General features: G+C 67.4%; 41 protein-coding genes (1 of these 41 cut by a window edge). 19 read left to right on the top strand and 22 right to left on the bottom strand.

Features of this window, described 5'->3' with window-relative positions; genetic code table 11:
* A partial coding sequence (locus tag AB0E63_RS24635; RefSeq protein WP_360370575.1) for a glycoside hydrolase family 3 C-terminal domain-containing protein occupies positions 1-778 on the top strand: 778 nt, incomplete at its 5' end.
* Here the strand turns inward: AB0E63_RS24635 and AB0E63_RS24630 are convergent.
* Positions 714-1,172, bottom strand: coding sequence for a hypothetical protein (locus AB0E63_RS24630; protein WP_360370572.1), 459 nt, complete (start codon positions 1,170-1,172; stop codon positions 714-716). The two genes, AB0E63_RS24635 and AB0E63_RS24630, sit on opposite strands and share 65 nt — an antisense overlap.
* A 34-nt stretch (positions 1,173-1,206) precedes the next feature.
* Between AB0E63_RS24630 and AB0E63_RS24625 the strand changes: the two genes are divergently transcribed.
* From AB0E63_RS24625 to AB0E63_RS24615, 3 genes are read left to right on the top strand one after another with little or no spacing between them, the layout of a single operon-like run.
* Positions 1,207-1,449, top strand: coding sequence for a hypothetical protein (locus AB0E63_RS24625; protein ID WP_360370569.1), 243 nt, complete (start codon positions 1,207-1,209; stop codon positions 1,447-1,449).
* A gap of 30 nt (positions 1,450-1,479) precedes the next feature.
* Positions 1,480-2,298, top strand: coding sequence for an ATP-binding cassette domain-containing protein (locus AB0E63_RS24620; RefSeq protein ID WP_360370566.1), 819 nt, complete (start codon positions 1,480-1,482; stop codon positions 2,296-2,298).
* The gene (locus AB0E63_RS24615; RefSeq protein WP_360370563.1) at positions 2,295-2,951 is read left to right on the top strand and encodes a hypothetical protein; all 657 of its coding nucleotides are present in this window, start codon (positions 2,295-2,297) and stop codon (positions 2,949-2,951) included. Before AB0E63_RS24620 ends, AB0E63_RS24615 begins: the two co-directional genes overlap by 4 nt.
* A gap of 18 nt (positions 2,952-2,969) precedes the next feature.
* Here AB0E63_RS24615 and AB0E63_RS24610 read toward each other — a convergent pair whose 3' ends face one another.
* Positions 2,970-4,019: a LacI family DNA-binding transcriptional regulator gene (locus tag AB0E63_RS24610; protein ID WP_360370560.1), complete on the bottom strand. Its 1,050-nt coding sequence runs from the start codon at positions 4,017-4,019 to the stop codon at positions 2,970-2,972.
* 4 nt (positions 4,020-4,023) lie between these two features.
* Entirely contained in the window at positions 4,024-6,387 is a 2,364-nt protein-coding gene (locus AB0E63_RS24605; RefSeq protein WP_360370557.1) for a glycoside hydrolase family 3 N-terminal domain-containing protein, read from the bottom strand.
* Between the two features lie 268 nt (positions 6,388-6,655).
* Here AB0E63_RS24605 and AB0E63_RS24600 point away from each other — a divergent pair, with 268 nt between their 5' ends.
* The 3 genes from AB0E63_RS24600 to AB0E63_RS24590 all read left to right on the top strand — a co-directional run bounded on the left by AB0E63_RS24600 (position 6,656) and on the right by AB0E63_RS24590 (position 9,823).
* Complete coding sequence (locus AB0E63_RS24600) at positions 6,656-8,005, top strand: extracellular solute-binding protein (RefSeq protein ID WP_360370554.1); 1,350 nt, start codon at positions 6,656-6,658, stop codon at positions 8,003-8,005.
* An 83-nt stretch (positions 8,006-8,088) separates the two neighbouring features.
* Positions 8,089-8,931 carry a sugar ABC transporter permease gene (locus AB0E63_RS24595; RefSeq protein WP_360370551.1) on the top strand — a complete coding sequence of 281 codons (843 nt, stop codon included), beginning with the start codon at positions 8,089-8,091 and terminating at the stop codon, positions 8,929-8,931.
* 1 nt (position 8,932) lies between these two features.
* Positions 8,933-9,823, top strand: coding sequence for a carbohydrate ABC transporter permease (locus AB0E63_RS24590; RefSeq protein ID WP_360370548.1), 891 nt, complete (start codon positions 8,933-8,935; stop codon positions 9,821-9,823).
* Positions 9,824-9,839: 16 nt separating this feature from the next.
* Here the strand turns inward: AB0E63_RS24590 and AB0E63_RS24585 are convergent, their stop codons facing one another.
* The 3 genes from AB0E63_RS24585 to AB0E63_RS24575 are packed head-to-tail and all read right to left on the bottom strand — an operon-like array spanning position 9,840 to position 12,450.
* Entirely contained in the window at positions 9,840-10,583 is a 744-nt protein-coding gene (locus AB0E63_RS24585) for an FAD:protein FMN transferase (RefSeq protein WP_360370545.1), read from the bottom strand.
* Positions 10,580-11,083 carry an FMN-binding protein gene (locus tag AB0E63_RS24580; RefSeq protein ID WP_360370542.1) on the bottom strand — a complete coding sequence of 168 codons (504 nt, stop codon included), beginning with the start codon at positions 11,081-11,083 and terminating at the stop codon, positions 10,580-10,582. Before AB0E63_RS24580 ends, AB0E63_RS24585 begins: the two co-directional genes overlap by 4 nt.
* Positions 11,084-11,088: 5 nt before the next feature.
* On the bottom strand, positions 11,089-12,450 hold the full coding sequence (locus AB0E63_RS24575; RefSeq protein ID WP_360370539.1) for a ferredoxin reductase family protein: 1,362 nt from the start codon (positions 12,448-12,450) through the stop codon (positions 11,089-11,091).
* 228 nt (positions 12,451-12,678) lie between these two features.
* On the opposite strand from AB0E63_RS24575, the gene AB0E63_RS24570 reads away from it, so the two are divergent.
* Positions 12,679-14,952 (top strand): ATP-binding domain-containing protein, encoded by a 2,274-nt coding sequence (locus AB0E63_RS24570; RefSeq protein ID WP_360370536.1) that lies wholly within the window; start codon positions 12,679-12,681, stop codon positions 14,950-14,952.
* Here AB0E63_RS24570 and AB0E63_RS24565 read toward each other — a convergent pair.
* Positions 14,903-15,322 (bottom strand): cupin domain-containing protein, encoded by a 420-nt coding sequence (locus AB0E63_RS24565; protein WP_360370533.1) that lies wholly within the window; start codon positions 15,320-15,322, stop codon positions 14,903-14,905. The genes AB0E63_RS24570 and AB0E63_RS24565 overlap by 50 nt on opposite strands.
* Positions 15,323-15,325: 3 nt before the next feature.
* A complete protein-coding gene (locus AB0E63_RS24560; RefSeq protein ID WP_360370530.1) occupies positions 15,326-16,201 on the bottom strand; it encodes a helix-turn-helix transcriptional regulator in 876 nt (291 codons plus the stop codon).
* A 101-nt stretch (positions 16,202-16,302) separates the two neighbouring features.
* On the opposite strand from AB0E63_RS24560, the gene AB0E63_RS24555 reads away from it, so the two are divergent.
* The 5 genes from AB0E63_RS24555 to AB0E63_RS24535 all read left to right on the top strand — a co-directional run bounded on the left by AB0E63_RS24555 (position 16,303) and on the right by AB0E63_RS24535 (position 22,634).
* Positions 16,303-17,340 carry an alcohol dehydrogenase catalytic domain-containing protein gene (locus AB0E63_RS24555; protein WP_360370527.1) on the top strand — a complete coding sequence of 346 codons (1,038 nt, stop codon included), beginning with the start codon at positions 16,303-16,305 and terminating at the stop codon, positions 17,338-17,340.
* A gap of 45 nt (positions 17,341-17,385) precedes the next feature.
* On the top strand, positions 17,386-17,763 hold the full coding sequence (locus AB0E63_RS24550) for a DUF2255 family protein (RefSeq protein WP_360370524.1): 378 nt from the start codon (positions 17,386-17,388) through the stop codon (positions 17,761-17,763).
* Between the two features lie 15 nt (positions 17,764-17,778).
* Entirely contained in the window at positions 17,779-18,747 is a 969-nt protein-coding gene (locus AB0E63_RS24545) for an aldo/keto reductase (protein ID WP_360370521.1), read from the top strand.
* Positions 18,748-18,900: 153 nt separating this feature from the next.
* Positions 18,901-21,294, top strand: coding sequence for a transglycosylase domain-containing protein (locus tag AB0E63_RS24540; protein ID WP_360370518.1), 2,394 nt, complete (start codon positions 18,901-18,903; stop codon positions 21,292-21,294).
* A gap of 77 nt (positions 21,295-21,371) precedes the next feature.
* Complete coding sequence (locus AB0E63_RS24535; RefSeq protein ID WP_360370515.1) at positions 21,372-22,634, top strand: aminotransferase class I/II-fold pyridoxal phosphate-dependent enzyme; 1,263 nt, start codon at positions 21,372-21,374, stop codon at positions 22,632-22,634.
* A 19-nt stretch (positions 22,635-22,653) separates the two neighbouring features.
* Here AB0E63_RS24535 and AB0E63_RS24530 read toward each other — a convergent pair whose 3' ends face one another.
* Positions 22,654-23,166, bottom strand: a complete 513-nt coding sequence (locus AB0E63_RS24530) for a PaaI family thioesterase (protein WP_360370512.1) — start codon at positions 23,164-23,166, stop codon at positions 22,654-22,656.
* Between the two features lie 65 nt (positions 23,167-23,231).
* On the opposite strand from AB0E63_RS24530, the gene AB0E63_RS24525 reads away from it, so the two are divergent.
* Positions 23,232-23,729: a helix-turn-helix domain-containing protein gene (locus tag AB0E63_RS24525; protein WP_360370509.1), complete on the top strand. Its 498-nt coding sequence runs from the start codon at positions 23,232-23,234 to the stop codon at positions 23,727-23,729.
* Between the two features lie 78 nt (positions 23,730-23,807).
* Positions 23,808-24,467: an excalibur calcium-binding domain-containing protein gene (locus AB0E63_RS24520; RefSeq protein ID WP_360370506.1), complete on the top strand. Its 660-nt coding sequence runs from the start codon at positions 23,808-23,810 to the stop codon at positions 24,465-24,467.
* Here AB0E63_RS24520 and AB0E63_RS24515 read toward each other — a convergent pair.
* The 3 genes from AB0E63_RS24515 to AB0E63_RS24505 all read right to left on the bottom strand — a co-directional run bounded on the left by AB0E63_RS24515 (position 24,407) and on the right by AB0E63_RS24505 (position 27,227).
* Entirely contained in the window at positions 24,407-25,303 is an 897-nt protein-coding gene (locus AB0E63_RS24515; RefSeq protein ID WP_360370504.1) for a hypothetical protein, read from the bottom strand. The genes AB0E63_RS24520 and AB0E63_RS24515 overlap by 61 nt on opposite strands.
* 60 nt (positions 25,304-25,363) lie before the next feature.
* Entirely contained in the window at positions 25,364-25,804 is a 441-nt protein-coding gene (locus AB0E63_RS24510; protein WP_360370501.1) for a nuclear transport factor 2 family protein, read from the bottom strand.
* A gap of 64 nt (positions 25,805-25,868) precedes the next feature.
* Positions 25,869-27,227 (bottom strand): NAD-dependent succinate-semialdehyde dehydrogenase, encoded by a 1,359-nt coding sequence (locus tag AB0E63_RS24505; RefSeq protein WP_360370499.1) that lies wholly within the window; start codon positions 27,225-27,227, stop codon positions 25,869-25,871.
* Positions 27,228-27,380: 153 nt separating this feature from the next.
* Between AB0E63_RS24505 and AB0E63_RS24500 the strand changes: the two genes are divergently transcribed.
* Positions 27,381-29,483, top strand: a complete 2,103-nt coding sequence (locus AB0E63_RS24500; protein WP_360370496.1) for a M6 family metalloprotease domain-containing protein — start codon at positions 27,381-27,383, stop codon at positions 29,481-29,483.
* On the opposite strand, the gene AB0E63_RS24495 is transcribed toward AB0E63_RS24500, so the two are convergent.
* Genes AB0E63_RS24495 through AB0E63_RS24475 form a run of 5 tightly spaced genes read right to left on the bottom strand, consistent with a single transcriptional unit; the run spans position 29,473 to position 35,423 of the window.
* Positions 29,473-30,096 carry a histone deacetylase gene (locus tag AB0E63_RS24495; RefSeq protein WP_360370493.1) on the bottom strand — a complete coding sequence of 208 codons (624 nt, stop codon included), beginning with the start codon at positions 30,094-30,096 and terminating at the stop codon, positions 29,473-29,475. The genes AB0E63_RS24500 and AB0E63_RS24495 overlap by 11 nt on opposite strands.
* A gap of 8 nt (positions 30,097-30,104) precedes the next feature.
* Entirely contained in the window at positions 30,105-31,697 is a 1,593-nt protein-coding gene (locus tag AB0E63_RS24490; RefSeq protein ID WP_360370490.1) for a peptide ligase PGM1-related protein, read from the bottom strand.
* The gene (locus AB0E63_RS24485) at positions 31,694-32,812 is read right to left on the bottom strand and encodes a response regulator (RefSeq protein ID WP_360370488.1); all 1,119 of its coding nucleotides are present in this window, start codon (positions 32,810-32,812) and stop codon (positions 31,694-31,696) included. The genes AB0E63_RS24490 and AB0E63_RS24485 overlap by 4 nt, the downstream gene beginning before the upstream one ends.
* Positions 32,809-33,192 (bottom strand): response regulator, encoded by a 384-nt coding sequence (locus tag AB0E63_RS24480; protein ID WP_360370486.1) that lies wholly within the window; start codon positions 33,190-33,192, stop codon positions 32,809-32,811. Before AB0E63_RS24480 ends, AB0E63_RS24485 begins: the two co-directional genes overlap by 4 nt.
* Positions 33,189-35,423 (bottom strand): GAF domain-containing protein, encoded by a 2,235-nt coding sequence (locus tag AB0E63_RS24475; RefSeq protein WP_360370483.1) that lies wholly within the window; start codon positions 35,421-35,423, stop codon positions 33,189-33,191. Before AB0E63_RS24475 ends, AB0E63_RS24480 begins: the two co-directional genes overlap by 4 nt.
* Before the next feature lie 235 nt (positions 35,424-35,658).
* Here AB0E63_RS24475 and AB0E63_RS24470 point away from each other — a divergent pair, with 235 nt between their 5' ends.
* Positions 35,659-37,692 carry a phosphocholine-specific phospholipase C gene (locus AB0E63_RS24470; RefSeq protein WP_360370480.1) on the top strand — a complete coding sequence of 678 codons (2,034 nt, stop codon included), beginning with the start codon at positions 35,659-35,661 and terminating at the stop codon, positions 37,690-37,692.
* Positions 37,693-37,781: 89 nt separating this feature from the next.
* Here the strand turns inward: AB0E63_RS24470 and AB0E63_RS24465 are convergent, their stop codons facing one another.
* From AB0E63_RS24465 to AB0E63_RS24445, 5 genes are read right to left on the bottom strand one after another with little or no spacing between them, the layout of a single operon-like run.
* Positions 37,782-38,669: an ABC transporter ATP-binding protein gene (locus tag AB0E63_RS24465; RefSeq protein ID WP_360370477.1), complete on the bottom strand. Its 888-nt coding sequence runs from the start codon at positions 38,667-38,669 to the stop codon at positions 37,782-37,784.
* On the bottom strand, positions 38,666-39,481 hold the full coding sequence (locus AB0E63_RS24460) for an ABC transporter ATP-binding protein (protein ID WP_360370474.1): 816 nt from the start codon (positions 39,479-39,481) through the stop codon (positions 38,666-38,668). Before AB0E63_RS24460 ends, AB0E63_RS24465 begins: the two co-directional genes overlap by 4 nt.
* Positions 39,474-40,349, bottom strand: coding sequence for an ABC transporter permease (locus AB0E63_RS24455; RefSeq protein WP_360370471.1), 876 nt, complete (start codon positions 40,347-40,349; stop codon positions 39,474-39,476). Before AB0E63_RS24455 ends, AB0E63_RS24460 begins: the two co-directional genes overlap by 8 nt.
* 5 nt (positions 40,350-40,354) lie before the next feature.
* Positions 40,355-41,449 (bottom strand): ABC transporter permease, encoded by a 1,095-nt coding sequence (locus AB0E63_RS24450; protein WP_360370468.1) that lies wholly within the window; start codon positions 41,447-41,449, stop codon positions 40,355-40,357.
* Positions 41,446-43,287 carry an ABC transporter substrate-binding protein gene (locus AB0E63_RS24445; RefSeq protein WP_360370466.1) on the bottom strand — a complete coding sequence of 614 codons (1,842 nt, stop codon included), beginning with the start codon at positions 43,285-43,287 and terminating at the stop codon, positions 41,446-41,448. Before AB0E63_RS24445 ends, AB0E63_RS24450 begins: the two co-directional genes overlap by 4 nt.
* 313 nt (positions 43,288-43,600) lie before the next feature.
* Between AB0E63_RS24445 and AB0E63_RS24440 the strand changes: the two genes are divergently transcribed.
* Positions 43,601-44,416 (top strand): class I SAM-dependent methyltransferase, encoded by an 816-nt coding sequence (locus AB0E63_RS24440; RefSeq protein ID WP_360370463.1) that lies wholly within the window; start codon positions 43,601-43,603, stop codon positions 44,414-44,416.
* A gap of 54 nt (positions 44,417-44,470) precedes the next feature.
* On the top strand, positions 44,471-44,504 hold the 5' portion of the coding sequence (locus tag AB0E63_RS24435) for a BTAD domain-containing putative transcriptional regulator (RefSeq protein ID WP_360370461.1). It continues 1,748 nt past the right edge of the window; only the first 34 of its 1,782 coding nucleotides appear in the window; its start codon is at positions 44,471-44,473; its stop codon lies beyond the right edge, outside the window.

The following is a 44,504-nucleotide window of genomic DNA, read 5'->3' as shown; positions in this document are numbered from 1 at the left end:
GGCGCGCGCCGCCGAGGTCGCGGTCGTTGTCGTCGGCACCAACTCGAAGGTCGAGTCCGAGGGCCACGACCGTACGACGCTCACGCTTCCGGGCCGGCAGGACGCCCTGGTCCGGGCCGTGGTCGCGGCGAACCCGCGGACGGTCGTGGTCGTCAACGCCGGCTCACCCGTCCTACTCCCCTGGCGTGACGACGTCGCGGCGTTGCTGGTGACCTATTTCGGCGGCCAGGAGTACGGCAACGCGCTGGCCGACGTACTGCTCGGCGTCGTCGAGCCCGGCGGACGCCTCCCGACCACGTGGCCGCGCGAAGAGTCCGACGTACCGGTCATCGACGTCACGCCGCGCGATGGCATCGTCCGGTACGACGAGGGCGTGCACATCGGCTACCGCGCCTGGCTCCGGGCCGGCACCGAGCCCGCGTTCGGGTTCGGCCACGGCCTCGGCTACACCACGTGGGAGCTGTCCGACCTCCGCGCCAACGACCCGTCGTCCGTCGCGCTGACCGTCCGCAACACCGGGGAGCGGGCCGGTAAGCACGTCGTCCAGGTGTACGCCGAACGCCCGGAAAGCACCGTGGACCGCCCGGTCCGCTGGCTGGCCGGGTTCACCGTCGTACGGCTCGAGGCCGGCCAGGCCCGCGAGCTGACCGTGAACCTGCACAACCACGCCTTCGAACACTGGGACAACGGCTGGACCACCGAGCCCGGTGCCTTCATTCTCCGGGCCGGCTCGTCCGTGTCGGATCTGCCGCTCTCGACCGAGCTGGAGATCCGCTAGCTGCCCGGCGGGACGAGCCCGGCTCGGACTGGTTCGACGCCGGTCGTCGTACGACGCGACGGCCGGTGTCGGACTGCCAGTAGAGGACCGAGCGTCCGGACCGCCGTCGCTCCAGGAGTCCGGCGCCGGTGAGGACCCGAAGGTGGTCCGACACCGTGGCCAGGGACAGACCGGTCGTTGCGACGAGCAACGTCGTACTGACCGGGCCGGCGGCCTCGACCAAGATGCGCGCGCGGTTGCGGCCCAGCAACTCGACCAGCGGCTCGTCCGGCGTCTCAGTGCCGGCGAAGATCCCGGTGACTGGATAGGTCAGCGCGAAGCGGTCCGGCTTTCGCCAGCTGACGTTGACGCGGTTCGTATGCGCGGCGATGAACATCAGGTCGCGGCCCCGCACGTCGGTGACCGGATAATCCCATCGGTTGACCTGGATGCGGCCGTCACCGAGCCAGCGGACGTCCGGGCCGAGCCCTCGCAGTACGCCGGACCACCCCTGCTCGCTGAGTCGCGACGGCCTGATGGTCGGCTGCGAAGCACTCTTCGTCCCGTACGCCGGACCTCGCGCCGGCTGGCTACTCGCCGCGGGAGCCGCCGGGATGATGACCGGCGATCTCGTCGTCGGTCGCTTCCTCACTCGTACCGGCCGCCGGATCGCGGGCCGCTGGCGGCCGTGATGAACCCCCACCCGTGGATAGGCTCGCCGCATGGAAGTAGTGCGCCTGAGAGCGGTCTCCAAGCGGTACGGCCGGCGGGAGATCCTGGCCGACGTCGACCTGCGGGTGAACGCGGGTGAATTGCTCGCACTGGTCGGCGCCAACGGCTCGGGCAAGTCCACAGTGCTCAAACTGATGGTCGGTCTGTCCCGGCCGTCGGGTGGAACGGTACGCCGCAACGCGCGGGTCGTGAGCTACGTGCCCGACGTGTTCGCGTCGCACGATCGCTTGTCGGCGTCGGCGTACCTGCGGCATATGGGTCGGATCCGCGGCCTGAGCTCCAGTGTGGCCCGAAATCGCGCGGGTGAACTGCTCGATCGACTGGCGCTGTCCGGTGGCGCGGACACACCGATGCGGAAGCTGTCCAAGGGGAATGCGCAGAAGGTCGCGCTGGCCCAGGCGCTCATCGATCCACCCCAACTCCTCGTCCTCGACGAGCCTTGGGCCGGACTCGACGCCACCGCTCACGCCACCCTGCGCGAGCTGCTGACGGAGGCGGCTGGGCAGGGCGCCGCGGTCGCGTTCACCGAGCACTCCGAGCTGGTGGTCCGCTCGACCGCGACCAGGGTCTGCGAACTGCGCGACGGGCACCTTCATCCGACCGACGGCATCGTGGCCGGCCTGACCGAGATCTCGCTGGTCGCCGGCGCGGAGCTCGACTGGACCCGGCAACCCGACGTCCTCGAGGTACGGCGCCACGACACCGGCGTCACGTTGACGCTGCCGACCGGCCGCCACGACGCCGCCTTGCTGACCGCGCTGAACCACGGCTGGTCGGTCACCACGGTCCGGCAGGTGAAGCCCGAGTGAGCGCTCTCTATCGCTACCTGGTGACTAGCGTGCTGCTCTCCCAGCGGTACCTCCCGCCGACGCTGATCTTCCTCGCCGCGCTGGCCGTAGGTACGACGTCCGACAACGGGCCACTGCAGTCGTCGTACGCGTTCTGCGTTCTCGCCATGCTCGTCTGCACGACCTGGCTGTCGGTGAGCATCGTCAATCACGAGGACCCGACCCAGCACCAGATCACGCTGGTCATGATCGGCAGCTCGCTGCGGGTCCTCGCGATCACGGTCACTGTTGTGCTGACCTGGTGTGTTCCGCTGCTCCTGGTCGGCCTCATCTACCCGATCGTCACCGGGAAGCACGTCGTCACCGCGGGCGATCTTCTCGTCGGTGCGGCCGCCCAGCTCGGTACGGCGATGATCGGGATCGCGATCGGGCTGCTCTGCTCGCGGCTGGTCATCCCGCGGATCGGCATCGCGATGCTGACCGCGGCCGCGGCGATCCTCGTCGTCCTGCTGATCCGCTGGATCTCGCCGATCCGGCCGCTGATGACGCTGCTGTCCGACGGGCGCACGGTAGGCGGCGCCGCCGTACCGATCACGCTCCTGACCGCATTGGCTGCATCCATGCTGGGGGCCGCAGTGTTCGTAACGAGAGCGCTCTCCGACCGACGGGAGTGACTCAGGTGGCGGAGTGACTCAGGACGCGGCGGCTGCTGAAGAGTAGTGGATGGGCGCGGCCGACCCACGGACGATCAGGCTCGTCGCCAACTCGACATGGTGCGATGAGACGCTCTCGCCTGCCGCGAGCTGGAGCGCCGTTCGGAGAGCGACCGCACCCATCTCGCGGAGCGGCTGCTTCACAGTGGTGAGCGGCGGCGACGCGAGCCGGGCCACCTCGGTGTCGTCGTAACCCACGACGCTCAGGTCTTCGGGGACACGCAATCCGCGCGCCCGGGCCGCTTCCAGGATGCCGAGCGCGACCTCGTCGCTGCCGGCGAAGATGGCGGACGGCCGGTCCGGCAGGTCGAGCAACGCCGATCCGCCGGCCACGCCGTCGTCGTACAGAAAGTCCTGCAACCAGACGTAATCCGCGGGCACATCCGCACCGACGGACTCCATCGCACTGCGGAAGCCACTGATCCGCGCCTGGTTGCACTCCGAGGTCGGCGGGCCGCCGACGTAGCCGATCCGCCGGTGCCCGAGCGACAACAAGTGCTGGGTTGCGGCCATGCCACCGGCGAAGTTGGTCGAGCCGACGCTGGTCACATCGGGCGCCCCGACGTTCCCCGGGTCTACGACCACGAGCGGCAGCCGGGCCCGGGACAATGCGGCCAGGTCCGCGTCGGTCAGATCACTGGTGATACCGATCGCGGCGCGGCGGCCGTTGGCGATGAGGTCACGGATCCATCGGGCCGCCCGGCCCGCGCTGGCGATCTGGCGATGCCGCGGGTGGGTGTTGAGGACGACGTCCACGCCGGCCGCCTGGCCGGCCTCGACCACGCCCTGGATCACCTCGACCGAGTACGCGTTGACGACGCCCTGGTAGAAGAGCTCTACGGTGTCTCGCGTGACCGGCTCGGGCCGGCGGCCGACGTACCCGTGCTTCTGCAGGATCTCCTGGACGCGCGCCCGCGTGACCGGGGAGACGTCGCTGCGACCGTTCAGCACCTTGGAAACCGTCGCGACCGAAACTCCGGCCGTGCCGGCCACCGTGGCCAGGGTGACGCGACCCTTCAGCTGCGACATCTCATCACCCTCCTCCAGGATCCTGAATCGCGACCGGCGTGGTCAGCACGCGGTCGTGTCCCACTACCCTCACATCTCCCGTGACCCTGACAAAACCACGACACGGCAGGTCCAGCGACGACGTGCCCACCATCACTTCGAAGTCACCGGGCTCGACGATCCGCCGCAGATCGGGACCTGTGTACGCCGTCCGATCGGCGTGCACACGGAACGTCACGTCGACCGCCGCACCCGGCTCCAGCGACACCCGCGCGAACCCGGTCAGCTGCTTCAACGGCCGTGCGACTCGCGCCACCACGTCGTGCAGGTAGAGCTGGACGACCTCGTCGCCCGCCCGCTCGCCGGTGTTCCGCACCTGCACGGTCGCAGTGAACTCACCGTCATCGCCGATCTCCGCCGAGCTCAGCCGCAGATCCTCGACCGCGAAACTCGTGTACGACGCTCCATAGCCGAAGGGGAAGAGTGGCCGGGCCTCGAGACCGCTGATGCCCGCGCTCTCCACACTGCCGAGTGCCGGCTGCAGGTACGTACCGGGCTGCCCACCGACGTGCCGCGGGATCTGCACCGGCAGCTTCCCGCTCGGCACGATCCGCCCACTGAGTACGCCGGCGATCGCCGCGGCACCCTCTTGGCCCGGAATGAACGCCTGCACCAGCCCGGCAACCCGATCCGCGATCCCGCCGAGCGCGTAGGGCCGACCCGAGACCACCACGACGACGACCGGCTTGCCGGTGTCGAGAAGCTCGTCGAGCAACTCGCCCTGGACACCAGGCAGCCGCAGGTCCTCGGCGTCACAACCCTCGCCCGAGGTGCCGTGGCCGAACAGTCCGGACAGGTCGCCGACGTACGCGATGCACAGATCCGCATCGCGCGCGGCCTCGACCGCCGCCGTAAACCCGGATCGGTCCTCCCCGGTGACCTCACAGCCCTTCACATGCACGAGATCCACGTCCGGCAACTCGTTGCTCAAGGCATCGAACGGCGCGATCACCTGGATGCCGAACCCACGGTCCGGGTACCGCGGCAGGACGTGGTTCGGGAACGCGTAACACCCCATCAACGTCCGTGGATCGCCGGCGCACGGCCCAACCACGGCGACCTTCTTCACACCAGCCGACAGGGGCAAGGCCGAGCCGGCGTCGAGCAGTACGACGGACTTCTCCGCGAGCTCCTGAGCAATCGCCCGGTTCTCCGCCGAGTCAAGATCGACTCCACCGGACCGCACCGAACCTTCGGGAGTCCAGTCCGGATCGAGCAGGCCGAGCTTGACCTTCTGCAGCAGCAGCCGGCGGGCCGCGCGATCGATCACCTCCTCGGACACCTCCCCCGCCTTCACCTTGTCCAGCAGCCCGGCGAAGCCGATCGTGTCCGGCAGTTCGACATCGGTGCCGGTCGTCAACGCCACGGCGCCAGCATCGGCGTTGTCAGTGGCAACCCGGTGCATCGACGCCAGGAACGGCACCGCCCAGTAGTCCGACACGACCGTGCCGTCGAAACCCCACTCATCGCGCAGTACGTCGCCGAACAGCCAGGTATCCGCACTCGCGGGCAGCCCGTCGATGTCGGCGTACGAACTCATCACCGAACCGGCGCCGGCCGTCGCGATCGCGGTCTCGAATGTCGGCAGGATGAAGTCGAGCAGCTCACGCCGGCCCATCGACACCGGTCCGTGGTTGCGCCCGGCGCGGGACGCCGAATACCCGGCGAAGTGCTTCAAAGTCGCCAGCACGCCGGCGCTCTGCAGACCCCGCACGTACGCCGATCCCAGCAGCGCGACCAGGTACGGATCCTCGCCGATCGTCTCCTCGACGCGACCCCATCGGTAGTCGCGGACCACGTCCAGCACCGGCGACAACCCTTGGTGCACGCCGACCGCGGCCATGTCGCGCCCGATCGCGGTCGCCATCCGCTCGACCAGTCCGGGATCGAACGTCGCACCCCACGCGATCGACGCGGGATAGACAGTCGCGCCGTACGTCGTGAATCCGGTCAGGCACTCCTCGTGGACCAGAGCCGGGACGCCGAGCCGGGAGTCGCGCAGCACCACCTGGTGCTGGCGGATCAGCTCGGCCACTCCCTGCTCGACCGTCACCGGGACGCTGCCCCAGACCCGGGTCAGATGACCCAGACCGTCGCGGCTGGCGTCCTCCAGCGAGAGCGAACCGCCGGCGGCGAAGACGTCCTCCATCGGCGCGACGTTGATCGTCTCGTCCGCGGGCAGCTCGGTGTCGGCCATGTCGTTGCCGGCCCACCGGCTGCCCAGCTGGGCGATCTTCTCCTCCAGCGTCATCGCCTGCAGCAGCAGGTCGGCACGTTTGTCGGCGGGCAGGGCGGGATCGCGCCACGGCTGTTCAGGCTGGCTGGACAAGAAAATTCTCCCTTAACACGATCCTGTTTCGGTGACAAAGTATCGAAACATTTTCGATGGTCTCGGCCGCTCGTCACAGATCTGAACCAAGCTGTCGATCGCCTGTGACAGCAGGCGAATCCGTGACCTCACTGTGACCCCAAACTGCCAGTAGTTCAAGTCTTGACAGCGCTATCTCCGAAATCTATGTTTCGAAAACAAGTCATATTGACAGGTGCCTTCGCAACCTGTGGGGGCAGCACGGAGTACGGAGATCACAGTGGATCCCATGACGACATCCCGGCGTACCTTCCTCGGTCTGGTCGGTGGCGGCGCTCTGGCGGCCGGTCTCGCCGCGTGCGGCAGCTCCGGCCCGAAGAGCACGCCCGGTTCCACCACCGGCGCGGCCGCCGGCACCGGTACGACGTACTGGTTCCTCACCGGTCAGCCGCAGCAGGCCATCCGCGAGGCGCAGGTCAAGCGGTTCAACGACGCGAACTCGGGCACGCAGATCAAGACCACCGAGTTCCAGAACGACGCGTTCAAGGCCAAGATCAAGACCGCCATCGGCGCCGGCCAGGGGCCGACGCTGATCTGGGGCTGGGGCGGCGGCGGCCTCAAGGCCTATGTCGAAGCCGGCCAGGTCGAGGACCTGACCGACTGGTTCAACAACGAGCACGCCGACCTGAAGAACTCGATCTTCCCGTCCGCCTTCACGGCGGCGACCGTCAACGGCAAGCTCTACGCGGTGCCGGGCGAGACGGTGACGCCCATCGTGCTGTTCTACGACAAGCGCTCGTTCGAGAAGATCGGCGCCGAGCCCCCGAAGACGTGGCAGGACATCATGGACCTGGTGCCCAAGTTCAACGAGAAGGGCATCGCGCCGTTCTCGCTCGGCGGGCAGTCGCGCTGGACCAACATGATGTGGCTGGAGTTCCTGTTCGACCGGATCGGCGGCTCCGAGGTCTTCCAGAACATCTACGAGGGCAAGGCGAACGGCTGGTCCGACCCGTCCGCGCTGAAGGCACTCGAGGAGATGCAGAACCTGATCAAGGCGAACGGCTTCATCAAGGGCTTCTCCTCGATCACCGCCGACTCCAACGCCGACCAGGCCCTGCTCTACACCGGCAAGGCCGCGATGATGCTGCACGGCGCCTGGACGTACGGCAACATGAAGGCGTCTGGTGGCGACTTCGTGACCGGTGGGCACATGGGCTACATGAACTTCCCGACGTACGACGGCGGCAAGGGCGACCCGAGCGACACCGTCGGCAACCCGGGTCAGTACATGTCGGTCTCCTCCAAGGCGAGCCAGGGCGACAAGGACACCGCGAAGAAGTTCATCGCGAACAACACTCTCGACGACGCCACGGTGGATGCCTGGGTGAAGTCCGGCAACATTCCGGTCGTGAAGAGCGCGAAGGAAAAGCTCTCGTCGATCACGGACAAGAACGACTCCGAGTGGCTGAACTTCGTCTACGACACGGCGGCGAACGCGAAGAACTTCGCCCAGTCCTGGGACCAGGCGCTCAGCCCGACCCAGGCCGAGACGCTGCTCGACAACATCGCCAAGCTGTTCCAGCTGTCGATCTCCCCGCAGCAGTTCGCCGACAGCATGAACGCGGTGATCGGCCAGTGACTGTTGCCGCTCCGCCCGTCGCGCCGGCGGCGACCCGAACACCGTCCTCCTCCGGCGTTGGGCGGAGCGGTTCGGTCGCCTGGATGGTGCTGCCCGCGCTCTTCATGTTCCTGCTGTTCGGCGTCGTCCCACTGATCGGAGTGTTCGCGCTGAGCTTCGCCCAGTGGGACGGCCTCGGCGCCATTCATACGGCCGGCATCTCCAACTGGCGATCGGTCTTGAGGGATCCCGGGCTGTACCACTCGTTGTGGGTCACGTTCGAGATCATCGCGCTGTCCTGGCTCGTGCAGACCCCGATCAGCCTGCTGCTCGGAACCTTCCTGGCAGGCCGGCAGCGCTACCGCGGCTTCCTCGCCGTCTTGTTCTTCATCCCGTTGTTGCTCAGCTCGGCCGCGATCGCGATCACCTACAAGGCCCTGCTCGACCCCAACTTCGGCCTGGCCGCAGGGTTGCACCTGAGCTTCCTGGCGCAGGACTGGCTCGGTAAGGGCAACCTGGCGATCGGTGTGGTGATCTTCATCATCTCGTGGCAGTTCATCCCGTTCCATTCGCTGATCTACCAAGGCGGCGTCCGGCAGATCCCGACCACGATGTACGAGGCGGCGTCGATCGACGGCGCCGGGCGGGTCCGGCAGTTCTTCAGCATCACGATCCCGCAACTGAAATACACGATCATCACGTCGACGACGCTGATCGTGGTCGGCTCGCTGGTCTTCTTCGACCTGATCTTCGTGCTGACCGCGGGCGGACCGGGTGACTCCACCCGGGTGCTCGCCCTCGACATGTACAAGCGCGGCTTCATGTCCAACCAGATGGGTCCGGCGAGCGTGATCGCGACCATCCTGGTCGTGCTCGGCCTGATTCTGGCGCTGATTCTGCGCCGGCTCGGCGGCAGTACGACGGCAAGCCAGCAGGAAGGGGCCTGAGATGGCAGTCGCTACCAGCGAGGCTCGGACGACGAGCAGCCGTACCCGTAGCGGCGGGCACCATGTCCGGAAACTGCTGCGGATGAACTGGCTCGGCGGTCTCGCGGGCTGGATCTGGCTCCTCATCGTGATTATCCCGCTGTACTGGATCGTCATCACCAGCTTCAAGGACCAGAGCGCGTTCTTCAGCCAGAACCCGTTCGCGCTGCCGAACGCCCCGACCTGGGAGAACTACAAGCTCGTCATCCAGAACGATTTCCCGCGCTACTTCCTCAACAGCGTGATCATCACGGTCGGCACAATCGTCCCTGCGGTCGCGATCTCGTTCATGGCGTCGTACGCGATCATCCGCGGCGTCGGCAGCAAGTTCCTCGGCGGGGTGATGGGGTTGTTCCTGCTGGGGCTGGCGATCCCGTTGCAGGCCGTGATCATCCCCGTCTACCTGCTGATCATCAAGATGCAGCTGTACGACAGCCTGCTCGCACTCATCCTGCCCTCGATCGCGTTCGCGATCCCGCTGTCGGTACTGGTCCTGACGAACTTCATCCGGGACGTGCCGAAGGAACTGTTCGAGTCGATGCGCGTCGACGGCGCCAGCGAATGGCAGATGCTGCACAGCCTCGCACTGCCGCTCACCAGGCCGGCGCTCGTCACGGTCAGCATCTACAACGGCCTGTTCGTCTGGAACGGCTTCCTGCTCCCGCTGATCCTGACTCAGAGCCCGGAGAAGCGGACGCTTCCCCTGGCACTGTGGACCTTCCAGGGTCAGTTCAGCGTGAACGTCCCAGCGGTGCTCGCCTCGGTCGTGCTCACCGCACTGCCGATCGTCATCCTGTACGCCATCGGCCGCCGGCAACTGCTCAGCGGCCTGACCGCCGGTTTCAGCCGCTGACTCACACCCGCCGGCTCTACGTAGTGCCGTAGAGCCGGCGGGTGCCGTCGTGGAAGACGATCAGGCCGGTGCGGCCTGGGCGGCCCTCAAGCCAGGTGAGGGCGTCGGGGCCAAGCGCGAACGCCGCAGTGGCGTCGATGTCGGCCTGCGTCAGGCTCGGGTGGACGACCGTGACCGAAGCCAGTCCACCAGGCGTCCTACCGGTCCGCGCATCGGTGATGTGGTTGCCTCGGCGGTTCAGGCCGGACGTGGCGATCGCGCCCTGACGGATCGGGACCACTGCTGCCAGGTTGTCCGGGGCCTGGGGGTCTTCGATGCCGATCCGCCACGCAGGGACATCAGGGTCGACCACGCGGCAGGTCAGGTCCCCACCGGCCGACAGGCAGTAGTCGGTGTCGGGCAGCTGGTCGAAGGCACGTGCGGCCCGTTCGACCGCCCAGCCCTTCACGACCCCACTCGGGTCCAATCGACCGGAACGCCGTACGTCGAACGCGCCATCGGACTCCACTCGGGCCCGTTCGCCCAGCGCCAGTACTTCGGCGACCTCGGGCGGACAGTCCACGAGGCTGAGTTCGCCGCGGTCGAGGCGGGAGATGTAGGAGTCGGCGCGGTAGGTGCTGAAGACACGATCCGCCGCACGGAGAATCTCGAGCGCTTCGGCCCAGGCCCGCCGAGCGGGTTCGTCGTCGGTGTGGCGGCCGCGTAACGCCAGGCTGATCGGCATGCCCATCACGTGCTCGACGTACCGGGCTGTCGTCATTTCGCCTGGTCCAAAGCGCTTTGCAGGGAACGGATGTAGCCGTCACTGGTGACCGTGGCGCCGCTGACCATGTCGATCTGGGCGCTCTGCGCTTGCTTGGTCTCGTCGATCAGGATCGGCAACGCGTAGTCGTTGATCTCGACGTCGCGGTGGTTCCCGTTCGGGTACTGCAGGACGCTGACGTCGGTGATCTTCCCACCCTGCAAGGTGAGCTGGACCTGCACGGGGCCCCACTGCGTCGAGGCGACGTCACCGGTGACAGTAGTCGTCGCGGATGACGAAGGCGTGGGAGACGTCGAAGGAGAGGGCGTCTCGCCGTCGTCGGTCCCGTCGTCACCGGACCCGGAGCCGGCCGCGGCGCTGGGCGTCGGCGTGCTGCTCACCGAGCCACCACTGATGGGCGGCGCCGTGGCTTGCGGTCCGGAGGTCGAGGTGTGGTAAGCGAAGAGCAGTACGACGACGGACGTCGTAGTGAGGAACCAGAGGACGATACGTTTCACGGCGGTCACCACTTGAAGGTCTCGAGATGGAGTTGGCCGGCCGGCAGACCGGCAGCCTCGAGCGTGTGCTTCACCAGCTCGGCCCAGCGATCCGGACCACAGAGGTAGACATCGCGCTCGGCGATATCGGGAATCCAGTACAGAAGGGCCTGTAGGTCGTCGATCGGGCCGATGCCTTGGCCGAACCACGAATCGGGACTGCGACGATGGCCGGGCAACGTGAGCAGCGACAAGCCACGCTCACGCACCAGTCTGTGCAGCTCACCGGAGAACAGGGGCTCGTCGCCGTATCGCTGCACGAGGATGGCATCACCCGGGGCGTAGCTGAGTCCCTCGGCCAGCGATCGCAGTGGAGTGATGCCGACACCCGCGCCGATCAACGCGATCTTCCCCCGCGTCCGGGCGCGCGGACTGAGGCGCCCGTACGGGCCTTCCACCAGTACACGGGCACCTGGCCGGATCGAGCGGAGTGCCGTGCTGCCGTCACCGGTCTCCTGCACGGTGATCCGCAGACCGTGGCCATCAGGTGCCGCGGACAACGAGTAGGGGTTCGCTCGGGTCCACCCGGGGCGGCCGAGGAAGCGCCACGAGAAGAACTGACCTGCTTCTGCGCGAAGCCGATCGAGTCGGCGGCCGGCGACGTACAGCGACACCACCTGGTCGGACTCGGGTACGACGGCTGTCACCCGGAGTTGATGCCGCGTGTTGCGCCAGATTGGTACGCCGACCCGGTGGACGATGATCGTCGCTGCCGCGACCGCCCAGGCCGTCCACCAGAACACGGTCCGGCCGGTCGACGCCAGGAACTCCTGCCCTGTCCACAGTTGGTGTGGAAGTGCGAGTCCGACGCCGAGATAGGCATACAGGTGAAGCAGGTGCCACGACTCGTAGCGGATCCGCCGGCGGGCCGCCCGGATGCTCGTTCCCACGCTGAGGAACAAGCAGGCAGTTCCGGCGACCGCCAGCAGCATGCCCGGGTAGTTCACGGTCAGGTCCCACAGGGTGGCGGGGGTTTTGGCCAGCTCACCTTCGGCGTACCCCCACGTGATCGTGACGACATGCGCGAGCATCAGGTTGAACGACGTGAAGCCGGTGAGCCGGTGAATCCGCGCCAGCCGGTCCTGCCCGAAGGCGGTCTCCAGCCATGGCACGCGCGCCATCAGGACGACTTGCGCGAGCAACAGCACGGCTGAGACCAGACCGGTCAGCCGGCCGACCGCCGTCAGGCCGGTTGCCCAGCCACCCAGCTCCTGGACGCCGCCGTCGGCCACCCACCAGTAACAGACCAGCAGCAGACTCAGCCACAGCACCGTCATCGCGCCGACACGCAGCGCGCCGTCGGCGCGGGCCCGACGTCCGTCGATCATCAGCTCTCCTGGGGTGTGGCGGAACCACCTCAGTGTCGGCCGACGGTCTGTGGATGACCTTCGCGCCGGCTGTGAGTCAGCTGTGAAGCCCTCGTTTGATTGCGCGGCGGCGAATTAACAGATACCGTTGGGTGTTTGTGCCGGGCATAAAAAAAGACGCCCCTGTTGGGGCATCTGTTACCAGAATATCAGAGCAATTCGGGTAATGCAAGAACGATCGGGGGCAGTGTGACGGACCAGCTACTGGCGCAGGAGATCGCTGCGGAGCAAGGGGAAGTGACCGCGATGTACGACCGGCTGGACATCCTGCGCGAACGAGCGGAGGCGGATCTGCAACGGGTCCAAGGGGAGGAAACAACCGACACCAATCAGGGCTGGACCGAACGCGAATCATTTACCGACCTGTTTTCCGGGCGATTCTCCCAACTGTCATCGGTCGAACGCGGACTGTGTTTCGGGCGGATCGACGAAACCGGCGGCGACCGGTTCCACATCGGCCGGATCGGGCTGTTCAGCGAGGACTACGACCCGATCCTGATCGACTGGCGGACGCCGGTCGCGCAGGTCTTCTACCGGGCCACCGCGGCCGACCCACTGGGCGTGAAACGGCGGCGGCACATCCGGCTGCGGGGCCGGACGGTCGTTGGTGTGGACGACGACGTTCTCGATCTCGACGCACTCGGTGACGCCGAGCGCAGCACACTGATCGGCGAGGCTGCCCTGCTGTCGTCCCTCGGCGCGAGCCGTACCGGCCGGATGAACGAGATCGTCGCGACGATCCAGTCCGAGCAGGACGAGATCATTCGCTCGGGGCTGCCCGGCGTACTCGTCGTGCAAGGCGGTCCGGGCACCGGCAAGACCGTCGTCGCGCTGCACCGGGCGGCGTACCTGCTCTATACGTATCGCGAGCAGCTCGCGCGCAGTGGAGTCCTCGTGGTCGGACCGAACAGCACCTTCCTGCGCTACATCGACCAGGTGCTCCCCTCACTCGGCGAGACCGACGTGGTGCTCGCAACGATCGGCGAGCTGTACCCGGGCGTCGAGGCGACCGCGCCGGAGTCGCCGCAGGCCGCCCGGATCAAGGGCGAGCTGGTGATGGCCGAGGTTCTCGCGCAGGCGGTCCGTGGCTTCCAGCTGGTCCCGGCCGCGCCGATCACGCTGAAGATCGACCAGCATGAGCTCGTCCTGCGGCCGGGCGTCGTACGCAAGGCGCAGTCGCAAGCCCGGGCCTCGGACGAACCGCACAACCGGGCTCGCCCGATCTTCGTCCGGCGGATCCTCAAGGCGCTGACCAACCAGATCGTCGACCGGATCGGGCGCCAGTACGTCGGTGCCGAGGACATCGAGGACATCCGCAAGGAGCTGTCCGAGGACGATCGGCTCCAGGGACTGCTCGACCGGCTCTGGCCCGAGCTCACCCCGCAGCTCCTCATCGGTGTGTTGTTCTCGTCGGCGGATCGGCTCGAGGCAGCTGCTCCGCAGCTCACCGACGACGAGCGGGCCACGGTCCTCCGACCGCTAGACGCCGGCTGGACGCGCTCCGACGTCGCGCTCCTCGACGAGGCGGCCGAGCTGCTCGGCGACACCGGCGCGATCGTTGCTGCCCGCAACCGTCAGGCGGCCGCGTCCGACGCCGCCGAGGCATCCAACCGCGAGTACGCCCGCGACGTCGTCGACATCGAGCTGACCGCGGATCGGATCGAGCTGATGCCCTGGGAGATCGAGCAGTTCGCCGATCTCGTCGCCCGTCGGGCCCAACTGATCGAGAACCCGGTCACCCTGGCGGAGCGGGCCGCCTCCGACCGCACCTGGGTCTTCGGGCACGTCATCGTCGACGAGGCGCAGGAGCTGTCCGAGATGGACTGGCGGATGCTGATGCGCCGCTGCCCGCGGCGTTCGATGACGCTGGTCGGCGACATCGCCCAGACGGGTTCGGCGGCGGGCGTGCGCTCGTGGGCGGACCTGCTCGACCTGTACGCGCCGCGGCGGTGGCGCAGTGCCGAGCTGACCGTCAACTACCGCACGCCCGCGGAGATCATGGCCGTCGCCTCCGACGTCCTCGCCGCGATCGACCCGTCTCAGCAGCCGCCGACCTCGGTGCGTGAGACGGGCGTCGAGCCGTGGACCCGGAGCGTGCCGGCCGAGGAGTTCACCGACGCGTTGATCTCCGCGATCAAGTCCGAACGCGAGGCCATCGGCGACGGCCGGCTCGCGGTCATCGTCCCGTCACCCCGGTACGACGAGTTGGCCGGCGTACTTCCGGATGTTGCCCACAGCCACGACCCGTCCGTGCTCGACGCGGACGCGGCCCTGCTCGACGTACTCCAGTCCAAGGGCCTCGAGTTCGACGCCGTCCTGATCGCGGACCCGGCCGGCATCGTCACCGAATCCGACCGAGGCCTCTCCGACCTCTACGTCGCCGTCTCCCGCGCCACCAAACGCCTCGGCATCCTCAGCCCCGGCGATCTTCCGGAGGTCCTGCGGCGTACTCCGCGTCCGTGACGTGGTCGCCCCACTCGGTCTCCGGCTCGTCGGAGCCGGTGCCTTCCCAGATGGCGGTGTGGACCATGAAGTTGTCCGGAGCACCGCCGTGCCAGTGCCACTCCCCCGGCGGCGTGTAGATCACGTCGCCGGGGCGGATCACGGTGACCTCGCTGCCGCGGGACTGGATCAGGCCGACGCCGTCGGTGACGTGCAACGTCTGGCCGTTCGCGTGCCGGTGCCACGCCGTACGGGCGCAGGGCGCGAAGCGGACGGTGTTGACCCGGACCCGGGACGGCGGCTCGCCGCGGATGATCACGTCGATCCAGGCGTCACCGGTGAACGACTCCTCCGGACCTTTGAAGGACGGCGGCTTGGGCAGGACGTGCATGAGCTATTCCTTGTCTTGGGCAACGATGTCGGGCTGGTCCTGGGTGGCCGCCCAGCTGGCCAGCAGCTTGAACGCGTCCGCGGTCGGCGAACCGGCCGGAGCGGTGTAGACGACCAGGGCCAGGCCGGGGTCGGACGGGAACTCCATCGCCTCGAAGTTGACCTCGAGGTCGCCGACCACCGGGTGGTGCAGCTTCTTCACGCCGGTGCGGTGGAAGCGGACGTTGTGCGCCGCCCACCGGGTCCGGAAGATCTCACTGCGGGTCGACAGTTCACCGATCAACTCGGTGAGCGCCTTGTCGTGTGGGTTCTTGCCGGCCTGGGACCGCAGAACCGCCGCGATGTCGTCGGCCGCTCGGTCCCAGTCCACGAAGAACTCGCGCGAGGCCGGATCGAGGAAGGTGAACCGCGCCGTGTTCGCCGGCCGCCGCGGATCCGCGAACAGCGCCGAGTACAGCGCGCGGGACATCCGGTTCGCCGCGAGGATGTCGAAGTGGGCGTTCCGGATCCACGCCGGCGCGTCGGTCACCGCGTCCAGGATCTGTTGCAGGGCTGGGCGGACACCCTGGGTCGCCGGGCGTCGCCGTACCGGTGTGGCGTCGGACTCCCGGGCGAGCGCGAACAGGTGGTCCCGCTCGGCCTCGTCCAGTTGGAGCGCTCGGCTGAGCGCCTCCAGCACGCTCTCCGACGCACCGGCCAGATGCCCCCGCTCCATCCGGACGTAGTAGTCCACCGAGACACCGGCCAGCAGCGCCACCTCTTCGCGGCGCAGCCCCTTCACCCGGCGGTTGCCGCCGTACACGGGCAGGCCGGCTTGCTCGGGTGTGAGGCGGGCACGCCGGGAGCTGAGGAACTCCTTGATCTCGGCTCGGTGGTCCATGCCTTCAACACTACGGACAGTCGCCGGAACGAGGGAGGCACTGCTGTTACCTGGAACGACAGTGACTCCCGCGCCCACGCTCAGTCACCTTCACTGGAACCATGCGAGCGACTTACATGTACGGCGCCGGAGATGTGCGCGTCATCGACGTACCGGATCCAGTGATCCAGCAACCGACAGATGCCGTGGTGCGGGTGGTCAGTTCCTGCATCTGCGGCAGTGACCTGCACCCGTACCACAACCAGCCCCGGACGCCTGAGGGTACGACGATGGGCCACGAGTTCATCGGTGTGGTCGAGGACGTCGGCAGCGAGGTGAGCACGCTGCACAAGGGCGACTTCGTCATCGCGCCGTTCGCCTGGTCCGACGGGACGTGCGACTTCTGCCGCGAGGACCTGCAGACCTCCTGCCGGCACGGTGGCTTCTGGAACGCGAACGGCGTCGGCGGCTGCCAGGCCGAGGCGGTCCGGGTCCCCCTGGCAGACGGCACGCTGGTCAAGGCCCCGGTCGGCGAGGACTCCGCACTACTGCCGTCCCTGCTGACCCTGTCCGATGTCTACGGCACGGGCTACCACGCCGCAATCAAGGGCCGCGTCAGCCAGCGCACGACGGTCACCGTGATCGGCGACGGCGCGGTCGGCCTGATGGCCGTTCTCTCGGCCAAGCAACTAGGGGCCGAGCGCATCATCCTGATGGGCCGGCACAAGGTCCGTACCGATCTCGGCATCGAGTTCGGCGCGACCGACGTGGTGGCCGAGCGCGGCGAGGAAGGAATCGCCAGGATCCGTGACCTCACCGGCGGCGACGGTACGCACGTCGTCCTGGAGGCCGTTGGTCATATGCCGGCGTACGAGCAGGCGATCGGCGTCGTCCGCGCCGGCGGCGTGATCAGCCGGGTCGGCGTACCGCAGTACGCCGACGCGCCGGTGGGCTTCCCGAGCCTCTTCGGCCCGAACATCACGCTGACCGGCGGCCCGGCCCCGGCCCGTGCCTACATCGAGCCGCTGCTACCCGGCGTACTCGAGGGCAAAGTCAACCCAGGCAAGGTCTTCGACCGAACCATCGACCTCACCGAGACCCCCGACGGCTACCGCGCAATGGACGACCGCAAAGCCCTGAAGGTCCTGATCCGCCCGTGACGCCGAACCGGATTAGGCTCTTCCGATGACGCCTGAGGAGGCTTTATGACCAGCTGGACAGCTGACGAGCTCGAGCGGATCGGCGGTGCGGATGAGCTGCGGGTCAGTTCGGTTCGGGAGGACGGGACGCTTCGGCCGTATGTGACGATCTGGATGGTTCGGGTTGGTGACGATATCTACATCCGGTCCATGACCAGCGGCGGTACGCCGTGGTACCGGCGGGCGAAGGCCAGTGGTGTCGGCCGCGTCCAGGCAGGCGGTGTCGAACGGGACGTCACCTTCGCCGAGGCCTCCGGCGACGTGCACTCCGCCATCGATGCCGCCTACCACGCCAAGTACGACCGCTACGGCCCCGGTCCGGTAGGTGCCGTGGTCGGGCCTGCCGTCGCACCCGTCACCTTCCGCCTCCTCCCCCGCGATTGATTGAAGGAACAGCTGATGGAATACACACGTCTCGGGAACTCCGGCCTGAAGGTCAGCCGGATCGCCCTGGGGTGCATGAGCTTCGGTGACACGTCGCGGGGGTTCAGCGAGTGGGCTCTCGACGACGCCGCGGCCGAGCCGATCTTCCGGCAGGCGGTAGAGCTCGGGATCACGTTCTGGGATACCGCCAACGTCTACAGCTACGGCAGTTCCGAGGAGATCGTCGGACGCGCGATCACGAAGTACAGCCGGCGTGAGGACGTCGTACTCGCGACCAAGGTGCACTTCCCGATGCACGACGGGCCCGGTGGGTCCGGGCTGTCGCGGAAGGCGATCATGGAGCAGATCGACGCGTCGCTGACCCGGCTCGGGACCGAGTACGTCGACCTGTACCAGATCCACCGCTTCGACCCCGCCGTACCGGTCGAGGAGACGATGGAGGCCCTGCACGACGTCGTCAAGGCCGGCAAGGTCCGCTACCTCGGCGCATCGTCGATGTGGGCGTGGCAGTTCGCGAAACTGCAGCACGCCGCCGAGCTGCACGGCTGGACGCGGTTCGTCTCGATGCAGAACCAGTACAGCCTGATGCAGCGCGAGGAGGAGCGGGAGATGTTCGGCTTGCTCGCCGACCAGGGCGTCGGCAGCATCCCGTGGAGCCCGCTCGCGAAGGGCCGCCTGGCCCGGCCGTGGGGTACGCAGACGCACCGCGCCGACACCGATCCGATGGGCCGGCGCTTCACCGCCGCCAACGACGAGCCCATCGCCGACGCCGTCCAGGCGGTCGCCGAGGCGCGCGCTATCCCGATGGCCCAGGTCGCACTTGCCTGGGTCCTGCACAACCCGGTCGTCGCCGCACCGATCGTCGGCCCGACCAAACCACACCACCTCGCCGACGCGGTCGCCGCGCTCGACGTCACCCTCACCCCGGACGAGCTCACCACGCTCGAGTCGGTGTACACGCCGCGGCCGCCCACCGGGTACTAGAAGACGTTCACCAGTACGACGTAGCACGCCGTACCGGGATGATCGGCCAGGAGTGAGGGCGTCGTCACACTTGGTGAGATCGCAGGGTAGATGTGTAAAGTCTGTAACGAAAAGGGTCCCGGAAACCCTTGTCCTGCCGTAATCTGCCCAACCATGCACAAAGGCGCGCGGGCTCGACGGCCCAACGTCGTTCAGTCGGTGTTCGTGTTCCTCGTGGTGAGTGCCGTGGCGGGAGCCCTCGTCGCCGGTCTGGCCCTCCCCTTGGCCGGCCTCGCCGGGGTGACGTCGGAGAAGGCTCACGAGACCGTGCAGTACCTGCCTCAGGACCTGCAAACGGCGCCGCTGGCACAGAAGAGCACCATCTTCGCCGCGGACGGCTCGGTGATCGCCACGCTGTACCAGGAGAACCGGGTACCGGTGACGCTGAAGCAGATCAACCCGATCATGCTCAAGGCGATCGTCGCGATCGAGGACGACCGGTTCTTCGAGCACGGCGCGCTGGACGCCAAGGGCACCCTGCGCGCGCTGCTGCGCAACCAGGGCAACGGCGGGGTCCAGCAGGGCGGGTCCAGCATCACCCAGCAGTACGTGAAGCTGAGCCTGATCGCGAAGGCGCGCACCCCGGAGGAGGTCAAGGCGGCCACCGCCGAGACGTACGAGCGCAAGATCGCCGAGCTGCGCTACGCCATCGCGGTCGAGAAGCAGTACTCCAAGGACGAGATCCTCAACCGGTACCTGAACCTGGCCTTCTTCGGCGACCGTGCGTACGGCGTCGAGGCCGCGGCCATGCACTACTTCGGGGTCCACGCGGCGAAGCTCACGCTGCCGCAGGCCGCGATGCTGGCCGGCCTGGTGAAGAACCCGACCGGCTACGACCCGACCGACAACCCGAAGCGCGCCAAGGAGCGCCGCGACGTGGTCCTGCGCCGGATGCAGGAGCTCTCCATCATCTCGGCCAAGCGGGCCAGAGACGCGATCAAGACACCGGTGATCAACCCGGCCACGGTGCGCAACGTGCCGAACGGCTGTGCGAACTCCAGGTACCCCTTCTACTGCGACTACGTCGTCGCGCAACTCAAGGACAACGCCGCCTTCGGCAAGTCCGACGAGGAGCGGGAGAACTACATCGAGACCGCGGGCCTGCAGATCCACACGTCGCTCGACCCCCGGATCCAGAAGGCGGCCGAGACCTCGATCGCGAAGCACTCCAAGGCCGGCGACCAGGCGGTCGCCGCGATCACCATGGTCGAGCCCGGCACCGGGCTGGTGAAGGCGATGGCGCAGAGCCGCGGCTATGGCAGCAAGAAGGGCCAGACGTCGTACAACTACAACGTCGAGAAGTCCTACCCCGGCGGGTACGGCGGGTTCCAGAACGGCTCGACGATGAAGGCGTTCACGATCGCCGCCGCGATCGGCAAGGGCGTGCCGATGACGTACCGGATCAACTCGCCGAGCCCGCTGAACCTGAGCGGCAAGAAGTTCAGCACCTGCACCGGCGTCACGTCGGACCCCGACTACAACCCGAAGAACTCGACCAAGACGGTCGCCGACCCGTCCATGCTCGACGCGGCCAGGGCCTCGACCAACACCTACTTCCTGCAGCTGTCCGAGCAGATCGGCCTGTGCCCGATCGCGACCATCGCCTCGAAGCTCGGCATGTACGACGCCCAGACGATGAAGCCGCTGGACCAGGTGGTCTCGTTCACGCTCGGATCCGTCGGCAACATCACGCCGCTGATGCTCTCCAACGCGTACGCGACGTTCGCGGCGCGCGGGATGTACTGCCGGCCGGTGATCGTCACCGCGATCACGTCGAACAAGGGCAAGGCGATTCCCACCACCGGCCCGAACTGCCACCGGGTGCTCTCGCCGACGGTTGCAGACGGCGTCAACTACGTGCTGCACAACGTGATGGAGCCGGGCGGTACCGGCGGCAAGCTGAAGTTCGGCAAGAGCGACCTGGCCGGCAAGACCGGAACGATCCAGAACAACCACGCGGTCTGGTTCGCCGGGTACTCGTCCAAGCTGGCCGCCGCGTCGGTGGTGGCCGACGCCGATCCGAAGTACACCGACCTGATCGGCCAGACGCTGAACGGCAAGAAGATGCGCGACGCGTCCGGCTCCGGGACCGCGGGACCGGTGTGGGAGACCGCGATGCAGCTCGCGCTGCACGGCCTGCCGACAAGCAAGTTCGTCCAGCCGGACGACAAGACCATCCGCGGCGACGTCAAGGACCTGCCGTACCTGAAGGGCATGACCCCGGTGGACGCCACGGCCAAGCTGCTGTCGATGGGCTTCCAGGCCGCGATCTCTCCGACCCCGGTCGACTCCGACGCACCCGCCGGTACGGTCGCCTCCACGACTCCACGGCAGGAGGACGGCGCGCCCGCGGGTGCGACGGTGACCCTGGTCCTGTCCAACGGCAGCAAGGCGATCCCGACCCCGCCGATCACCCCGCCCGGTATCCCGCCCACGATCAAACCTCCGCCCGGCTGGCCGCCCTGCGCGCCGACGGACCCGAGGTGGCCGAAGTGCGGCCGACGCTGAACCAGTCCCTCTTTCTTCGCACCCTCGGGTGATCACTAGGCTGGGGTCCAACACCTAGCTTTGTGAAAGGATTTCCTGTGAGTGTCGATGAGCTGACCGCCCAGCGTGACCGTGCCCGCCAGGACTACGAGGCGTTGGTGGCCAAGGGGCTGAAGCTGGATCTGACGCGCGGGAAGCCTGCGCCCAAGCAGCTCGACGCGGCCAACGGGGTGCTCAGGTTGGAGGGCGATCCGGTCGCGGCCGACGGGACGGATCTGCGGAACTACGGTGGCCTGCAGGGCCTGCCGGAGGTACGCGCGATCTTCGCCGAGGCCCTCCAGGTGCCGGTCGAGCAGTTGATGGCCGCAGGCAACTCGAGCCTCGAACTGATGCACGACGCGGTCGTGTTCGCCCTGCTCGGCAAGGTGCCGGGTGCCGAGCAGCGGTGGGCCGACGTGGACGGCCTGGCGTTCCTGTGCCCGGTGCCGGGGTACGACCGGCACTTCGGGATCTGCGAGCGGTACGGGATCCGGATGATCCCGGTGCCGATGACGCCCGAGGGCCCGGACATGGACGTCGTCGAGCGGCTGGTCGCCGAGGACGCGCGGATCAAGGGGATCTGGTGCGTTCCGAAGTACAGCAACCCCGACGGCACGGTCTACTCCGACGAGACGGTCCGCCGGTTCGCCGCGATGGAGACGGCTGCCCCGGACTTCCGGATCTTCTGGGACAACGCGTACGCCGTCCACCACCTGACCGACTCCCCCGCCCAGATCGCCGACGTACTCGCGTTGTCCGCCGAGAACGGGCACCCGGATCGGGCGTTCGTGTTCGGGTCGAGTTCGAAGATCACCTTCGCCGGTGCCGGCGTCGCCTTCTTCGGCTCGTCGCCGGCCAACGTCGAGTGGTGGCTGAGCCACACCGTCAAGCGCAGCATCGGGCCGGACAAGATCAACCAGCTCCGGCACGTGCAGTTCCTCCGCGACGCGGACGGACTGCGTGCCCACATGCGGACGCTGGCCGAGGTGATCCGGCCCAAGTTCGACGTGGTCGACAAGATCCTCACCGCCGAGCTCGGCGGCACCGGACTGGCCTCGTGGACCGCCCCGGCCGGCGGTTACTTCGTCAGCCTGCAGGTGCCGGAGGGTTGCGCGCGCGAGGTGGTCGCCAAGGCCAAGGCCGCCGGCATCGCCATCACGCCGGCCGGCGCCACCCACCCGTACGGCGACGACCCGACGGACCAGACCATCCGGATAGCCCCCACCTACCCCGAGCTTCCCGAGGTTGAAGCAGCGATCACCGGCCTGGCCACATGTGTCCGCCTGGTAGCCACCGAAAAGCTCCTCGCCGAACAGAGCTGAAGCTGAGTGCCCACCGTCGTCAGGCGGTGGGCAACTCGAAGATCATGCAGGTGGACGTGGCATGAGCGAGCAGTGTGCCGCGTTCGTCGTACAGGTGGGACTGGGCGACCGCGGTGCGGCGGCCTCGGCTGATGATGGCGCCCTCGCAGCGGAGTAGCCCGGAGTTGACCGTGACCGGCTTGATGAAGCGGGTCATCAGGTCCAGGGACGTGTAGCCGACGCCGGCCGGCAGCGTCGAGTGCACTGTGCAGCCGGCCGCGGTGTCGAGGAGCGTCGCGATGACGCCGCCGTGGACGGACCCGAGCGGGTTGTAGTGGAACTCGGCCGCCGGCATGAACACCGCGACGCGGCCCTCCTCCGCCTCGAAGCCGGTCGCGCCGACCAGCTGCAGGATCGGCGGTGCCGGGATCTCGCCGTCCCGCATCGCGTGCAGCATCTCCAGCCCGGACGTCGTCCCGATCCGCGCCGCGGTCAGCACCGGGTCGGTCCACGAGAACGTCCGGCTGCGGGTCTGCTCCTGCGTATCGGTCATGGACAGAGCCTCACATCACCCACCTGGGTCTGTCAACGAGACCTAGACCTCACTAGGATGTCCGCATGAGTGGTACGACGGCGACGTACGACGCCCTGGACTGGTCGGTGGACAACTGCCCGATCGGCCGGGCGATGGAGATCCTCGGCGAGCGGTGGACCGTGGTGGTGCTGCGCGAGGTGTTCAGCGGCATCCGGCGGTTCGACGACCTGCGGATCCGCACCGACATCCCGCGCCAGGTGCTGTCGAACCGGCTGAACAAACTCGTCGACCACGGCATCCTCCGGCGTACGCCGTACCGCGAGCCGGGGGCGCGGCAGCGCTACGAGTACCGCCTGACCGAGAAGGGCCTCGACCTCTACCCTCTGCTGATCGCGATCCGGGACTGGGGCGACAGGTATCTGGTCGGCGCCGAGGGTTCGCCGCTCACGATCGAGCACCGTGACTGCGGCGCGACCGTCCACACCGAAATCCGCTGTGAGTCGGGCCATGCCGTTACGTCACCGCGCGACGCCGTACCGCGACCAGGACCCGGTGCACGGCGACGGCGGTCAAACGCATGAAATCAAGGGATTCCGGCCCCGGGGCTTCCGTCTCTGCGTGCTGTCGCTAGGCTGCTGCCTGCACTGGGGGAGGAAGAGTTGAGGCAGTTCAACACACCGCCGGGATGGCCCGAGCCGCCGACCGCGCGGTGGCGACCACCGAAACATTGGCAGCCTTCGGAGTCGTGGCCGCCCGCGCCGGACGGCTGGGCGTTCTGGGTCGACGAGGAGGGCAAGCGAGTCCGCGGTCCGCTGGGCCGGTTCGGCGGACCGAGCCGGGTCAAGCTCGGCGCGATCGCGGCGATCCCGCTCGCACTGATCGCCCTGGTTCTGTTCAACCCGTTCGATGGCAGCGACGACTCGGCGAGCACGACGCCCATCCGCGACTCCGGGACCGAGCCGGCGCCGACGACGGCCGGATCGACAACCGCGCCGACGACCGGGGTCACGACTCCTGGCCGGACCGAGAAGCCCACGCACGAGTCGGGTCGGACGCCGACCCCGACTACTGGTGAGACGCCCGTGTCCACGCCGACACCGACCCAGACGAAGTCAGCCGAACCGACCCCCACGCCGACCGAGCCGACGCCGACCACCGAGCCCACGGCACCCGAGATCAGCAGCGCGCCGGTGGTCTACAAGAGCTGCGCCGAGGTGCGGGCCGCCGGGAAGGCGCCGCTGCACCGGGGCGACCCGGGCTACTCGACGGCGCTCGATCGCAACGGTGACGGTGTCGCCTGCGACCGCGGCAACTCCTGACGGATGCCCTCGTTCCACAGTTCCTGGGTCTGGCTCAACCAGAAGGCGGCGAACAGCAGGATGAGCACGCCTTCGATCCACAGCACGGCGTGATCCCAGCCGAACAGTGCTCTCCAGCCGAGCATCGCGAACGGCGCGATCACCATCGCCAGCGCGATCACGGAGTACCGGTTCGCCGGTGAGTGCGGCACCGCGTGCTTGCGTTGCTTGCGCCGGAACTGCTCTGCGTTGAGTAGCACGACCGCGACGATGCAGACGAACATCACGATCGCGGCCGCGTAGTGCGCGTTGCCGATGAACCCACTGCGGTCGGCGAAGAACCAGACGATCCCGCCACCGAAGATCAGCGCGGAGACGGCCAGACCGAGGACGTACATCGGCGTCCACCGATCGGGGTTCGCGATCCGGTCCCGGATCACGAAGATCGCGGTCAGCACCAGGCACGGTGCACCGATGATGAACAACGCGAGCATGTTGTTGGCGACGTTCGGCGCCGCGCCACCGATGTCCACCGGCACCGAGTGGCACGTCCCCCGCCCGGGAGTCGGGACGAGCGCGACCGCCGGCGCCAGCAGTCCCGCGACGTTGAGCAGGATGTCCTCGGGCTCGGTGTTGCCCTTCAGCACGACCATGCAGACGCCGATCGTGATCAGGCTGCCGACGAAGATCGCTCGTACGGGCGTGTAGTAGTAAGCGCTGATCGAGTTCTGCAGGCAGCTCGGATCGGTCTTCGACCACTCGATCACCAGGGCCGCGCCGAGTAGGGCGATCATGGCAACCATCGCCATCCGCAGGTAGCGATAGGTCTTGATGGCGTAACCACCCGGCACGGGCATAGTCGGCCCCCTCTTCCCCTGTACCTCGCAGTATGCGCGCGAGGTCGGCCGCCCGCGACCTCACCCAGCCGCGCCCCGCGACAGCTCGGCCAACCGGCCGAAGCCGATGGGGTGGACCAAGGGGTCGGCGTGCCGATGCACAAGGTCCCAGCCTGACGGCGTACGCCGGAAGACCAGGGTGATCCGCAGGGACCAGTCCTGATCGGGCAGTCCGGTAACCTCACCATGCTGCCGTTCGACCGCGACGAGAACCGTCAGGTCGCCGGACTGATAGCACTGCTCGATATCCACCGACGCCTCGCCGGAACGGAACATCTCCCGAGTACTCTGCAACGCCTCCGGCGACGAGTCGAAGCCGTGCACGACCGCCCCACCCAGTGGCGACATCAACGTGTAGTCGTCGCTGTGGTGGATCAGCTTCTGGTAGGTGTCGACGTCACCGCGGATATAAGCAACCGCCGACTCCCGGACCAGGTTCTCCAGATCTCCGTCCGCCGCCATGGCATATCTCCCGTCGTCCGTTCGGTGCTCTCGAACAGGTACGCAGCAGAAGACGGCAACGGTTTCACAGTCTGATGGACTTTTTGTTCATGAATTCTTCGATGCCGGCTGGGCCTAGTTCGCGGCCGAGGCCGGAGCGTTTGATGCCGCCGAAGGGGAGGTCGGCCTGGGAGCCGCCGGCGCGGTTGAGGTAGACCATGCCGGCCTCGATGCGGTCGGCCACGCGACGGTTGCGGTCGGGGTCGGTGCCCCAGACGGACGCACCGAGGCCGAACGGCGTGTCGTTGGCCAGCCGGATCGCATCGTCCTCGGTCTCGGCTTTGAAGACGATCACGACCGGGCCGAAGATCTCCTCGTAGTACGCGTCCATGTCCGGCGTGACGTCGGTGAGGACAGTCGCCTCGAGATAGGCGCCGGGGGTGATCCGGTGGCCGCCGGTCCGCAGCGTCGCGCCCTGCTCGACCGCCTTGGCGACCTGAGCCGCGACCTCGTCCGCGGCGGACGCCGATGCAAGCGGCGGGAGCTTCGTCTCCGGATCCGCGGGATCGCCGGGGACGTAGTACTCCGTGACTCGCTTGGTCAGACGGTCGACGTACTCGTCGTACAGGTCGGCGAGCACGATCATCCGCTTCGGCGCGTTGCAGGACTGGCCGCAGTTCCGCATCCGCGCGGTCGCGGTGGCATTCACCGTTTCGTCCATGTCCGCGGTGTCGAGCACGATCAACGGGTCGGAGCCGCCGAGCTCGAGCACGGTCCGCTTCAGGTTGCGGCCGGCCTCGGCGGCGACGGACACGCCGGCCTGCTCGCTGCCGGTCAACGAGACACCGACGATCCGCGGGTCGGCCAGGATCGCCGGGATCTGCCGGCTCGACGCGTACGTGTTCACGTAGACGTCCTCCGGTACGCCGGCCGCCCGCAGGATCTCCTCGATCGCGCGACCCGAGCGCGGGCAGATCGACGCGTGCTTGAGCAGGATGGTGTTGCCGAGCACCAGGTTCGGAGCGACGAACCGCGCGACCTGGTAGCACGGGAAGTTCCACGGCATGATCCCGAGCAGCGGACCGATCGGTCCCTTGGTGATGACCGCCTGACCGCCCTTGATGTCCAGCGGTTCGTCGGCGAGCAACGCCGGCCCGTGCTCCGCGTAGTACCGGAAGATGTCGACCACGATGCCGACCTCGCCCAGGCCCTCGTTGACCCGTTTCCCCATCTCCAGCGTCATGATCGCCGCCAGCTCGTCGGCGCGCTCCTCGAACAGGTCGGCGGCCCGCGCCACGATCGCGACCCGCTCCTCGACCGACCGCGCCCGCCACCCCGGATACCCGGAGTGCACCTGCCCGATCGCCGCCTGGACCTCCGCCTCCGTCGAGTTGGCCACTTCCTCGACCAGCACACCCGTCGCCGGATTGGTGACTACATACATGGCTCCTCCATCCACCACGGAAACAACCCGCCCAGGCTAACGACTTCTCTCCATACTGTATACAGTGGTCTCACCTGTTGTGGTCAGGGGCGTTCGCGAGGCAAGCTCATGGCTGCCCGTTGTCCCGCCCCTTCGTCGATCGGATGCCCGCCCGTGTCTGAGCAACGGAAGTTTCGTGTTGTCCTGCGGCTGATCGCCGTACTGACCGCCGTGTCTGTTCCTTCGTTGGCCTTGGCTTCACCTGACGCTGGTCCTCCCCCGGATCCCGCCAACGCCTGGCAGTATCCGCACTGGCCGCAGAAGCAGCCGTGGCAGGAGTCGGGGCAGGACCAGCGGATCGCGACCACCACGTCCACGGGTCTGCCGGGTCCGATCGACCCGCAGAACTGGGAGAACCCGGACCACATGACGTGGAGCGACTACGTCAAGCCGCCGGGGACGGACTGGGCGAACCCGGCGACCAAGGGTTCGACCCGGACGTTCAAGGGTGCGCTCGTACTGCTCGACTACCCGAACCAGGACTTCGTCATCACCAAGCCCAAGGGTTCGACCGTGTTCGGCAACCCGAGCGCCGAGGCGAACGGCGTACCGCGGGACCAGACCGCGCAGTTCTACAAGAACTTCCTCAACACGCCGAGTGCCCTCAACCGCGGTCACACCCTGCACGAGTACTGGATGGAGGACTCCGGCGGCCGGTACGGCGTCGACCTCACAGCCTTCGGCCCGTACCGGATGCCCGGCAAGTCGCACGAGTACGCGATGGAGTTCCAGAGCGACGAGGACTGTCCCGCCGGCGACAACTGCAACCGCAACATCCGCACCGACGGCCGCGCGGCCTGGGTCGCCGACCAGGGTCCTGAGGTACCGGCCGGCTTCGACTTCGTGTTCTTCCTGAGCGCCGGGCAGGACGAGTCGTCCACCTGGCAGGAGTTCGGGATGATGAAGTTCCCGACCAAGCAGGACGTCACCGAGGAGTTCGGCCCGCCCGACCCGGCGCAGCGGAACTGGTCCGACACCCGGTACGTCGACTGGACGTCGTGGGCGGCCGGCTCGTCGATCTGGCCGAACGCCGGCGGTGGCTCGTCGACGCAGGCGGAGAGCTCCGGCATGGCCGTCTTCGCCCACGAGTTCAGCCACATCCTCGGTATCGGTGACAACTACAACAATCCGTACGGCGTACCCGCCCGGCGCGCGTACACCGGGATCTGGGAAATGCTGTCCCGCGGCAGCTTCAACGGACCCGGCGGACCACACAGCCGCTGGATGATCCCGGCGACCGGTGGCGCCTCGATGGGCGCACAACACATGCTGCGCAACAAGATCAAGCTGCAGATGGTCGACGAGCAGAACGTCCTGCGATTGTCGCGCGAGGCGTTGGCGACATCGGGCGTTGTGATCGCTAACGTCACCGCGCGAACCGCGCAGCCCGGACCGAAGGGCCTGTCCGGCGTCAACATTCAGCTCGGCGGTGCGGGTGACCTGGCGCCGGCGTGTGACACGACCAAGGATCCGCTGTGTGACGGACGCGGGTACCAGAACTACACGGTCGAGGTGGTGGACCGGATGGGCACGGACTCGTTCACGCCCGACTCCGGCGTACTGCTGGCGAAGACGAAGAACCAGGACCAGGCGCCGTTCGAGTGGGTCGTCGACGCGAACCCGCAGGACATCACCATGACCGACTACGTCCTGCCCGACGGCACGAAGGTCCCGATCACGATCGGCGACTACCGCCAACTGTCGGACGCCCTGTTCCACGCCGGCACGAACTCGGGCAGCGAATACGAGTACACCGACACCGCCAACCGGCTGCACTTCTACATCACGAACGTACGGCGGGACCGCGCCGGCGTACTGTCCTACACGGTCGCGATCCGCTCACTCGACGGCTCCGGCCCGCAGAAGCGTGGTGTCCGGGTCCTGCCGACCGTCGCCAAGCCGTCTGCCAAGGGTGTCCAGACCTGCAACTTCCAGCTCACCAACACCGGCAAGGCCGGCACCGTGTCCGAGCACCCCGACGACGTCACGCCGTACCTGAAGGGTGACGTCTACCGCGTGTCCGCGAAGGTGAACGGCAAGGACTGGGCGATCTCGGTCCCCAATGCCCTCACCACCGCCAATGCCGGCCAGCAAACCACCGTCCCCGTCTACACCACCGCCGGCACCAGCCCCATCGCCAAGATCACCCTCACCGCCACCTCCGAAAGCGACCCCACCAAGCAATCCACCGCAACCTGCACAGCCATCAAGCGCTAAGCACTTCAGCCAAGGCGCCGGGCGTCCACCCACTACGGACGCCCGGCGCGGCCATCAGGTACTCCACAACCTGCGGCAGGTCCCATCCGTGCGCTTCGGCCAGGCCTGTCGCGATCCAACGCAAGTACGGCGCTGTCGGGGCGGCCAGGTCGAGGTCGGACACGGTGCCGTGGGTGACGGTGAACATGGGGACGCCGTCCAGTTCGCCGAGGCGGGCGACGGTTTCGTAGCGGCCAGGGCCCATGGTGTGGATCGAGTCGACGTCGGGCAGGAGGCCGGCCAGGTCGCGGGCGAAATCGCAGCCGGGCTCGCGGCGCATCTCCTGGGCGGCGACGTCGCCGAGCTGGTCCGGGGTCAGCAAGTAGGCGCGGCCGGCGACCTGTCCGGTGGCTGTGCTGTCGTAGAAGGCCGAACCGCCACCCCAGACGCGCGAGGCACCGGCGAAGACGAGCCCGCCCGGCACCATCACGCCGGCGATCTGTTCGGGGTCGCTGTGGTCGCGACAACCTGGGTACTCGCGCGCGGCACCAGCCGGGCGGCCGCCGGCCAGGTAGCACCGGAATCGATCAAGAGCGAGGTTGGAACCGTAGGCGACGTACCAAACTCGCTGCATCGAACCTCTCAGACCGGGAGTGGATGCTCGACGAAGGCCTGCTCGGCCTCCGCCAGCACAATGCGGGCAGCATCACGGTACCGGCGATCGGCTTCCGTGGGCGTGTCCCCGACGGCAGTCAGCCCGATCCGGCCGCACTCGGTCAGACAGCTGATCATGTGGAACACGACCCCGACCTGCCGCGACTGGTCGAAGTGCAGCCCATGCCGCACCACGATGTCGAACACGTCGGCCGGAGCCAGCCCTTTGAGCAACTCCGATTCCAGATGATCCGTCGCGACCAGATGCTTCTCCTGACCCAGCGACGTGAGGAACAGCGCTGTCCGTGGGTCGTACCTCCCGTCGGTCAGGTACTGCAGCGTGAGGAACGGGTGTGTCGTCCCGCCCTTGCGCAGGTTCAGTTCGATCGCGTACGGCGTCCAGCCGCCGGCGGCATCGCGTACCACGACGAAGTCGATCGCGAACCGCCCGAGCGCACCCTGGGCCGCCAGCCGCCGCCCGATCGCCTCGGCATGCTCGGTGATCATCCGCGCGTACTCCGGCGCGGCCGGGAACACACACCCCAGGTAACTCTGCCCACTCGCACCGCCGAGCAACTGGTCGTGCGTGGACAACAGCTCGACTCCACCGCCGGGCACGACCCGGAGCTGAACACTCGGGCTCCGCAGCTCTTCGCCGACGATCCGCTCCTCGACGATCCCGCCGTTCTCGGCGAACTTGGCGATGTACACGTCGAACGGCGTCGTCGGCGACTCCAGTTCCATCTCGCGCAGCCGCTTCAACACCTCGTCCCGCTCCCCGGGCGACCCGGACGCCGGGAGCCCTTTCAGCCGCACCACCGCGTTGCCCTCGCCCGACACGCCCTCGTTGAGTTTCACGATCGCGCTGTCCATCGCCGGCCGGTCGACGCGCATCGCGACCAGTGCGTCGGCAAGGTCGTCGAGGCTGCGCAGGTTCTCCACCCCGAGCGGGTACGGTACGCCGACCTCCGCGAACAACCGGCGGCCTCCGGATTTCGAACCCAACGGCGCCAGCCGCGGATCGGCGGCGTACATCGGGATGCCGAGGCTGATCGCGACATCACGTTCGCGCTCGGTCGTGTTGTACGGAATCAGGTGCGATCGCAGCGGATTCGGGACCAAAGCGGCGATCCGCTCGAGCAGCCGGGGCCGGGCCAGCAACTTCTCACTGAGCGGGATCGGCGACGCGTCGTTGACCGGGATCAGCGACAACCGGGCGCGCGCATGGCTCGGGATCACGCCGGGCAGCAACGACAGGTAGTACTCGATGATCTCGGGCGCGATCGGCATCGAGGTCACGTAGACCATCCGCAGCCGCGGTTCCCGCAACAGGATCAGCAGGAACAGGAACCGCTCCTCATAGGCCTGCATGGCCGTCCCGGTTCCCGCCGCCTCGGTCTTGTCCAGCGAGATCGACGGTACGACGACCACGGACTCGTCGTCGTAGTTGAGCCGCATCGCCTCCCACACCCCGGCCATCCGCGCCTGCAGCTCGTCGAAGCGGCGATACCGCTCGTCCTCGGTCAGGGCGGACAAGCCACGGGCCGCCTCGCCGGGCGGGGTCCACAGATCGCCGGTCATGAGGCGATCCGGGAGTTGTCGAGCCCGCGGATGCTGAACGCGTGCACGGTCCGGCTGAATCCCCGCACGTCGCGATATCCCGCGTCCTCGCCGATCACCACGTCGCCGGCGGAGCTGTAAACCCGCTCGGTCGCCAGGATCTGCCAGGCTTCCGCGTCGGCACACAGCCGCGCGGCCAGGTTCGTGACACTGCCGATCGCGGCGTAGTCGAGCCGCCCGTCGAACCCGATCGTGCCCAGCGTGGCGTATCCCTGGGCCACGCCGATCCCGAGCCCGAGATCATGGCCGCGCCGGCTCCAGGTCTCCGCCAGTCCACGCACCCGCGTCCGCATCGCCACGCTCATCCGCAAGGCACGCAGGGGCCCGTCCTCGCAGCGCACCGGATCGTTGAAGAACACCATCAGGCCGTCGCCCGCGAACCGTTCCAGCGTTCCCTCGAATCGGAAGATCAGGTCGCCGAGCGCGTGGTGATACTCCTCCAGCACGCCCATCACCTCTTCCGGCTCGCTCGCCTCCGCGAACGTGGTGAAACCGCGCAGGTCGCAGAACACCACGACGATCTCGCGCCGGTGACTGGCCAGGAACGACTCGTCGCCGGAGTCCACGATCAACTCGGCCAGTTGCGGGCTGAGGAACCGGCGCAGCCGGCCCATCCGCTGCAGCTGCGACACCTGGCTCTCGACCCGCGACTCCAGTTCCTGGTTCCACGCGGTCAGCTCGGCGGCCTGGCGTTTGATCGTGTCCTGGTACCGCTTGATCCGGGCCAGCGACGCCACCCGCGCGAGCAGTTCGCTCTGGTTGACCGGCTTGGTGAGGAAGTCGTCCGCGCCGGCCTCGAGCGCCTTCACCTTCTGCTCGTCGCCGCTGGCCGTCACCATCACGACCGGCAGGTACGCCGTATCCACCTGGTCACGGATCCGGCGGCACACCTCGTAGCCGTCGATCCCGGGCATCAGGATGTCGAGCAGGACCAGATCGATGTCCTCGGCACCGATCAGCTCCAAGGCCTGTTCACCTGAGGACGCCGTCAGTACGTCGTACCCGCGGGGACTGAGGATCGCCTCCAGCAGCCGGACGTTCGGCGGCTGGTCGTCGACCACGAGCACCTTCGTCATGTCGCACCGCCCAATCGGAGGAAGTCCCGCACCTGCTGGGGCAGCCGGCGCACGCTGATCGGCTTCTCGACGTACCCGGTGAAGCCGGAGTCGAACGCGTTCTGCCGGTCGTGGTCCATCGCGAACGCGGTCACGGCCACCACCGGTACGGCGTGCGTCCGCTCGCCGGCCCGGATCTGGCGCAACGCCTCGGCGCCGTCGATGCCGGGCAGCTGGAGGTCCATCAGGATCAGGTCCGGCTGCTCCGAAGCCGCCAGCCGGACGCCGTCCTCGCCCGACGTCGCCTCGATCACCTCGTACCCGGAGAACCGCAGCACATCCCTGACCAGCTTGAGGTTCTTCGGATTGTCCTCCACCACCAGGATCCGGCCTGAGCTCATCGATCCTCCCCCTCGTCGGTTATGGCTCCCACTGCCCGCAGCGCGTCGAGCAACGCGTCCCGGCTGACCGGCTTGACCAGATAGGCAGCGGCACCGAGCGCGGCGCCGCGCGCCTGTTCGTCGACGATCGACACCACGATGACCGGGATGTCCCGGGTTCCCGGCTCGGCCTTCAACGCCTGCAGCACCGCCCACCCGTCGATCCCCGGCAACCGGATGTCCAGCAGGACGGCTGCCGGCCGAACCCTGCGTACGGTGTCCAGCCCGGACTGACCATCGCCTGCCACCGTCACACGCAAGGCGGCGCCGGACAGGTACGCGGTGATCAGGTCCAGTGACGGGCGGTCGTCCTCGATGATGACGACATCGCCGACGGTCCTGGTCGCGTCCGGCCGGTGCTCGTTCTCCCTGCTGCGCAAGGAGAATCCGAACGTGCTGCCGACGCCGACCTCGCTCTCCAGCCACATCCGGCCGCCGAGCAGCTCGACGATCCGCCGCGACAGGGTGAGACCTAGTCCGGTGCCCTCCTCCTGCGACGGACCCCGGCCGCCCTGCTGGAACGACTCGAAGATCCGCTCGCGGTCCTCCGCCGGTACGCCGCGACCGGTGTCGGTCACCGCGATGTGCACCTCGGCCCCGGACCGGGTGGCACGCACCACTACCGAGCCGCCGTCGCCGGTGAACTTCACCGCGTTGGTCATCAGGTTCAGGACCACCTGCTTCAGCCGCAGCTCGTCGGCGTACACCTCGTCGACGCCGGGCCCGACCTCGACCCGCAGGTCGATGCCGTGCGCGGTGGCTCGCTCGCGCAGCATCGCCGCGGTGTTGTCGAGCAACCGGTGCAGCGGGAAGTTGGTGTATTCCAGCTCCATCCGGCCGGCCTCGACCTTGGACAGGTCGAGGATCTCGTTCAGCAGTTCGAGCAGATGCCTGCCCGAGCCGTGAATGTCGCGCAGGTACTCTTCCTGGCGCTCGTTGAGATCGCCGAACATCCGCTCCAGCAGGACTTCGGAGAAACCGAGGACGGCGTTCAGCGGCGTACGCAACTCGTGCGACATGCTGGCCAGGAACTCGGACTTGTGCCGGCTCGCGACCTCCAGTTCCGCGCTGCGCTGCTTCAGCTCGCGGAAGAGCTGAGCGTTCAGCAGGGCCAGCGTCGACTGGTCGGCGAACATCTCCAGCAGCGTGAGCGTCTCCGTCGAGAACTCCCCCGGCCGCTTGCGGCGGACCACCAGCGAGCCGACGATCTGTCCCTCCCGCAGCAGCGGTACGGCGACCAGCGAACGCCACCCGGCGTCGTACAGGACGGCCAGGTGCGGATCGAGTTCCGCCGTACTGAGGTCGGGCACCGCCAGCGGCCGGCCGAGCTTGGCCGCCCGACCGACCAGGGTCTCGTCGAGGTGGATGCGGGTCGCCCGCAGCCGCTCGATCACGCTCGGGCCGGTCTGGAAGACGCTGCGGACCAGGAAGCACTGCTTGTCCTCGTCGTACTCCATGATCGAGCCGCCGTCGGTCGCCGAGATCCGGACGGCGTGCTTGGCGATGGTCGACAGCACCTTGGACACGTCGAGGCTGGAGTTGACCGCCTCTCCGACCTCCCGCAGGGCCTCCAGCTCGCCGACCTTCCGGGCCAGCTCGGCGCCACGCGCCTCGAGCTGCTGGACGAGCTTCACGCTGTTCACCGCCATCGCCGCCTGCCCGGCAAACGCGGTCACGAGATTCTGCTCCCGCTCGTCGAACGGTTGGACCTCGTTGCGCCAGACGCCCAGTGCCCCGACGACCTCGTCGTCGATCAGCATCGGTGCGCCCATCGTGGTCCGGAAGCCCGCCACCCGCTGCAAGTCTTGACGGTTGTAGTCCGGATCGGCCAGTACATCGGGGATCTGCTGGGTGGCGTGATCAAGCCCGGCGCGTCCGATCAGCGTGCCGCGATCCATCGGGATCGGGTGCTGGGTGATGTGCCGGATCGACTCCTCCGACATTCCGATCGCCTTGGAGAGCCGGTAGTACCCGTCCTCGAACAGATAGAGCTGGGCGGCCTGGGAGCGGCAGAGCCGGCACACGCTCTCGACGATGGTGGTGAGCACCCGGTCCGGGTCGCCGGCCGAGCGGCCGACTGCGGAGAGTACTTCGTTGGCTGCGGCGAACTGGTCGGACAAGGCCGCGAGCTGTCCCTGGAGCTGATGCTCCGTTCCTGTTCCGGCGCCCCCAGCGAGCGCCCGCCCGCCCATCGCAGCCTCCCCCACCACCCCCAGGCCGCGCTAATTCAGTCTCCCGCCGAACGTCGCGGGGAGCAATCAGTGCCCGGTTCCGAACTTCTGCACAGACGTTCGGAACCGTCTGAAACCGACCGTGAGTGAACAGCAGAGTTCATCTTCCGTCAGTTAATCGTTCAGACTAGGGTGCCTGCGATGCAGTGCTGGTGTTTCAAACTCCATCCGCCCCACCGCCCGTCAGGAGACCCGTATGCCAGACATCAATCGCCGGAGATTCCTGCAGCTCGCCGGAGCGTCGGCCGCGTTCGCCGCCATGTCGAACAGCATCGAGCAGGCAGCCGCGATCCCCGCGCATCGCCGCTACGGCGACATCAACGACGTCGAGCACATCGTCGTGCTGATGCAGGAGAACCGTTCGTTCGACCACTACTTCGGCAGCCTCAAAGGCGTCCGCGGCTTCGGTGACCCGCGGCCCGTGACGCTGCCGAGCGGCCGGCCGGTGTGGCACCAGAAGACTGCCCTCGGCAAGGAGATCCTTCCGTTCCGGCCGGACGCCGACAACCTCGGCCTGCAGTTCATCCAGGACCTCGCGCACAGCTGGGGCGACGCACACCAGGCGGTGAACGGCGGCAAGTACGACCAGTGGATCCCGGCCAAGACCGCGACCACGATGGCGTACCTGACCCGCGAGGACATCCCGTTCCACTACGCCCTCGCCGACAAGTTCACCCTGTGCGACGCGTACCACTGCTCGTTCATGGGCTCGACCGACCCGAACCGCTACTACATGTGGACCGGCTACACCGGCAACGACGGCACCGGCGGCGGCCCGGTCCTCGGCAACGACGAGGTCGGCTACGGCTGGACGACGTACCCTGAGCGGCTCGAGCAGGCCGGCGTCTCCTGGAAGATCTACCAGGACATCGGTGACGGCCTGGACGCGGCCGGTGGCTGGGGCTGGATCGACGACGCCTACCGCGGAAACTACGGCGACAACTCGCTGCTGTACTTCAACACCTACCGCAACGCGCAGCCCGGGAACCCCTTGTACGACAAGGCTCGCACCGGTACGAACGCGAAGGCCGGCGAGAGCCTGTTCGGTCAGCTCACCGCCGACGTGAAGAACAACCGGCTGCCGAAGATCTCCTGGATCGCGGCACCCGAGGCGTTCACCGAGCACCCGAACTGGCCGGCCAACTACGGCGCCTGGTACATCTCCCAGGTCCTCGACGCGCTCACCTCGAACCCCGCGGTCTGGAGCAAGACCGCACTCTTCATCACGTACGACGAGAACGACGGCTTCTTCGATCACGCCGTACCGCCGTACCCGCCGATGTCCGCAGCGCAAGGGCTCTCGACCGTCGACGTCGCGCCTGATCTCTACACCGGTCCCAAGGCCGCACCCGGTCCGTACGGCCTGGGTCAGCGGGTGCCGATGCTGGTCGTGTCGCCCTGGAGCACCGGTGGCTACACCTGCTCGGAGGTGTTCGACCACACGTCGATCATCCGGTTCATGGAGAGCCGCTTCGGCGTGCACGAGCCGAACATCTCGCCCTGGCGACGGGCGATCTGCGGCGACCTCACGAGTGCCTTCGACTTCGGCGCGACGGCCACCAAGCCCGCGCAACTCCCGGACACCACGGCCTACGAGCCGCCGGACAACAACCGGCACCCGGACTACGTGCCGACACCACCGGCGGTCGGCAAGGTCCCCGGTCAGGAGCGCGGCTCCCGCCGTACCAGGCCGTTGCCCTATGCACCGATCGTCGACGGGGCCGTTGCTGGCGGCAAGTACAGGCTGACGTTCAGCTCCGGCCCGCACGCCGGCGGCCAGTTCCTGATCACGTCGGCGAACCGCACCGACGGCCCGTGGACCTACACCACCGAGGCCGGCAAGTCCGTCGCGGACAGCTGGAACCCGATCTACTCCAACGGCGTCACGGATCTCACCGTGCACGGGCCGAACGGCTTCCTCCGTACGTTCAAGGGCAAGCCCGCCACGGCCCTGGAGATCACCGCCCGCGAGAACGCCCGGACCGGCAACGTCGACCTCACCATCAGCACCGACGTCGCCCGCCGCATCACCATCACCAACTCGTACGGCGGAAAGCTCAAGAAGCTCGACCTCCGGCCGGGCAAGACCACCTACACCGTCACGACGACCAGCCGTTGGTACGACGTCTCGATCGTCACCGACTCCGACCCGACGTACCTCCGCCGCTACGCCGGCCACGTCGAAACCGGCACCCCCGGCACCAGCGACCCCGCCATCAAAACCATCTGACGCCTTCGAGGGATATCTCCGCGAGTTGTGCCTCCTCCCCTGGTGTACGAGGGGAGAAGGCACAACGGCGACGGATATCCCTCGGACGGTCAGAGGATCGGGACTTCCGGTTTGGTGGTGTCGGCTGGGGTGTTGTCGTCGATCTGGTCGAGCTCGTCGACCTGGATGCGGCTGGTCCAGCGGTTGTCGGGGTCGGGTTGGGGGATGGAGTCGAGCAGGAGTTTGGTGTACGGGTGGGACGGCTCGTGCATCACCGAGGAGACCGGACCGCGTTCGACGATCTGGCCCTTGGTGATGACCATGACCTCGCCACCGAGGTAGTACACGGTGGACAGGTCGTGGGTGATGAAGAGCGTCGTCATGCCGTGCTCGCGCTGGAAGTCGAGCAGGATGTCGAGGAAGTGCTTGCGGACCTGGGCGTCCAGCATCGAGACCGGCTCGTCGGCGATGATGAACGAAGGACGCAGCATGTGCACCCGGGCCAGCATGATGCGCTGCCGCTGACCGCCGGAGAGCTGGTGCGGGTACCGGCCGAGGACATTCTCCGGCTCCAGGCGGACAGCCCGCAGCGACTCCTCGATCAACTCCAAGCCGGCTGCTCGCGTCGACGACAGGCCGAACTTCTTGACCGCCTTCCACAGCGCGCGATCCACGCGGTAGAAGGGATTGAAGATCGCGTACGGGTCCTGGAACACGGGCTGCACGTCGCGCCGGTACTCGTCGTACTCGGCCCGGCTCAGCGAGAAGATGTCCTTGCCGCCGTACAGCACGGTTCCCGCCGTCGGCTTCTGCAGGCCGAGCACGTTCCGCGCGATCGTGCTCTTCCCGCTGCCGCTCTGGCCGACCAGGCTCACAACCTGCGGTGGTGACGCCGCGAGCGCGAAGCTCACGTCGTCCACCGCGGTCACGTACCCGCCCGCCACGCCGCGGGCGTGGAATCGTTGCTGTACGCCACGAAGTTCGAGCTCTGACTTCACGATGCCCTCCTTCCGACCCGTGGGATCGACTCGATCAGCTGCCGGGTGTAGGCGTCCTGCGGATCCTTGAACACCTGCCGTACGTCGCCGACCTCGACGAGCCGCCCTTCGTACATCACCGCGACCCGGTCGACCAGCTGCGCGTGGACGCCCATGTCGTGCGAGATCACCATCAGCGTCACGCCGAAGTCGGTGCGCAGATCGGCGAGCGACTGCAGGATCACCCGCTGGATCGTCACGTCCAGCGCGGTGGTCGGCTCGTCCGCGATCACCAGGTCGGGTTCGAGCGCGACCGCGATCGCCATCAGCACGCGCTGCTTCATTCCGCCGGACAGCTCGTGCGGATACATCCGCGCGACCCGCGGCTCCAGGCCGACCTGCCCGAGCAACCGCGGGATCAGCGCGTCCAGCTCGGCCTTGCGGCCCGGGGCGTGCTCGAGGATCACGTCCTTGAACTGGTCGTGCACCCGCGCCACCGGGTTGAGCGAGCTCATGGATCCCTGGGGGAGATACGACAGAGCGCTCCACCGCAGGACCCGGAGTTCCTCGCCGTTCACCTTCAGCAGATCCACCGGCGACCGGCCGGCCGGCCGGAACATCGCCGACCCGGCCGTCACCTTGCCCGGCGGTTTCAGCAGCCGGAGCAGCGCGACCGCGAGGGTGCTCTTCCCACTGCCGGACTCCCCTGCGATCCCGAGGATCTCGCCGCGGCGCACGTCCAGATCCAGGCCGCGCACCGCCTTCACATCACCGCGGGTGCTGCGGTACGTCACCTCGAGGCCCTTCACCTCGAGCACGTTCGCGTCACTCACCGGCCACTCCCCTCAGTCGCGGGTTGTAGACCTCTTCGAGGCCGATGTTCACCATGTTGAGTGCCGCGAACAACAAGGTCAGCAGCCCGATCGGTACGACGAACATCGGCCAGGCGCCCAGCGTCAGCGCACCGGTACCGATCGCGTTGAAGATGATCTGGCCCAGGTCGATCACGCCGCCCGGCCCGAGGCCGATGATCTCCAGGCCCACCAGGCCGAAGATCGCGCCGAGCGCCGACGACGCGAAACCGACGCCGATGAAGGGCAACAGGTTCGGCAGCAGCTCGGTGACGATGATCTCCAGGTCGCGCGCCTTGCTGACCCGTGCCAGGTCGACGTACGGCCGGGTCCGCAGGCTCAGCACCTGCGAGCGGATCGTCTTGGCCGCGAACGGCCAGGAGAAGATGGAGATCATCACGCCCACCTGGAACAGGCTGACGTTCTTCGCGTACGCCGAGAGCGCGATCAGCAACGGGAACGTCGGGATGACCAGCAGGATGCCGGTGAACGTGGACAGGATCCCGTCGATCCAGCCGCCCTTGTACCCGGCGACGAAGGCCACGATCACGCCGACCACCGTCGAGATGACACCGGCGATCGCGCCGATCTGCAGTGAGACCGCGAGCGCCTTCACCACCATCGCGAACACGTCCCGGCCGAACTGGTCGGTGCCGAGCAGATGTTGCGGTGAGGGCACCTGCCACTTGTCGTACGCCGCCAGCTCGATCGGGTCCTGTCCGCCGCCGATCGCCTTCACGATCAACGGGCTGAGCAGCGCGACCAGGATCAGCAGTCCGAGGATGACCAGTCCGATCGCCAGCCGCCGGCTGTTCCGGATGGTCCGCAGTATCGCGGTCAGGAGTCTCATCGGCATCACTTCCAGTACTTGACCCGCGGGTCGAGCAGCGGGAGCACGAGGTCGAGGAGCAGGACGGCGGTCAGCACCGAGAAGATCGCGATGTCGGTGACACCGAGGATCGTGTTGAAGTCGAGCTGCTGGATCGCGGTGACCAGCGTGGTCCCCAGCCCCGGGTAGTTGAACAACTGCTCGACCAGCACGTTCCCGTTGAAGATGAAGCCGAGCGAGATCCCGAACGCGGTGATCTGCGGCAGGTAGCAGTTCCGCAGCGCGTACCGGGTCAGGATGCGAGAACCCTTCAGACCCTTGGCCTCGGCGTACACCAGGTAGTCCTCGCCGAGAATAGGGATCATCAGCATCCGGGTGGACAGGATCCAGCTGAACGTCCCGATGATCACGATCGACAGACCGGGCAGCAACCCGTACTTGAGCACACTGCCGATGAACTCCGGACTGATCCCCGGATTGATGTTGGAGTCGTACGCCGATCTCGCAGGCAACACGCCCATCGAGTACGCGAAGATGTACACCAGGATCAGCGCGACGAAGAAGTACGGCACGTGGGACAGCGCGATCGACAGGTTGGTCGCGATCGCCGAACCGAGCTTGCCGCGCCGCCAGCCGGCGATCGCGCCGATCACGATGCCGAGGATCCAGGCCATCACGGCGGAGATCCCGAGCAGACCGATTGTCCAGGGCAACGATCGCAGGATCACGGTCTGGGCCGGCGTCGGGTAGTTGATCAGGCTCGGCCCGAGATCGCCGTGCAGAACCAGCTTCTGCATGTACGTCACGTACTGGGTGAGCAGGTTCCCGTCCAGCCCGAACTCGTGCCGGTAGCGGGCGATGATCTCGGCGCTGGCCTGCTGGTTGTAGATGTAGTTCTGCTGCAGTGTCTGGATCAGCGTCTGGATCGGGTCACCCGGCATCAGCCGGAAGAAGAAGAACGCGATGGTGAGCGCTCCCCACAGCTCCACCACGTACAGCCCGAGCCTCCGGATGGCGTATGCCGCCAGCGGATGCCGCGACAGCCAGGCCCGCACCCCCGACCGGGGTGCGGAGTCCTGGCTCTTGTCAACAGCTACCACCGGCGGGGCTTCCGCCGTCACGCCGGTCCCTTCTGCCCGGTGGGCTCGATCTTGCCCAGCACGAAGATGAAGTGCTGCCACCAGTTCAGCGGGACCTCGTACAGGTCCTCGTCGGTCGGCCAGCCCTTCCAGAACGTGGTGTTGAAGTACGACGGGTAACCGGTCTGGATCACCGACAGCATCGGCAGCTCCTGGAAGTAGATCTCCAGCGCCTCGTTCAGCAGCGGCTTCGCCTCCTCGCTGTCCGGGTCCAGCCCGGCCAGCTTCTTGGAGACCTCGTCGAACTTCGCGTTCCGGAACCGCAGCTTGTTCTTGCCGGCCGCGTTCTTGCCGACCGGCTGGTACTTGTCGCTGGTCCAGTCCGAGTACAGCTGCTCGGGGTCGATCGCGATGCCGGCCCAGCTGGAGTCGATGTCGTACTGGCCGCGCTGGAACTTCTCGTCATGCACGTTGCCGGCCAGGCTGCGCAGCGTGGCCGGGACCCCGACCTTGGCGAGCTCGGTCTTGAGCACGTTGGCGATCGCGTACTCACCACCGTCCACCGGCGACGGCGTGATGATCTCGAGGTTGATCTCCTTGCCCTTGTACGTCCGCTTGCCGGCGGCGTTCTTCGGGGCGATCTCGTCGAGCAGCTCGGTCGCCTTCTGCGGGTTGAACTCGAACTTGTACTTGTTCGCGAGCTCGTCGTTCTTCCACTTGTCGTTGGTCGGGTAGTCCGCCCACGGGTACTGCGCCGGCGGCACCGGGACCGGCCAGATCGACTTGCCGATCTTCTCCCGGTCCAGGCAGTAGTTGATCGCCCAGCGCATCTTCGTCTCCGAGATCACGCCCCGGGCCGGGTCGCAGTTCAGCCACAGCACCCGCGGGTTCGGGTCGTGGAACTGGGTGGTCTGCAAGGCCGGGTAGCCGGTGTTGCGCAGCTGCTTGGCGTGCTGCTCGTCCACCGAGCCGACGTCGAACTCCGCGCGCTCGAAGGCCAGCGACGCCTGGTCGAGCTGCTTCGACGTGCTCTGGTAGACGACGTACTGCGGCTTGACGTCGAGCTTGTCCTTGTTCCAGTAGTTCGGGTCCTTCTCCCAGACGAACATCTTCTGGTTCCGGATCGCCTGCTTCAGCTTGTACGGACCGCTGTGCACCGGCGGGTTGTCCTTGTACTTCGTCGGGTCCTGCGACTTCCAGATGTGCTCGGGCATGATCCCGAGCGGCGGACCGGCGATCGCGGAGATGAAGTTGTAGTGGAACCGTGGTGCCGGTTTGAGCATCTTCACCACCGCGGTCTGGGCGTCCGGGACCTCGATGTCCTTGACGAACTCCTTCAGCTCACCGCCACCGCCGAACAGGTCCGGACGATCCTTGAGCAGCATGATGGTGAACTTGAAGTCGTTCGCGCCCAGCGGCTGACCGTCGTTCCAGTGCGCCTTCGGGTCGAACTTGAAGGTCACCTCGGTGTGGTCGTCGTTGTACTTGTACTCGGTCGCCAGCCACGGCCGCATCTCGCCGTTGGCGAAGCTGAGGTAGAACAGCGGCTCGGTGCTGAGCTCGACGCCGGCGCCGCCGGGCGAGCCGTTCGGGATCATCCCGTTGAAGCTGTCGAAGACCGTGTACTCGACCTGGCCGACGATCACTGCCTGGTCCCGTGGGACCGGAATGTTCGCTTTGCCGATCTGGATCGACTTGGTCGCGACGGGCTTGTTGTTGTTGGCGGGCTTGTCGGAGTACGACCCGCCACCACCGGAGCAGGCGGCCAGGAAGGCCGTCATCGCGGCCGCCGCACCTCCTCCGACCAGACTTCGTCGACTCAACTGATAGCGAACGACATCTTCGACATCTTCGAACTGCGGGCGCGGCGCTTCGTTCATGACGAAAGTCACCTCCGTTTCCGTTGCGCGAACAGGCTAGTCACCCACCGAGAGGTGCCACGGACTATAAGTAGCGTTGACAACGTTGGCAAGAGTTCATTGCCACGTTGGAAACATCAGGTCATATCCGCAGGCCAGTCGATATACCAACCTCTGACAACGATGTTTTGCTCTGTGTGACCAGTTGCGCCCTCGGACCCGTCGTACGACGGCGCGTCTCGTCACACGTCGCGTCACACGGTGACGGGTTTGGATCGATCCGGGTGGCCAGATCCGGCCACCGAAGTGGTAGTGACTTCCAGGGGGAAACGACATGACGAGTACGGCCGTGGACTTCGAGGCGATCAAGGACAAGCAGCGAGCGGCATGGCAGACCGGCGACTATCCGCGGGTCGGCAACACCTTGCAGATCATCGCCGAGCTCCTGGTCGAGGCCGCCGACGTACGGGCCGGGCAACGCGTCCTCGACGTCGCCAGCGGTCAGGGCAACGCGGCACTGGCGGCGGCCCGGCGGTTCGCCGACGCGACCGGTGTCGACTACGCGACGAATCTGCTGGAGCAGGGCCGCGAACGGGCCGCGGCCGAACACATTCCGGTGACCTTTACCGAAGGCGACGCCGAGCAGCTTCCGGTGCCGGATCAAGCGTTCGATCTCGCGCTGAGCACGGTCGGGGTGATGTTCGCGCCGAACCACGAGCGTGCGGCGGACGAGCTGGTCCGCGTCGTCAAACCAGGCGGCAAGATCGCGCTGGCGAGCTGGACGCCGACCGGGATGATCGGCCAGTTGTTCAAGACGGTTTCGACCTGGGCACCGCTGCCGGCCGGGGTGCAGTCGCCGACGCTGTGGGGAACCGAGGCGCACCTGTTCGAGCTGTTCGGTGACCGGGTCGAGTGGACTTCGCTGACCAAGCGTGAGTACGTGTTCCGCTATCACTCGCCCGAGCACTTCGCCGAGTGGTTCATGGACTTCTACGGGCCGATCACCCGGCTGGCCGGGACGCTGGACGGCGAGGACCACCGGCAGTTCGCGGCGGAACTTGCCGACGTACCGCGAGCGTTCGACTACGCGAACGACGGTACGGTCGCGGCCCGCGCGGAATACCTGGAAGCCGTTGGCATCCGGCACTGACCGAACGCGGCCGCGGGGGCGACACTGGAGGTCTCACGCGAGGGGGTGAGATCTGTGCCGCTGATTCGCTTGCTCGGACCGCCGACAG

The sequence above is a fragment of the Kribbella sp. NPDC026596 genome, from assembly GCF_040638415.1.
Classification (GTDB): domain Bacteria; phylum Actinomycetota; class Actinomycetes; order Propionibacteriales; family Kribbellaceae; genus Kribbella.
Note: the sequence above shows the minus strand (reverse complement) of the source record. Positions and strands in the feature narration are given on the sequence as shown.

Excerpts from the sequence above, each read along its gene's own strand:
- AB0E63_RS24475 (WP_360370483.1), bottom strand. The coding sequence starts at position 35,423 with ATGGGCGGGCGGGCGCTCGCTGGGGGCGCCGGAACAGGAACGGAGCAT.
- AB0E63_RS24510 (WP_360370501.1), bottom strand. The coding sequence starts at position 25,804 with ATGGCGGCGGACGGAGATCTGGAGAACCTGGTCCGGGAGTCGGCGGTT.
- AB0E63_RS24480 (WP_360370486.1), bottom strand. The coding sequence starts at position 33,192 with ATGAGCTCAGGCCGGATCCTGGTGGTGGAGGACAATCCGAAGAACCTC.
- AB0E63_RS24455 (WP_360370471.1), bottom strand. The coding sequence starts at position 40,349 with ATGAGACTCCTGACCGCGATACTGCGGACCATCCGGAACAGCCGGCGG.
- AB0E63_RS24620 (WP_360370566.1), top strand. The coding sequence starts at position 1,480 with ATGGAAGTAGTGCGCCTGAGAGCGGTCTCCAAGCGGTACGGCCGGCGG.
- AB0E63_RS24560 (WP_360370530.1), bottom strand. The coding sequence starts at position 16,201 with ATGGACCACCGAGCCGAGATCAAGGAGTTCCTCAGCTCCCGGCGTGCC.
- AB0E63_RS24555 (WP_360370527.1), top strand. The coding sequence starts at position 16,303 with ATGCGAGCGACTTACATGTACGGCGCCGGAGATGTGCGCGTCATCGAC.
- AB0E63_RS24495 (WP_360370493.1), bottom strand. The coding sequence starts at position 30,096 with ATGCAGCGAGTTTGGTACGTCGCCTACGGTTCCAACCTCGCTCTTGAT.
- AB0E63_RS24485 (WP_360370488.1), bottom strand. The coding sequence starts at position 32,812 with ATGACGAAGGTGCTCGTGGTCGACGACCAGCCGCCGAACGTCCGGCTG.
- AB0E63_RS24625 (WP_360370569.1), top strand. The coding sequence starts at position 1,207 with ATGCGGCCGTCACCGAGCCAGCGGACGTCCGGGCCGAGCCCTCGCAGT.
- AB0E63_RS24585 (WP_360370545.1), bottom strand. The coding sequence starts at position 10,583 with ATGACGACAGCCCGGTACGTCGAGCACGTGATGGGCATGCCGATCAGC.
- AB0E63_RS24595 (WP_360370551.1), top strand. The coding sequence starts at position 8,089 with ATGGTGCTGCCCGCGCTCTTCATGTTCCTGCTGTTCGGCGTCGTCCCA.
- AB0E63_RS24525 (WP_360370509.1), top strand. The coding sequence starts at position 23,232 with ATGAGTGGTACGACGGCGACGTACGACGCCCTGGACTGGTCGGTGGAC.
- AB0E63_RS24610 (WP_360370560.1), bottom strand. The coding sequence starts at position 4,019 with ATGTCGCAGCTGAAGGGTCGCGTCACCCTGGCCACGGTGGCCGGCACG.
- AB0E63_RS24470 (WP_360370480.1), top strand. The coding sequence starts at position 35,659 with ATGCCAGACATCAATCGCCGGAGATTCCTGCAGCTCGCCGGAGCGTCG.
- AB0E63_RS24490 (WP_360370490.1), bottom strand. The coding sequence starts at position 31,697 with ATGACCGGCGATCTGTGGACCCCGCCCGGCGAGGCGGCCCGTGGCTTG.
- AB0E63_RS24505 (WP_360370499.1), bottom strand. The coding sequence starts at position 27,227 with ATGTATGTAGTCACCAATCCGGCGACGGGTGTGCTGGTCGAGGAAGTG.
- AB0E63_RS24440 (WP_360370463.1), top strand. The coding sequence starts at position 43,601 with ATGACGAGTACGGCCGTGGACTTCGAGGCGATCAAGGACAAGCAGCGA.
- AB0E63_RS24545 (WP_360370521.1), top strand. The coding sequence starts at position 17,779 with ATGGAATACACACGTCTCGGGAACTCCGGCCTGAAGGTCAGCCGGATC.
- AB0E63_RS24590 (WP_360370548.1), top strand. The coding sequence starts at position 8,933 with ATGGCAGTCGCTACCAGCGAGGCTCGGACGACGAGCAGCCGTACCCGT.
- AB0E63_RS24575 (WP_360370539.1), bottom strand. The coding sequence starts at position 12,450 with ATGATCGACGGACGTCGGGCCCGCGCCGACGGCGCGCTGCGTGTCGGC.
- AB0E63_RS24540 (WP_360370518.1), top strand. The coding sequence starts at position 18,901 with ATGCACAAAGGCGCGCGGGCTCGACGGCCCAACGTCGTTCAGTCGGTG.
- AB0E63_RS24530 (WP_360370512.1), bottom strand. The coding sequence starts at position 23,166 with ATGACCGATACGCAGGAGCAGACCCGCAGCCGGACGTTCTCGTGGACC.
- AB0E63_RS24600 (WP_360370554.1), top strand. The coding sequence starts at position 6,656 with ATGACGACATCCCGGCGTACCTTCCTCGGTCTGGTCGGTGGCGGCGCT.
- AB0E63_RS24550 (WP_360370524.1), top strand. The coding sequence starts at position 17,386 with ATGACCAGCTGGACAGCTGACGAGCTCGAGCGGATCGGCGGTGCGGAT.
- AB0E63_RS24515 (WP_360370504.1), bottom strand. The coding sequence starts at position 25,303 with ATGCCCGTGCCGGGTGGTTACGCCATCAAGACCTATCGCTACCTGCGG.
- AB0E63_RS24565 (WP_360370533.1), bottom strand. The coding sequence starts at position 15,322 with ATGCACGTCCTGCCCAAGCCGCCGTCCTTCAAAGGTCCGGAGGAGTCG.
- AB0E63_RS24445 (WP_360370466.1), bottom strand. The coding sequence starts at position 43,287 with ATGAACGAAGCGCCGCGCCCGCAGTTCGAAGATGTCGAAGATGTCGTT.